A 57,671-nucleotide genomic window follows, 5' to 3' on the forward strand; every position below is an offset into this window, starting at 1 on the left:
CCTATAAGGAAGGACGTTCGCACAAAAACCCCGACCCCCATCAAACCCCCCCGGGTACTCGAAAACGAGCGGGAATCGGACTGGCAATCATTGACTATAAAGAAGTAAGTAGTACAACACACTCTTGAGTTCTCAAACCACCACACACAGCCAAGCAACCCGGAAACCAACCACACAAAGGAAAGAACCAGAAGCCGACCGGCAGCAAGAGAAAAACATACACCAACCCACGCCACACCGCAAACCAGCATGCGAAAACCACGCCCGAAACGTTGCAACGACGGCGTTCCCACGGCGTGTCGAAAACAGGCCCGACAAACCCGACAACCACATCATAACCCCACCCGACACACCACCACACCACCAAAAACCACCACCAGCCGGCGTGTCACAGGAATTCAACCAAACCAACCACCCCATTCACCAACACGACACCCCACAACCACAACCCGACAACCCCCTCAGCCCGCCCCCGGCGGGCAGCTCCCCCTCACAGGGGAGCACACTCTCCCCCACCCGGCACAGCCGGGAGCCCCCTCCACAGAGGAGCCAAGCAAACGCCCGCCAAGCATCCGACGCCGCTACCAGGTGAGTTTACTGATCATATGGTGGGTGTCCATCCACCAAAGGCGAAGCCGGTTCCGGGGATTGCTGGTGAAGGGTTCGCCGAGCAGCATATGGGCTCCGGGCGGCGGCGAAATCCATCGTCGGACCAACTTGGCGCCGATCACCATCGCCGCTTCCACCGCGGCAAGCACAAACGCACCTGTCACTCCCTCCATCCATGGAATCGTCGCCTGATTCCCATCCCCCAGACGTATCGCGACCTGCTCCATGATCCGCGTACCCCATGAGGAAAGCCATGCGCATAGACGCGCCGCATCCATGTTCACCCATGCGAGTGCAAGCCCTGCGAGCCCAGTCATCGTGGAGAAGGCGACCACGGGCGTGACGAGGATGTTCGCGAGCACCGACCAGACCGGCAGCTGCGGTTCCATCAGCACCTGGATCGGCAATGTCGCCATCTGCGCGGCGACGGTCATGGCTATCGCATCGGCAAGGGAGTCGGGCAACAGCAACGCCATGGCGCCGGCCATGGGGCGCGCCATGAGGATGATGCCGAGTACGGCGGCGCAGGACAAGGCGAATCCGAAACTCCACGCCAAGGCGGGATTCGTCAGCAGCATGATGATCGAGGTGACGCATAGCGCGCTCAACGCCTGCGCGCGTCGTCCGACGAACAGCGCCGCGGCGGAGAGCCACCCCATGACCAATGCGCGGGTGACGCTGTCGCCGGGAGCCATCATCGCCGCCATCAGCGTCGTGGACACGACGGTCATGCATGCGACCATCTGCCGGGGCATGAGCAGGTACGCGCCCACTCTGCGGATCAGCGCGGCGACGATGACGAAGTGTCCGCCGGACACGGCCATGAGGTGCATGATCCCGGCACGGCGGAAGCAGTCCTCCAACCGGCCTGCATACGTCTCGTCGATCGAATCGGAATCCGCAGCCGAACTTGATTCAGGGACGCCCACATGGTCCTGCCCGAGAAACCCCATGGTGAGTCCGGGCACAAGTATGCGCCCCGAATCATCGAGACCGTCGGTCGCTTGGAAGAATGATTCCTGCACACGCTCGCGCCAACCGTCGAACAATGGCTGGCGTTCGGTCATGCGTATGCCCGACATGTCCGATATCGAACCGGGAATCCCGGCATCGGCCACTGCCTCATCATCATCTTCGGAGACGGTCAACCAGAGCGGCGTCACGCCGAGTTCCGCCTCCCGCAGTTCTCCGCTCGCCTCATAGCCGGCGCCACGGTGCAGTCGTCCGCAATCGGAGCCCGACGCAAGAAGCCGTACTCGCGCATGCGATCGTGTCGAAACGACGCCGTCGTCCATCGCGACAAGACGTGTCTCCGCCTGACAGTCGGCGTCACGCATGGACGACGTTTCGACCGGCTCGACGACACGCAGTCGTACCACGACCCTGGCGGGGCCGTCTCGTGCGCGCGTCATCGCAGAATCGAACCATACGGCCGATTCCGCGGCCCATGTCGTGACGGCCCCCAGCAGGAACGCTCCCACGCAGACGACGACCGTAACGCGGCCGATTCCCTGACACGCGCACCGCTCCGCCACAATCCATACGAGAAGCACACCGATCGTCACGACGCATACGGCGACGATCGGCGCCATCGATCCGTCTGATTCCCCGGAGCCCGCACCGGCGAACAGCGCCATGCACCGGGAGAACAACCCGTGCGCGCCCAAACAGGACGCCCACAGGACGATGGCGACGGGCAGCAGTCGCCGATCGTCACTGCCACGCTCCAACCGTCCACCCATCAGACCTTCACCTCCGGCCTGATTTTCTCCAACGTCTTCGCGCCGATGCCGGGCACGTCGAGCAGCTGGTCGACGCTGCCGAATCGTCCGATCGCCGCACGATGGTCGAGAATCTTCTGCGCGGTGACCGGACCGATGCCGGGTATCGCATCAAGCTGTTCCAACGTTGCCGTGTTCAGGTCGACGCGGGTATCGGCCGGTTGCGGTGGTTGCGCCTGTGCTTGCCCCGGCATCGTGCCGGAGCCGGCCGCCATACCGTCTCCAGACTGCGACGCATCGCCCTCTGGCGTCTCGTCACCCGCCGCAGTACCGCCCGACGTCGCTCCCCCGACGTCGTCGCCTTCCGTCACGCCGCCCGAAGCGACGGCGGACGTGGCGGACGCCGCTTCGATCGCCGCATAGTTCACGGCCTGCCGGATGAGCAGGGTAAGGCTCGCGCAGGTGGCCATCACCATGATGAGAATCATCGCCAGCGCCTGCGTGGCACCGAACCGCAATCGTGGTCTACCATGGCGGGCGCGATCGGCGAAATGCTCGTCCCTGTCGCCTCCGCGCACGCCGGACAGTTCCGAAAGCACGGCTTTCGGTCGTGCAGCGGAGTCCGGAACGGCTGCCGGTGGCGGAACGGTTACGGCGTCCGGAACGGCTGCCGGTTCCACCGATGTCTCCGATTCCGCTGCCGCCGCCGTTGCGGCGGGAGGCAGCGGGACCGGCGGCACCGTGGAAGCCGGGTACCCGCCGTACGACGGACAGACATCGTACGCGTCATACGCGGTCGGCGTCTCCACCGCATCGTATCCGGCCGCGCCACCGCATCCGATGATGCCATCGCGTCCGACGGCATCATCGAAACCGACGGCACCGTCTCCTCCGATACCGTCGACGATGCCGTATCCGCCGTGCCGTGCGCGGCCGTTTCCGTTTCCACTATGACGAACGCCCATGCCTCCACTGTGGATGAGGCATGGGCGTCGAGTCCAACGCTGCGGTGAATGTGGATAGAGCCCCTGGAGTTCTTCACATTTGCCGCGGCGAGTGTCTAATTATCGTGTGTCGTCCGCGTCGCACGGGAACGCGAGACGCGGACGACACGGGCGGAATCATTCGGCCGGGACGATCGAGACGATCTTCGGGGCCTTGACGATCACCTTGCGCGGTTCTTTGCCGCCGAGACGGGCGGCGACGGCTTCGAGCGCGAGCTTCTCCAGCTCGGCCGGATCGATGTCCGGGGAGACCTCGAGCTTGGCGCGCACCTTGCCCTTGATCTGCACGACCGCGGTGACCGTGTCCTGGCCGACGTACTTGTCGTCGGCGACCGGCCACGGCGCGGCGGACAGGGACTCGGCGTGGCCGAGGCGCTGCCACATCTCCTCGCAGATGTGCGGGGCGATCGGGGCGAGCATGAGGATCAGCGGCTCGACGGCGGAGCGCGGCACGGCCTTGAGGGACGTCAGGTGGTTGTTGAGCACGATGAGCTTGGCGATGGCCGTGTTCGGACGCATGTTCTCCATCTCCACGGTCACCTCGGCGATCGTGTTGTTGAGGAGCTTCAAAGTCTTCACGTCCGGCGCGTCCTCGCTCACATGCGCCTCGCCGGTGGTCTCGTCGACCACGTTGCGCCACAGGCGCTGCAGGAAACGCATGCCGCCGACCACGTTGCGCGTGTTCCACGGACGGGACTCGTCCAGCGGGCCCATGCTCATCTCGTACAGGCGGAACGTGTCCGCGCCGTAGTTCTCGTACATGTAGTCCGGCGTGATGATGTTCTTGAGGCTCTTGCCCATCTTGCCGAACTCGCGGTTCGCGTGCTCGCCGTTCCAGGTGAACGTGGGTTCGCCGTTCTCGTCGGCCGGGCCCTCCACGACCTCGTCGGCCGGCACGTACTGGCCGCGGTCGTCGGTGTAGGCGTACGCCTGGATCATGCCCTGGTTGAACAGCTTGTGGAACGGTTCGGCGGAATCCACGTAGCCGAGGTCGAAGAGGATCTTGTGCCAGAAACGCGAATACAGCAGGTGGAGCACCGCGTGCTCGACGCCGCCGATGTACAGGTCCACGCCACCTTCGTCGCCCGAGTACTTGTTGTGGTTCGGACCCATCCAGTAGTCGAACTCGTCCTTCTCGACCATGTGGGCCGTGTCGGTCGGGTCGATGTAGCGCATGTAGTACCAGCAGGAGCCGGCCCAGTTCGGCATCGTGTTCGTGTCGCGATAGTAGGTCTTCACGCCGTCGCCCAGATCGAGCTCGACCTTCACCCAGTCCTCGTTGCGGCTCAGCGGCGCCTCGGGGTTGGATTCGGCGTCCATCGGGTCGAAGGTGCGCGGCTGGTAGTCGGGCACGTCCGGCAGGTTGATGGGCAGCGCGGAGTCGGGCAGCAGGTGCGGGGTGCCGTCCTCGCCGTAGACGATCGGGAACGGTTCGCCCCAGTAGCGCTGGCGGGAGAACAGCCAGTCGCGCAGACGGTAGGAGACGGTGCCCTTGCCGACGCCCGCGGATTCCAGCCATGCGTTCACCTTGGCGATAGCGTCGTCGACGCGAAGGCCGTCGAGGGAGAGCGCGTCGCCCTTCGCCTTGGTCGCTTCGACGGAGGAGTTGATGACGATGCCGTCGTGGGAGACGAACGGCGCCTTGCCCTCGTAGTTCGCGAGGTCGTCGCCGGATTCCGGCAATGGCTTGACGGTGTAGATGACCGGCAGGCCGAACTTGACGGCGAAATCGTAGTCGCGCTGGTCGCCACCCGGTACGGCCATGATCGCGCCGGTGCCGTAGTCCATGAGCACGTAGTCGGCGGTGAACAGCGGCAGCTTCGCGCCGGTGATCGGGTTGACGGCGTACAGGCCGGTGAACAGGCCGGTCTTCTCGCCGGCCTCGTCGACGCGGTCCTTCGCGGTCTTCGATTCGGCGGCGAGACGGTACGCCTTCACGGCCTCGACCGGGGTGGCGTAGCCGCCCTTCCAAACCTCGGGGGTTTCGGCCGGCCATTCGGCGGGCACGTCCTCGAGCAGGTGGTGTTCCGGGGAGACGACGGCGAACGTGGTGCCGAACAGGGTGTCCGGACGCGTGGTGTAGATCTCCATGTCGCGCGTGCCGTTCGGGGTCTCGACCTGGAAGTGCACGGAGGCGCCGTGGCTTTCGCCGATCCAGTTGCGCTGCATGAGCTTGACCTTCTCCGGCCAGTCGATGCCGTCGAGGTCCTCGATGAGGCGGTGGCCGTACTTGGTGATGCGCATCGACCACTGGCGCAGCTCACGCTGGAAGACCGGGAAGTTGCCGCGCTCGGACTTGCCTTCGGCGGTGACCTCCTCGTTGGCAAGCACGGTGCCCAGGCCCGGGCACCAGTTCACCGGGGACTTGGAGATGTAGGCGAGGCGGAAGTCGTTGAGGATGTCCTGTTGTTCGGCCTCGGTGAGGTCGCCCCATGCCTTGCCGTCCGTCTCGTGGCCCGGGATGGTCTTCTCGCCGTTCTCGAACTTGGCGACGAGCTCGGAAATCGGGCGGGCGGAGCCCTTCGTGCCGGACGGGTTCGTGGCGTCCTCGTCGTACCAGGAGTCGTAGATGCGAGAGAAGATCCACTGGGTCCAGCGCACGTAGCCGGGGTCGATGGTCGCGAAGGTGCGGCGGTCGTCGAAGCTCAGGCCCATGCGGTGCAGCTGGCGCGACATGTTCGCGATGTTCTGCTCGGTGGTGATGCGCGGATGCTGGCCGGTCTGGACGGCGTACTGCTCGGCGGGCAGGCCGAAGGCGTCGTAGCCCATGGCGTGCAGCACGTTCTCGCCCTTCATGCGGTGGTAGCGGGACACCACGTCGGAGGCGAGGTAGCCGAGCGGGTGGCCCACGTGCAGGCCCTTGCCGGACGGGTAGGGGAACATGTCCATCGCGAAGTAGGAGGGGCGCCCCTCAGCGTTGCGGCCCTTGCCGTCCTTCAGATCGCCGGAGACGTTGGCGGCCCAGAAGGTGCCCTCCTCATCCCACTTCTTCTGCCATTTGTTTTCGATGTCCTGCGCCAGAGCGGCGTTGTAACGGAACTTCGGTTCGGTCTCACTCATAGAGCACGATGATACACGCGGGGACGCCAATCACGGGCGGTACGGCGGCTTCTCTGGACAGTCGGGAATCTTTCACATTGTGCAACAACCGTATTCCCCTAATCTCATGCAGCATATTGAGCATCCGGAAATCCGACGGACAACCAGAGATACAGAGCTCTGTATCGTTTTCGTCCCATGCAACTGGGCGATGCCCATAAATGATGAAACAGTCATTTCACGCTCCCCGAGTGGGGAGCGACGCCGCGCCCGGTGGTGGTGCGGTCGGTCATCCTATTTCAATCCACGCTCCCCGAGTGGGGAGCGACGGCGGATATGGACATTCGATAGCCGCATTATGAACATCAAGCGCCCATTCCCGTAAATATTTTACCACCAGATTTCAGAAATCAGCGTCTGCCTCCAGATTGCACGAGGATGCAACACTATTCATTTCTCAAACCACAATGAAACACGAATTCTACTCGCCCGATTTATTGATCTTAGAGTGCGAAGGCTCCAGCAAACCATGAGAGCTCGGGGCTCGCACCTAGTTACCTCAACATGTCAGTGTGCATCGCCCCCCTTCATCGTCGTCAAACGGGGAACAATCTAGGAGTACGAATGAAACGCAGCTCCTTCTCACACCGCGTAGGCGGCCCAGCGGTTGTGGGAGCGTTCGACTTCGATGGGCATGCCGAACAGGTCGGAGAGGCGTTCGTCGGTCAGGCCCTGCTCGAGCGGGCCGGTGTAGACGATGGTGCCGGCGCCGGGGTTGCCCATCGAGTCGACGCCATCCTCGGTCGCGTCCTCGGCGGGGATCGGCTTCCTGCCCATGATGGCGATGTGGTCGAATCCGGCGGGGATCTCCTCCAGACGGTGCGTGACGAGCACGACCGCGCGGTCGGAGTTCTCCTCGCCGATGCGGCTCAGCGTGCGCATCACCTGTTCGCGGCCGCCCAGGTCGAGACCGGTGGTCGGCTCGTCCATGATGAGCAGCTCCGGGTCGCCCATGAGCGCCCTCGCGATGAGCACGCGCGTGCGTTCGCCCTCCGAGAGCCGCCACATCTCCTTGCCTTCGAGGTAGCTCACGCGGAAGTCGCGCAGCAGGCCGCGGGCGCGCTCGTATTCGGCTTCGGTGTACGTATCACGCCAACGGCCGGTCACGGCGCTCAAGCCGGTCACGACCGCGTCGAGTGGATCCTCGAATTCGGGGAACTGGCGGCCCAGGTCGGCGGAGGCGAGGCCGATGCGTGTGCGCAGCTTGAACACGTCGTATTTGCCGAGTTGGTGGCCGAGGATGAACACGCGGCCCTCGGACGGGAACGTGCGCGTGGCGAGCATGCCGACGGCCGTGGATTTGCCGATGCCGTTCGGTCCGAACAACACCCACCGCTCCCCCGCGCGGATCGTCAGGTTCACGTCGGTGATGATGACGCGGCGGTTGCGGCGGAATTCGACGTTTTCGAGTTGGAGTACGACGTTGTCGGTCATGCGGATCTCCTCAATGAATGAAAAACCGGCTCCCGCGAACGGGGAGCCGTCAAGTATGGAAAGCCGAGGGAGAGATGCGGGCTCCCGTTGAGCGCCGCAATCTCTCCCTCCGTCACGCTTCGCGTGCCGCCTCCCTCATCGGAGGGAGGCCTTTGATGGTCTTACTTCTGTTCGGCGAGGACGTCCTCGTAGACCTTGACGGTGGCGTCGGCGATGGACTCCCAGCTGAACACGTCGCGGGCGCGCTCGTAGCCGGCCTGGCCCATCTTCTTCGCGAGCTCCGGGTCGGCCATGACCTTGTTGATCGCGTCGGCCATGTCGTGCACGAACTTGTCCGGGTCCGTGGGGGTGCCGGTGCCGTCGCGCAGCTGGTCGATCGGCACGAGGTAGCCGGTCTCGCCGTCGACGACGACCTCGGGGATGCCGCCGGTGGCGGAGGCGACGACCGGCAGGCCGCACGCCATGGCCTCGAGGTTGACGATGCCGAGCGGCTCGTAGATGGACGGGCAGATGAACGCGTCGCAGCCGTGCTCCAGCGCGGAGAGCTCGTTCTTCGGCAGCATCTCCTCGATCCAGATGATGTTGCCGCGCTTCTCGTCGAGCTCGGCGAAAGAGTTCTTGACCTCCTCCATGATCTCCGGGGTGTCGGGAGCACCGGCGCACAGCACGACCTGGATGCCCGGATCGACGAAATGCAGCGCCTTGAGCAGGTACGGCAGGCCCTTCTGACGGGTGATGCGCCCGACGAACAGCAGGGTCGGCTTGCTGCGGTCGATGTGGTAACGCTCGAACACCTTCCAACCCGGATCGTCGTCCGCCGGGGTGGCGAATTCGGACATGGTGATGCCGTTGTACACGACGACGACCTTGTCCGGATCGAGGTTCGGGTAGGCGGTGAGGATGTCCTCGCGCATGCCGCCGGACACGGCGATGACACGATCGGCGTGCTCGTAGGCGTCCTTCTCGGCCCAGGAGCTCAGGTTGTAGCCGCCGCCGAGTTGCTCGCGCTTCCATGGGCGGAACGGCTCGAGCGAGTGCGCGGTGATGACGAGCGGCGTGCCGTGCAGCATCTTGGCCGCGTAGCCGGCGAGGCAGGCATACCAGGTATGCGCGTGCACGATGTCGGCGTCCACGTCGTTGGCGATCTGCAGGTCGACGCCGAAGGTCTTCAACGCGGGGTTCGCGTCCTTCAGCTCGGCGGGCGTGTCATAGCCGACGACCTTGAGGGAGCCCTTCGCCTCGGCGGCGTTCGGGATGGCGGGGATGTCCGCTTCGGTGCGGGGGCCATCGAACGCGCGCACGGTAACGTCCACGCGCTCGGCGAGCACCTTGGACAGCTCCTCGGCGTGCACGCCTGCGCCACCGTAGACGTGCGGCGGGTATTCGCGGGTCAGAATGTCAACCTTCATTGGTCTGCTACCTCTCTTTCCATCCGGAAAACTCAAGCACAACCAACTTTACGGCACGATATACGGAAAACGCACGACTTCCGTCGTGCGTTTCGCGTGTGTTCATGGTTTCGACGCCGAAATCAGACCGCGGTGCCGTTCTCGTCGAGGTTCGGATTGTGCTTCGAATCACCGGCGGTGAAGAACAGGCTCACCACGCCGACGATGAACACGGCGGACACGGTGATGATCAGCCACATGGGACGCACGGCGGTCGGCAGCCACATGACCACGAAGAACGCGATGATGGACAGGGCGATGAGCGTCCAGCTGCCCACGCGGAACCACTGGCGCACCGAATGCGGCGCCTTGAACGCCTTCGGATTGCGGTAGTTCGGATTGGTGGTCATCGTGGTGTCGGTCTCAGCGACCGGTCCGCCGCTCGGCTTCCACGGTCCCAAGCTCTCGCCTTCCTGCAGCCTGCGGGAACGCTCCTGCAGCTGGTATTCGTCGATCATTCCGGCACGGCCGCGGCCGCGCGTGGCATCATACTGGGAAGGCACTCCCCTGCGATCGGCCTTGGCCTTGGCGCGACGTTCCGCTCGATTCGGCATTGTTGCTGCTCCTTCATAGCACTTCATTGACGGCTGCATGATACTTTACGCCATCTTATCCATTCACCGCGGTTCTCAGCCGTATTTTCGCGAGGCCCTCCATTTGCTGGCGTTACTCCACCCGGTCCGCCGCGGGCCGTTGTCGGTCTGCCGCCGGTTCGCGGGGCGCTTGATGAGCTCCAACCCGTCACGATCCTCGGGAATCCAATCGGCGTGATGCACGCGGAAGGCGAAGTGCTGCTCGTTCCGCGCGGAATACACCATGATCGCGCGACCGTCGCGAATCAGGTCGACGATCCGTTCCCAGAGACGGTCACGCACCTTCGCGCTCACATGGCCGACGAATACGCCGGCGGATATCTCCAACAGCCACCGGGTCAGATCCCCGCGCAGCCCTGTGGGGCACGCCGTCAGCACTATTACGACCATTATGACCGCCTCCTCACGGCATCACCATTCGTCATCGTCCATGAACTCATCGGCCCCGTAGGAGACGCCGGCCGCCACTTCGCCGTCCTTGCCGTCCCATAGACCCACATGGCCCTCTCCAGGCTCGTCATCGGCGGGAAGCCCTTCCGTGAGCAGACCACGGATATCGCGCACCATGCGTTTCATGATCGACAGATCGTAGACGGCATCCCTCATCCGCCGGCGCGTGGCGGAGCCGATGTCGTCCGGCTGCGCCGCAGCCGTTTCGAACGCGACCGGAATGGACAGTTCCGCCTTGTACAGGTCCGCGATGTCGTAGACGAACGACCGTTCGTGACCGACGTGCACGAATCCCAGACCGGGGGAGCATCCGAGCGCGACAATCGCGGCATGGGCCAATCCGTACAGGCAAGTGTGCGCCGCGGAGAGGGCCTTGTTGATCTCGTTGCCCGCTTCGAAATCGTCATGGTCGTACGTCCGTTTGTCCCATACCACACCGGTGCGCGCCGAGCATTCGAGGTATACGCGGCGGACACGCGCCCCCTCGCGTCCACGCAGCTGCTGCATGGTCAGCCGGCTGACGTCCTCGTCGGGGAAGCGCATCTGGTACATCCTCCGTGCCACCGCGAGTCGCAATCTTGTGTTCGACACCATTCGCGCCTGCTGCTGCAGGAGCGTGGATGAATGGGTCAGGGGCTTGCCGAACGCGTACATGCGCACGCCGCGTTCCCCCACCCAGATCACGGTGGCGCCGTTCTCCCCGATTACCGTCATCGCCGGGTGGGTGACCGATGCCCCCGGCCCCAGCATCAGCACGCTCAACGTCGCCGCGGGGACATGCATCGTCCCCGTCTCATCGGTGACGGTGATGGCATTGTCCGCCCGGTTGATCACGCAGTGTTCGAAGTATGCGAACGAGAGACGGTCCTCGGCGCGCACGAGTTCGCCGAGTTCGGGAGGCGGAGTGCCGGGAACCCGTCGCCCGGTGCTCATGCCTGCGGCTCCCGGATGGGGGCCACGGTCAGCAGGCCGCATCCGAACCCCTTCGCCCGGCCGATGCCATGGCAGAGCGCATGACGGAACAGGTCGGCGTCGGTCACCACGAGCCTGCCGTCGAACACCGCGGTGGTCAAGGTCACCGTCCGACCTTCGCGTGTGAACCTTTCCCGGTGACGCTGGCTGACGATCACCGAGGGGTCGCCGTTGTCGTCGGGAAGAAGGGCGAAGCCATGCGCCTGCGCACGGGAGACCAGCCAGTCGCGCTGCTGGCTGACGGTGACATGGCCCTGGAGTTTGCCGACGACGCCTTCACCGTTCGCCTTGGGCTTGCGGCCTTTGTCGACGCGGGCTCTGCGCACCGGATTCGCCCGCAGGCGGAACCGCCAGTGTTGTCCGACCGCGATGCGCGACAACAACGGTGCGTAGTCCTTGCTCTCCCACTGCACATGCATCGGCCATCCGGCCTGTTCGACGATATGTGTGAGATCGGGGGCTTCCGGACTGACCACGTACAGCCAGATGCTGTGGTCCTGCGTCAGGTTGTCCAACCGCCACAGGATGCGGCCTTCTTCGCCGTCGCGGACCGCATCGGGAGGGAATGCGCTCTCGACCGCGGCATGGGTGCGGTACGGCGACGCGATCAGCTGTCTCGCGCCTTCTCTGGCCATGTTCAATGGCACACGTGAAATGAACATGATGGTGGGCTCCTATGCGAAATTCATGGGGTCGTCGGCACCGGTGGCGTCGAAGGTCGGCGGGACGTCGGGCGCGTTCCGTTTCGCCGTCTTTTGCCTGCCTCCCCCGGTTCCGGGATTGTCGATCCGGTAGCGGTGGACTGCCCGTCCTGCATATCGCCGGTCCGTCTGGCTGAACGTCACCGGCAGGTCGGCCTGCGTCGCGGACGGCTCGTCCTCGGACGCGTCGCATACGATCTCCAACGTCTGGCCCGGGTACCGGCGCCGATACCATGCCGAGGCACGCCACGGCTCCCGTTCCAACGCCTGACGGACATCGTCATACTCATCGTGGATGCCCAAGGTGACGGGGAACGCTGGTGGGCAGGACCGCCTGCCCAGGTACAGTGGCCATCGGGGCGACCGCAGCGCCTGGTCGAGCGCTTCGAGCACGGATCGCTCCGCTCCCAGTGCGACCAGGAACCGTGCATCGGCCAGATAGTACCGGTAGGTCAACGGCATGGTCTTCTCATATTCACGGGAATTGCGTTTCCGGGTCAGGGATTTCTCCGTCTGGAAATCCGTTATGATTCGCCCGCGTTGCTCGACGCGCACGCCGAACGACAGGCCCAGCAGATCCTCGATCGGGTCCTCGCGGACACGTCCCTGCGCGCAGGCCAGCAGTCCGATCACCCCGCTTTTCGTCGGCTCGGTGCGGGTCTCCCTGCGCACGAACCGTGATGAATCGCCCCAGGACTGCAATGGCCCCGCGAGCTGCAACAACAATACGCTCATGGTCACTCCCGGCCGGACAGCGCCTGCGTCAGGGCTTCCTTCAGTTCGGATCGCAGAGCGGGGAACGTCACGTGCGCGCTCACCTCGTCCAGTTCGTCGACCGGTTCGTCCGTGGTGATGTTCCATGCCTGCACCGGCTGCTCGCCATAGGCGTCCTGCACGAGCTTGAGTTTGCGGCCGAGTCGTACGGCGGCCTGACGGGAAATCGACAATCCGGCCTCGACTCGGACGGGATCCTCGAAGGCGTCCACGACGTTGATCGGCTGGGTGTCCCGCAGCATCACCACGCAGGTTCCCGGCAACGTGCGGTTGGCGAAGGCGTTCTGCTTGCCGGTCGGCATGGAGCGGATGAACGCCTCGACGAACGCCGCGGCGCCTGCGACGGTGGCCGTCACGTCCCGCAGCTGCTCGTACAGCGAGTCGATGTCCAACGTCGCGTAACGGTACAGCGTGGACGAGTTGAATCCGACGGTGTCGATCATGGCGGCACCGGCGTTGTCGTCCGAAGCGCAATCGTCGACGGCGGTGAAGTAATCGTATTCGGGGGTGATCGTGTCCACGGAGATTGCGTGGGCAACCTGCGCCGAGGCGTCGGTGTTGAGGTCGGGGGCATCGGCGAGCATGCGTCCGAACAAGGCGATGTCGACGGCCTGGACGCCGTGGAACACCGCTCCGACCTCCTTCTTCATCGCGGCGGACGGTTTGCCTGATACGTCGATTCCGGAATCATGCCATCTGATTGCCACGTCAGCCAGCTGTTCGATTTCACGGTACGCGATGAAGATCAGATACCCCGTGGCCAAGGTGCCCTTGTCCTTGCCTGCACGATCCGATTCCTTGACATCGACACCGGTCGCGGCCAACGCGCATTTCGCCAACGTCTCCGCGTCATCGACGAGATCGGGCCTCTTGGCGACGATCGCGTCGCGGATCAGCGAGACCGCACCCTTGGTGCGCACGCCGAGCCGGTTGGAGTCCAGCAGCTTCTTGAACATTTCACGTATGGCGCGCTTCCACGCCTGCGACGAGACACGCGCGCGCAGCGTGCCGCCGTAATGCGCGGTCTTCGGGCTGCCGGTGTCGTCGCGGTTGATGTTGCTCGGCGGCACGTTCTGCAGGTCGTACAGGTCGATGAACATGATGAGTGGTCCTTCCTTCATGGGTTTCCAGTGATCGTTGTGCGGGCTTCGGATGGAGAGCAGCTTCCGGCAGAGGTCCGGCTGCACGGATTCAGGAACGTCGCGGTCGCGCCGGGTCGGAGGAATAGTCCATGCTCCAGCGCATGAATACCTCGCTGCGGTAGTCCGGGAACTGAATCTGGTAAAGATCCTGTGCGAGAGAGCGATAGTCAAGCGTAATCGCCCCGTCACCAGCAGCCCGCATCAGCATGATCAGCGAGCGCACGTTGCGCACCATGCCATTGAAGTCCGGAGAGGCTTCAACGGCCTTTAGACGGTGTTTCACACCGTTCGCATGTTCCGTATCGGGGTTGATGAGCCTGCAGGCGCGGCCGAAGGTCATACGGTTTTCCCCCGCATCCTCCGTCCCCTGCGCGACGCCGTTTCTTCTGGATTGCTGATGGAGCGCGTACAGTTCCAATGTGGCTTTCGCCGCACGAAACACAGCCGGATCCTCTTCGGCGGAGGGCAGGGCACGCGGCCAGTCCTCGAACAAATCCATGCCAATCGACATCCACGCGGGGGCGCCTCCGTCGAGATCCCGCCGCAGCCTGGCGAGCGCGGCACGGGATTCCGGTGTCCCTCCGTCCCGTTTGGTGTACTCGTTCTGGAGTTTGAAGATTCTGCGATTGACGAAGTACCCTAGTTTCCCCGCCACGTCACGGGAGAAGTATCGTCTCATCGTCATGCTCCTTTCTTGTCCGCTGCGGCATCCGCGGGCAATCTGCCCAAGGTCTTGTTCAGACCGCCCAGGAACAGCAGCCGCGCACGAGCGGCGGTCATCATGCCCATGCGGCCTGTGTCATGCTCGTCAAACGCCGATACGCTGCTGTCGGACAGGTAATCGCTTCCGATGGCGAGCAACATGCGGTGCACGTCGTCGAGCCATTCGTCACGGTAGGTTTCATAGTCTTTGTCCGGGGTGAATCCGACCAGCCGATCGCGGAACAGTCCGTCGAGACGCGCATAGGCGTCTTCACGGATACGTTCCGAAGCCGCTTGCGAACGCCCTCCGGCCATACGGTCCCCGGCTGCCGCCCGCAGATTATGCACGTAGTTCGTCAGCATGACGTCCACGGCTTCACGTGTCTTGCCGATGACATGCACGGCGGCTCCGATCGCCGCGTAATCCTTACGGGAGAAGGCCAACGGCAACTGCAGTACGTCATCGATCCCGGTCTCATACACGCTGCTCTGGGTGCCATAGGTCATGCCCTGAGCATGGATGGAGAACACCGACAGCAGGTGGGAACCTTCGTCCAGACAGCCTTCGCGTTGCAACTCCTCGACCCATCGGATGACGCCGGGACGCAGATCCGATTCGCCCACCGCGACCATAGGGGCCAGGCCACGCCAAAGCGCTTTGCCTGCATCATGGGTGACCGGCATGAGCGGCGGGGAGGACAGGCCGAGTTTCTTCTGCTGCGGCACACTGAGACGCCAAGCCGTCATCTTCTCGCATTCGTCGGTGTTGTATGGCGCGATGACGTCGCCATAGCAGTTCACGATGCCGATGACGCGGCTGCCGTCCTCATTCGGTACCAGCCGCAACCGCCGGGACTGGAACGTCAGCGCGTCCACCGGGCCGGTGAACGATGTGCGCACCGTAATATCGGGGCCCGGCGACTCCTCGAACTCCCATGGAGGCAGGTCATCCTCGTTGCCGAACATCCTCACCGAATTGTTCCCGGCATCGTACAGGCACCAGTTCAGCATCAGCGTGCGGAACAGGTTGTCTCCCTCGACCGTCACCGGCCCCAGGACACCCAGCCATCCGGTGCCCGCCATGCCTTTGGGCGCGTACACCTTCCCTTTGTTGACATGCGTGTTGCCGACCACCGGCGTCTTGATGCCGGCGGTGTCGTACGCCTGCAGGAACACGAGCCAACGGGCCGCTTGGGCGAGATCGATGGATTCCAGCGATTCGGCCGACCGCATGGAGAACAGGAACTTGTCCGGTTTCGGCACGTCCGCGATCATCTCGCTGATGGGGTCGTACTCCTTCTTGCCGCCGTATGCCAGTCCGGGAACCTGATAGAACGGGCGCTCCGGATCGAGCAGGCAGAATCGGTCATGGAACTCGTCGAAGTAGTCTTCGAGAGGAACCATATCGAATGCCCCGTCTTCCCACAACCCGCTCCATAGGTCCCTTATCCGCCCACGGCCGGCTTCCGGATCGCAGTACGCGCAATACAGAATCGCCAGCAACAGGCGTTCCAGCGGCACGGTCTGCTGCGGGAGATCGCCGGAGATTGAACGGATACGCGGGGCATCACGGAAAACGTCACGTATGGACAGTTCCCTAATACCGCCATCCGAAAACACACACGGCATCCAAGGCTCATCAAGAAGGTTGAATCCTCTTACATGAGAATCGTCGGTCATGGTATTCCACCGATCCTTCCCGCCGTCTTCGATGACGACTCCTCGGGCTGGTTGCGATACGGCTAAGAATAACTCATCCTCATACATATGTCAACGCGAATGAGCGAGATGATGTACACATATCCCCATATCGATGAGGAACCACACATAATCTCGCCCATTCGCTGGGTCATCCCCGTTGGAGGGGACGATTCTATCTTCCTCGGCGGCGACGACCTACCTCTTGGCCTCGGCCTCACGTTCCGCGGACAACCCGGCACGACGGTCGTATCGGACGACGAAACCATTCAGCGAAGTCCTGAGACCGCCATCCGCTTCTTCCTCGAGAAAGACGGCGAGCTTCCCCGCGAGCCACGGCGAATCCCTCCACATCATCGTCTCGTCAACGCACCCGAGCTCCAACTCCTTGATGAGCACGTCGATGCCTTTACCTCCATATCCGCCCATCGCGATCGGGAGACGCACGGAACATTGGGAGATAAGCAAAGCCAGACGATCGTCCGGAACCGAATCCGTCGGCACTTCGGCACCGAGTTCAATGCCATGCCGCTTATCCCCCACCCACGGCAGCAAACGAACGGAGCCACCACAGCGACGCAGCAGCATGACCTCGACCGTCTCCTGCGTGTCGCGCACCGCGCGCTGCCCTTTGTCGTCATCGGCATCATCGATCGCCGCGGTCTTGAACCAGTCGACAAGGGTCTCCTCCTCACCGGTCATGTCCCGCAACGACTTGATGCGATAATGCCGCGCGCGGTCGCGCTTCTTCGCCTGCGTATCCGCACGCGAGGCGACGGCCTTCGCATACGACTCGTGCCATGCCTCGGGAATCGTCTCTTCCGCGCGTTCGCCGTACGCCCGTCGCACGGTGGACGCGATGTCTTCGGGCAGGGACGCCTCCATCGATGTCCCCGGAGCATCCAATCCCAGCACGCCCAACGTCTCCAGCAGCGTGGCCTCCTCATAGACGGTCCGCACGCCACCATCGAACCGGGGGATTCCTGCATCCCATTCGGCGATGCCGCGTATATGGCAGGATGCGGCGCGAAGCGACATGGGCCTGTCCTGCTGACCCGCCCCGCGCATGTGACGATGCACACGTCCCAGCCGCTGCATGAGCAAGTCGACCGGAGCGATGTCGGTGACCAACGCATCGAAATCGATGTCCAACGACTGCTCGAGCACCTGCGTGCCGACGACGATCAGCCGTTCGGGGCGCCGCCCGTTCGCCAAAGTGCTTCGTGGCCCGAGCAATTCACGCAGCTCACGCTCGTTATCCATACGATCCATGTCCATGAATCTGGCATGCGTCAAACGGATATGCTCATCGCCGTATCGTTCGGACAGCAACGCCGCCACGTGCTGCGCACGAGGGACCGTATCACAAATGACTCCGATGCAGCCTCCATCCCGCAGCAAACCATCGAGCAGCGCCGTCAGGGAGTCATCGTCATCCGGCATCACCCGGCACGTCACGCGCAACGCCCTGCCGGACGGTTCGACGGCCTGCATCCGCAGCCGACCACCTGAGGAATAGGTGATCAGCGGATACGCCTCGTCGTAGGAAGTACCGGAGTCAGACGCCGCGACTACCGACGAGCCACGGTCCGCCGTGTTGACGTTCGACGCTACGACGCCTGATCGGCTGCGCGAACGACGCCTGTATCGGGCCGGACGTTTGGCCTCTCCATCCTGCGTCAGGGAAGGAACGTTCGCCCGGCCGCCGCTCTCCCGCCCACGCAGATAAGCCTCCGCCATCTCCTTGCGCTGTCGCTCCGGTAGCGTGGCGGACAACAGGATGACCGGCGTACGGAACCCTCCCAGCCATTCGAGGATCCGCTTCAGATACTCCTGCATGTACGCGTCGTAGGCGTGGCATTCGTCGATGACGACCACTTTGTTGGCGAGCGCCAGCTGCCGCAATACGACGTGCTTCATCTGCAGGGCTCCCATGAGCACCTGGTCGACGGTGCAGACCAGAAAGTTGGCGAGTACGCCTTTCTTGCGTCCCCACATCCACTCGGACACGACCGTTTCGGGGGACGCCGCGTCACGCCACGTCTTCTCCTCGCCCATGTCTATGGATGACCAGGCTGACGCCATGTTCCGCGAGGCGGCGATGATGCCCCGGAACTCTTCGTTGAGTTGTGCCTTCCCGTGTGCGAGCCACACGGTTTTCCCATCCGCCCCGGGTTCCATCGGCAGGGCGTCGATCCATGCGTGCGCCCTGCCGAACATCGCGTCGGTGGTCGCCATGGTGGGCAATGCGATGCATACACCTCCACAACCGGAGCGTTGCGCGAGTAGTTCCGCCGCGGCGAGCGCCGCCTCGGTCTTTCCCTCACCCATCGGCGCCTCGATGATCATCAGTCCGGGATTGTCGGTTCGCGCGGCGATCGTCACGGCCTCGCGCTGCACCGGTCTTGGAGAGGCTCCCTGCGGCAGGGAGAAACGGTTCCGGAACCATTCATCCAACACGGGAGCGTCCATACGTAGGTCATTGGCGACGGGACGCCACGGTTCGCACAGGTGCAGATTGCGCCACGCCCGATCGGCACGACGGCGCAGACCGTTCCAGGAACGCACGTCGTCGTCCTGCGTCTCGCCGAATCCATTCAACGTGCCCGGAACGGCGATCAGAGGGAACATGTCCTCATCGCTGTTGCTCGCCATCCAATCGGCCATGATCACCGCGCCCGTCAGCAGCGCCTCGGACGATGCCTCCAACCGTCGTTCCCCCAATCGAGCCATGTCGTCAGGAGACAAACCGACGCGTCGAATCACGAATTCCAGCAGCTCACGCTGCACCGGTTCCCACCGGCCCTTCGCCGCATCGTCCCATCCCATGCGAAGCGGCTCACCAAGTCGGGCCTCGTCCAGCCGATGACCGTCAGGCGGGGTGCCGTGATGACCGCCGACCACGCTGCCGTATGATTTCGCGACGTCCGATGACCACCCGTATGCCGTGGTCAGATGCCGTTCGAGAACGGCCTGTCCGGCAATCGGATGGGATGGATGGTTCGGGTCGGAGAAATCACGGATCGGCAACCCCGCCCGTTCCGGCAGCCAAGCCAGAGACGAAGGCGATCCGTCGGCAGACAAGTCGAACCGTATCGGCTTGGATTGGAACACGGGGGTCCCCTTGCCGATGTCATGCGCACCGGCCAACAACAGGTATGCCCGCCGGGCCAATGATTCGTCGGCGACATCACGGACGAGAACGGCCTTGGTGCCGTCCGGAATCCAATGGTCCCAAAGCCGTTCTGCCATGCCAATCGAATCGGCCATATGCACATACAACGGCAGCCAACGACTGCCATCGAGCCGGTCCGTCTTGCCCCACAACAGGCGTGCGCCATCGGACAGGGACAGTTCGTCATCGTCCATCGTCATGCCATCGCTCCTTTCATCGCAACGCATCTCAATCGTTCCAATGCGTCCCGATCGCCACGCCGTCGGGCGAGTGCCACCGACAGCTCCGTCCAACCGCAAGGCGATGACTTGATTGGGCGTGAATCCACCTGCGAGCCTCGACTCGTCGCCGGATAGCGGGCCACCACCTCCCATGCTCGATCGGGCGAATCCTCCAGCAGGAATCTCGTCGCCGCAAGCCACGCCATCGCCTCATCGTCCATATGGTCTGACTCGAATCCCGCCGCCCTCCCATATTCTCCGGCCAGCAACAGATCGTCATGTCTGAGTCGGCACATGTACGAGTACAGACGCGACGAGCACCGGGACACGGCCGCATCGTTCATGGCATGTTCCCATCCATCCAACGTCTCATCCGCGATCCGCCGTGTTCTTTGTCTCCTTGAAAAAGACAGCAGCGCGGCCCCGAGCTGCTCCCCCAATATCTCCGGTCCCTCGCGGAGGAAGTCCATGATGCCGGCGGCCGTGGTCGCAAGCGTCCCCATTCCGGAACACTCATCGGCGACCGTTCTTTCCACGAGCAGTCTCACCTTCCACGCCAAATGCTCCAGGCTCCTCTCAAGGGCTTCCCCTTCGAGGGCTCCCCCATCGCCTCCGACGTATTCCAGAGAACTTCCCACGATGCGCATCACGAGAAACGGGTTGGACAACGCCGGCCCGTAATCCACAGCCGCCAGCGCATTGTCCAGAACGACATCCGCACCTTCGAACGCGTCGCCGACATCACGACGCGCATCGCCTGACTCCAGAAACGATTGGATGAACGACTCCGTCATACGCCCGGCCTGCGATTCGGACAGAACCGGAAACCGCGGTCCGCTCATGCACGTGGTGACAGCCGCCATTCCCGTGCATTCCCCGACGACCGCCTCATCCCATACCAGCAGCGGACCATGGGCGCCATACCATGAGGCGAGTCGGGAACGGACCTCATCGTAGACATCCATACGTGTGGGGCACGATTCATCCAACCATGTTCCCAGCACCACATCCGCTCCACCTTGTGCGGGCGAAAGCGACGCATCACCATTATCCGCGGAGCCGCCGATGGCGAGCATCACCGCTGCGGAGTGCTTGCAACGCTTGCCTTTCGCCGCAAACGGACAACTGCACGAGACCGTGCACCGCATGGAAGCATCATCGATACGCACCAATACGTCATAGAGACTTCCGCCCTCGACCTCCCCATGGAACAGGCCGGGAGCGATTGCGCCCACGGACCGAACCCGACCTTCATGAAAGTACGATTCTCCCCGGGAGAAAACATTCGGCGAGAACAGAAGGGAGACGACATCGGCGTTCATGGATTCACCATACCCCGCAATCTTCTACACCAATGAAAGACACGCACGTTCCATCTTGATGGAATCGACCATCCACGGTCTCAAAGTCATCTCGTCCGGACCGGAATACGCTCCCCCGGGGGTCATACATGCCGATCTCCTCCGCGGCATCCCGCATCTTCTCCAACCATTCCCGCGCGCGAGGGAACATTTGACGTTCTCCGCACTGACGCCGCACGTGGATGGCCATTCTTATTGCGATGCCACACATGGCTGCGCCCACCCCCACGGGAATGTAGGCGTGAAATTCGTGGGATATGAGAAAAGCCACTCGAATGAGTGGCTTCATGAATCTAATCTTTATCGCTGTTCATGTTCCGACCGCCATCGGCCGATGTAGTCATGGAAATCACGGTAGTCCTCTCGGAACACGTCGTCATCCTTGTATAGGAAATTGAATAGAGGCAACGCCGGAGCGGGATCAAGATGGTTCTCCATGATGACTTCCAATCCGGTTTCTATCGGATAGGTCGCTCCGTCATGATCGAACAATTCCTGCGCATAGACGGCGTCATTGTCATACCTGTTTGCCTTGAGGAAGGCGATCAAGGCAAGGGCGAGCTGGTCATAGCGCCGTTCGGCGAGTTGGATGTCAGCTAGGGACTTCAACATGGCTACTCCTTTCCTATCGGGTGGATGGTGGTGAAACGGGCCGGGCATTTCCAGCTTTGATGAATTCGACTCCTGTCTCAATGCCGTCAATGGTACCAATGACGAATCTGCGCTATCCACCGACAAGCACGTCTTCGATGCGTTTCCGGTTCTCGAGAGCGCTCAGTATGACGATTCCCACATCTTTGGAGTCATCCGGCGTCCAAGCATCGGGAATTCGATGGATTGGGAGCTGGCATCCGCAACCACGCAGATGTGTACCGCCACCGTTCCAGCCGATGGTCCCATTCCCGGTGCACACATGATGAGCGGCGAGTGGATGATGTCGTGTTTGCGCATGACGTCGATCCGTCGGGCGCGACATTTGCCATATGAAATGCTGCCATTCTTCGCATATTTGATATCATCCCACACACCGACGGTGAGCTTGCTCGGTTAGAGCCGTCGCATCATGCCGCAAAGAGCCACTTCGCATACATGGAGAACACCTGCTGTCCGCTCAGAGCAGACCGAGCACGGCGGAATCATCCCCGCATACGCGGGGAACACTTGGTGGTTCCGCCCGTCTCCCTGAATTCATCGGGATCATCCCCGCATACGCGGGGAACACCGATGCAGCTGCGAGTAGCCGTGCGAATCGTCGGGATCATCCCCGCATACGCGGGGAACACGGCGACGTGTTCGCTCGTCACCGGGCCAACGCGGGATCATCCCCGCATACGCGGGGAACACTTCCTTTCCCGGCGGGCACCAGGGCGCAGCAGGGGATCATCCCCGCATACGCGGGGAACACCGTCGGTCACGACTCCTCCAATGCGGTCCGTCGGGATCATCCCCGCATACGCGGGGAACACCTGCCGCATGCCGACGCCCATCATGGCCTGCGCGAGATCATCCCCGCATACGCGGGGAACACTGCGGATCTTCTCCTCCGCGTAATCCTTGACCGGGGATCATCCCCGCATACGCGGGGAACACCCGTTCCGTCCGGCTCAATGGCGGGGCGGCCGGGGATCATCCCCGCATACGCGGGGAACACTGGGGAGAGACCGCCGCCGGCGACCAGATCGCGGGATCATCCCCGCATACGCGGGGAACACGACGCGCAGTGGATGCGCCGCGTCGAATCGATGGGATCATCCCCGCATACGCGGGGAACACCTTCATTTGCAGTTGTGCATAAGCTGCGTCCTGGGATCATCCCCGCATACGCGGGGAACACACGTCCTCCACGCGGATGATGACCAGCCAACCGGGATCATCCCCACATACGCGGGGAACACACGTGCGCGGTCGGCGAACTTGCGGGCCTCGCGGGATCATCCCCGCATACGCGGGGAACACTTGCTGGCGTACTGGGCGACCCAGAGGCCGCAGGGATCATCCCCGCATACGCGGGGAACACTTCACAGTGTCGCATTATTGCGACATGCCGGGGGATCATCCCCGCATACGCGGGGAACACTAGCCGAGCTTCAGATTGTCGAGCATCGTGTAGGGATCATCCCCGCGTATGCGGGGAACACCCGTTGTTCTGCTGGCTGATCGCGCCGATCAGGGGATCATCCCCGCGTATGCGGGGAACACTGGCGGCGTCCAACTCCATGTCGGGGAGGATGGGGATCATCCCCGCGTATGCGGGGAACACTATTCCGAGGGGTGGGTCGCGTTCAACACGGCGGGATCATCCCCGCGTATGCGGGGAACACGCCGGGGAGGATGCGTTCGCCGAGTCCTTGCGGGGATCATCCCCGCGTATGCGGGGAACACAGCCCCGACACAAGAAGTGAGTAGGGCAGGGGGGGATCATCCCCGCGTATGCGGGGAACACGTCTTGTCCGCGGGCATTGAGTCGATCATCGCGGGATCATCCCCGCGTATGCGGGGAACACTCGGTGTCCTCCCAGATGGGGGTGAGGTCGAAGGGATCATCCCCGCGTATGCGGGGAACACTCGGTGTCCTCCCAGATGGGGGTGAGGTCGAAGGGATCATCCCCGCGTATGCGGGGAACACACCGGGCTGGTCGTGTTCGAGGGCGGGGTCACGGGATCATCCCCGCGTATGCGGGGAACACAGCGCCGACTGGTTGTTGCGGCCGGCCTCGGTGGGATCATCCCCGCGTATGCGGGGAACACCGAGGTCGAACCCTACATCCCCCTGGCCGGCCGGGATCATCCCCGCGTATGCGGGGAACACGACCGATCCCGCGGATCGAGCGACGCCCATGTGGGATCATCCCCGCGTATGCGGGGAACACCCCAGGCCGGCGAGGGTCAGGGGACGGCCGATGGGATCATCCCCGCGTATGCGGGGAACACGACCAGTCCGTCCACGTCCGCGCGGCCGGCCAAGGATCATCCCCGCGTATGCGGGGAACACCTCAATGTGTCATTATGATTAGTCTCGATTGCGGGATCATCCCCGCGTATGCGGGGAACACTTCCTGGCCGGACTGGTGGATGCGGCGTCGTAGGGATCATCCCCGCGTATGCGGGGAACACAGCCGGTTGACGGTGAGCTCGAAGTCGTTCTCGGGATCATCCCCGCGTATGCGGGGAACACGTCCGGCGACGCGTGGCGAGTCACCCGACGCGGGGATCATCCCCGCGTATGCGGGGAACACCCGGACGGGAGCATGCATGTCGAGCTCAGGGAGGGATCATCCCCGCGTATGCGGGGAACACGTGTCGTCATGGCTGGTGTGGCGGAACGGGTCGGGATCATCCCCGCGTATGCGGGGAACACTCCTGGCACCGGTCGCATTGCATGAGCGTGACGGGATCATCCCCGCGTATGCGGGGAACACTCTGGTGTTTCCGCCGTCAATGCTTTAAGTGCGGGATCATCCCCGCGTATGCGGGGAACACACGTAACGTCCAAACTCACCACATTGTGCCATGGGATCATCCCCGCGTATGCGGGGAACACTTTGTAGTGCTTGTCATAGCATTAGCGTTAGCGGGATCATCCCCGCGTATGCGGGGAACACGTCCCGTCCTTGCCGTCTCCCGGAGCGAGTGTGGGATCATCCCCGCGTATGCGGGGAACACTGAACCGGCGGCCGCACTCCTCGCAGACCATGAGGATCATCCCCGCGTATGCGGGGAACACTTGGTGTGTGGATCGTAGGAGCAGACGTGTCGGGGATCATCCCCGCGTATGCGGGGAACACGTCCCGTCCTTGCCGTCTCCCGGAGCGAGTGTGGGATCATCCCCGCGTATGCGGGGAACACTGAACCGGCGGCCGCACTCCTCGCAGACCATGAGGATCATCCCCGCGTATGCGGGGAACACTTGGTGTGTGGATCGTAGGAGCAGACGTGTCGGGGATCATCCCCGCGTATGCGGGGAACACACCGCGGCCAGCTGGAGCATGTGATAAAGCTGGGGATCATCCCCGCGTATGCGGGGAACACCCATCGAGGCTCTCAATCAGGCAGTCGGTCCAGGGATCATCCCCGCGTATGCGGGGAACACGTCATCATGCCCTCCGGCATCACCACCAGCATGGGATCATCCCCGCGTATGCGGGGAACACTGTGCGGCAAATGGCTATGCGCGAAATAGGTGGGGATCATCCCCGCGTATGCGGGGAACACGCCACATCCGTCAACGTGAATCGAATCACGCCGGGATCATCCCCGCGTATGCGGGGAACACACGCGGTTGCACCATCGGTGTGCGAGCCGGCAGGGATCATCCCCGCGTATGCGGGGAACACGATGTTCCATTCCGTCGGCGAGCGCCGTGCTGGGGATCATCCCCGCGTATGCGGGGAACACGCGCCGCCAACAAACAGGCCGCCCAGATCGTCGGGATCATCCCCGCGTATGCGGGGAACACCTGGCGGTGCGCGTCACTCGCTTGGTGGTGGCGGGATCATCCCCGCGTATGCGGGGAACACGGTCTTGCTCCACCACGGGCCGAAGGTGCGCAGGGATCATCCCCGCGTATGCGGGGAACACATGGTGGCCTCCATGGTCATCGACGGCAACGCGGGATCATCCCCGCGTATGCGGGGAACACGCGGAGAAGCTGATGGTGCTCATCTGGCGCTGGGGATCATCCCCGCGTATGCGGGGAACACAGGCGCAGCGCACGAAGGACATCAAGAACGCCGGGATCATCCCCGCGTATGCGGGGAACACTTGCCAGTTTTTCACATTGTTGTTGGTTTCTCCGGATCATCCCCGCGTATGCGGGGAACACGGCGTGTCCGCATTGTGGGACACGCTCAAGGGGGGATCATCCCCGCGTATGCGGGGAACACCCGGCGGCCTTGGCCTGTGCAGCCCTCGAGGCGGGATCATCCCCGCGTATGCGGGGAACACCCCGAGGGCGTGACCGTCATGCTCACGTGCGCGGGATCATCCCCGCGTATGCGGGGAACACTTTTATTGAGCAATGCCGTAGCTTTATCAGGTGGGATCATCCCCGCGTATGCGGGGAACACTCAATCGCAAGCTCACACTCGCTCACACTATTAGGATCATCCCCGCGTATGCGGGGAACACAGCAAGCTATTAGCGTACTCGCCGTGTGCGATAGGATCATCCCCGCGTATGCGGGGAACACAGAGTGGGGCGGCTGACTTCGGCCCGGACACGAGGATCATCCCCGCGTATGCGGGGAACACTTAATGGTGATCATCCCATTTGATTCGACGATAGGATCATCCCCGCGTATGCGGGGAACACCTTCCGTGCATAATCGCACTGGAGTATGGCCTAGGATCATCCCCGCGTATGCGGGGAACACTCGACACGCTCACGTGTCACTGTATCCACAATAGGATCATCCCCGCGTATGCGGGGAACACCTCGCCGAGGATGCACGACCAATTGCTCAACGGGGATCATCCCCGCGTATGCGGGGAACACTCCTCCCGTCGTTCCTGCGGCACCTGCAGATTGGGATCATCCCCGCGTATGCGGGGAACACGACCGTCGGCAGTCGCCGGGCGACGTGGCCGCGGGATCATCCCCGCGTATGCGGGGAACACTCCTTTCCGGTAGTGGTGGGTTGGTGGCGTTGGGGATCATCCCCGCGTATGCGGGGAACACGATGAGCACCTGGAGCCGGCTCTGCGCGTCCAGGGATCATCCCCGCGTATGCGGGGAACACCCCTGTTGCGCCCTGACAATGCGCCCCAAGTCGGGATCATCCCCGCGTATGCGGGGAACACCGGTAGTCGCTGAGGGGCTGTCCGATTCGGAGGGGATCATCCCCGCGTATGCGGGGAACACTTCACCTCCACGTTGATCTGTCCGAGGCCTGCGGGATCATCCCCGCGTATGCGGGGAACACACCGCCGAGTTCTACGCCGCGCCACGCGTGTGGGGATCATCCCCGCGTATGCGGGGAACACACGCGTTGCAGGATCTGCTGGTCGCTCATCCGGGGATCATCCCCGCGTATGCGGGGAACACCGGCCGTACAGGTCCTGGAACCATTTGATGACGGGATCATCCCCGCGTATGCGGGGAACACGAAGCGATGGAGGATCACGAAACACGACGTGCGGGATCATCCCCGCGTATGCGGGGAACACACAGGAAAAGGCCACCAAGGAACTTATCGACAGGGATCATCCCCGCGTATGCGGGGAACACCAGGCCGAAGGCATCGAGGGCGTGCTAGCCAAGGGATCATCCCCGCGTATGCGGGGAACACGATTCACTCAAGGTAATGGCGCCTTGGAACACGGGATCATCCCCGCGTATGCGGGGAACACAGTTCGAAAACCGCGGTATCCCAACAACATGATACACAATCCACGGCTTTTTCATTCGGTTTGCCGTTCCGATTATCCGGTACGAACGTGTCCGTCACGAGCATCTGACCGAGGCTTTCGGAACCGACATCACACGTGGACGGACATGTGGATGAGAATCCCCCTTGTCTCCGATGTCTCCGAAAAGCGAAAGGTCTCCTATATCTGCGACGCAGACATAGGAGACCATACACGTCCCTGACCGCTTGAGAATCAGCGGGGCAGCATCATCGGCCTGGTGCTCGCCTTGATCGGGGCGGGCAGCTCGCTGGTGTGCTCGCTGGACAGGTACTCGTCGACGGCGGCCGCGCAGGAGCGGCCTTCGGCGATGGCCCACACGACGAGGCTCTGGCCTCGGCCGGCGTCGCCGCACACGAACACGCCGTCCTGCGAAGTGGCGAACTTGTCGTCGCGGGCGATGTTGCCGCGCTTGTCGAGTTCGACGGGCAGCTGGTCGACGATGGTCGTGGTGTCCGGGTGGAGGAAGCCCACGGAGATGAGCACCAGATCGGCGGGCAGCACGCGTTCGGTGCCGGGCTGTCGGGTGAACGGGCCGTTCTCGCCGGGCGCGACGGACACGACCTTGAGGCCGGTCACGTGGCCGTGCTCGTCCGCCACGAAGCCTTCCGCGGTGGTGGAGTTCTCGATGTGGATACGCTCCTGCTCCTCGTCGGAGCCGATGAAGTTCACCGAATCCGTGGAGTACAGGTACTCGCCGCCCTCGGCCATCGACGTGGTCTTCTGATAGAGACGCGCGAACGTCGGCCACGGCTGGTTGTCGGGTCGTGTCGAAGGCTCCTTCGGCATGATCTGCAGCACGGTGACGTCCTTCGCGCCTTGGCGGATGGACGTGCCGAGGCAGTCGGAACCGGTGTCGCCGCCGCCGATGACGATGACGTGCTTGTCCTTGGCGGTGATGTCGTGCTCGAGCGGAGCGCCGTAGATGCGGCGGGTCGCGTCGGGCAGGAAGTCCATCGCGAAGTGGATGCCATCGAGCTCGCGGCCGGGGATCTTCATGTCACGCGGCACGCGGGAACCGATGGCGACGACGACCGCGTCGTACCGGTCACGCAGGTCGTCCCAGCTGATGTCCTTGCCGATCTCCACGCCGGTCTCGAAGCGGGTGCCTTCGGCCTCCATCTGCTTGACGCGTCGGTCGAGCAGCGTCTTCTCGAGCTTGAAGTTCGGGATGCCGTAGCGCATGAGGCCGCCCAGAGCATCGTCCTTCTCGTAGACGACGACGGTGTGGCCGGCGCGCGTGAGCTGCTGCGCGGCGGAGAGGCCGGCGGGGCCGGAGCCGACGACGGCGACGGTCTGGTCGGTGAGTCGCTGCGGCGGCATCGGCTTGACGTAGTCGAGATCCCATGCCTGGTCGATGATCGTGCACTCGTCGTTCTTGATCATCGTCGGCGGCTGGTGGATGCCGAGCACGCACGCCTGCTCGCACAGGGCAGGACAGATGCGGCCGGTCACTTCCGGGAAGTTGTTGGTCAGGCTCAGACGCTGGTAGGCGTCCTCCCACTGCTCCTGGCGGACCAGGTCGTTCCACTCGGGGATGAGGTTGCCGAGCGGGCAGCCGGTCATGCAGAACGGGGTGCCGCAGTCCATGCAGCGGGCCGCCTGTTCGGTGGTCCACGACTGCAGACCGGATTCGGCGTGCACGTCGAACCAGTCCTTGATGCGCTGCTCGACCGGACGCTCGGCCAACTCGCGGCGGGTGCGGACTTTCAGGAATCCTCTCGGGTCGCCCATGTTCAGCGCGCTCCTTCCATGACGTGCTCGTACACCTGCTCCCAGGTGCCGGGCGTATTGAAATCGATGTGTGCGGCTTCCGCGTCGGCCATGGCCTTCTCCATGGCGATGAAGTGCTTCGGCACGACGTGCGTGAAGCGCTTGGCGCTCTCGTCCCAGTTCTCGAGCAGCGAGGCAGCGAACTCGGAGCCGGTCTCCTCGGCGTGCTTCTTGACGAGCGCGCGCACGAGGTCGGAGGTCTCCGCGTCGAGCGGCTCGAACAGCAGCGCGCCGGATTCGACGCCCTCCGGGTTGACCTGCTTCATGTCGAGGTCGAGCACGTACGTGTTGCCGCCGGAGAAGCCGGCGCCGAAGTTGCGGCCGGTGGGGCCGAGCACGACGACGGTGCCGCCGGTCATGTACTCGCAGCCGTGGTCGCCGACGCCCTCGACCACGAAGGTCGCGCCGGAGTTGCGCACGGCGAAGCGTTCGCCGGCACGACCCGCGACGAACATCTCGCCGGAGGTGGCGCCGAAGCCGGTCACGTTGCCCGCGATCACGTTCTCGTGACGGTCGAAGGTGACGCCGTCCTCGGCACGGACGATGAGGCGTCCGCCGGACAGGCCCTTGCCCGCGTAGTCGTTGACCTCGCCGTACACGCGGATGGTCTCGCCGCGCGGGATGAACGCGCCGATGGACTGGCCGCCGGAGCCGTGCAGGGTCATGTCGATCGTGTCGTCGGGCAGGCCGGCGGCGCCGTAGCGGCGGGTGATCTCGTAGCCGACCATCGTGCCGACGGTGCGGTTGACGTTGCGGATCGGCACGTCGATGCGCACCGGCTCCTTCTTCTCGAGCGCCGGCTGGGCGAGTTCGATGAGGCGGTTGTCGAGCGCCTTCTCCAGCTCGTGGTTCTGCGGCTCGGTGTTATGCAGGATGGTGCCGGGCACCGGGCCCGCCTGCTTGAGCACGTTGGTCAGGTCGATGCCGTCCGCCTTCCAGCGCTTGATGGCCTCGTCCTGGTCGAGACATTCGACGTGGCCGACGGCCTCCTCGAGCGTGCGGAAGCCGAGCTGGGCGAGGATCTCGCGCACCTCCTCGGCGATGAACATGAAGAAGTTGACCACGTGCTCGGGCTTGCCGCGGAAGCGGGCGCGCAGCTCCGGATCCTGGGTGGCGATGCCCTGCGGGCACGTGTTCTTCTGGCAGGCGCGCATCATGACGCAGCCTTCCACGATCAGCGCCGCGGTCGCGAAGCCGAATTCCTCGGCGCCGAGCAGGGCGGCGATGACGACGTCGCGGCCGGTCTTGAGCTCGCCGTCGCACTGGACGACGATGCGGGAGCGCAGGCCGTTGAGGATCAGCGTCTGCTGCGTCTCGGACAGGCCGATCTCCCACGGAGTGCCCGCGTGGCGGATCGCGTTGAGCGGGGCCGCGCCGGTGCCGCCGTCGTAGCCGGAGATGAGCACCACGTCGGCATGGCACTTGGCCACGCCGGCGGCGATGGTGCCGACGCCGAACTCGGAGACGAGCTTGACGTGGACGCGGGCCTTCGGGTTCGCCATCTTCGCGTCGTTGATCAGCTGCTTCAGGTCCTCGATGGAGTAGATGTCGTGGTGAGGCGGCGGGGAGATGAGCTCCACGCCCGGCGTCGCGTGACGCACGGTCGCGATCCACGGCGGGACCTTCGCGCCCGGCAGGTGGCCGCCCTCACCCGGCTTGGCGCCCTGGGCGAGCTTGATCTGCAGGTCGGTGGCGTGCACGAGGTAGTCGGAGGTGACGCCGAAGCGCGCGGAGGCGATCTGCTTGATGCGGCTGTAGCGCAGCGGATCCTCGATGCGGTCGTCGGATTCGCCGCCTTCGCCGGAGTTGGAGCGCGCGCCGATCTGGTTCATGGCGATGGCGAGCGTCTCATGTGCCTCCTGGGAGATGGAGCCGTAGCTCATCGCGCCGGTGGAGAAGCGCTTGACGATCTCGCTGGCCGGCTCGACCTCGGAGATGTCAATCGGCTTGCGGTTGTGGTTGAACTTCATCAGGCCACGCAGGGTCATCAAACGGTTCGAAGTGTCGTCGATGTGGTGCGTGTACTTCTTGAACATGCCGTAGTCGCCGCGCTGGGTGGACTGCTGCAGCAGGAAGATGGCCTCCGGATCGTTGAGGTGGTCCTCGCCGGTGCGACGCCACTTGTAGATGCCCCCGGTCCTGAGGTTGCGGTGCGGCGAGGCGGTCCACTGGTTCGGATAGGCGACGCGGTGGCGGGAGGCGACCTCCTCGGCGATCTCGTCGAGGCCGACGCCGCCCACGCGGGTGGTGGTGCCGGTGAAGTACTCGTCGACGACGTTCTGGCTCAGACCCACGGCTTCGAACAGCTGGGCGCCGCGGTAGCTCATGATGGTGGAGACGCCCATCTTCGCCATGATCTTGAGCACGCCGATGGAGAGGGCCTTGGTGAGGTTCTTCACGGCGGTGGCCGGATCGACCTTCACGTAGCCTTCGCGCGACAGGTTCTCGACGGATTCGAACGCGAGGTACGGGTTCACGCAGGCCGCGCCGTAGGCGATGAGCAGCGCCACGTGATGGATCTCGCGCACATCGCCGGCCTCGACGGCCATGGAGATCTGCGTGCGGGTGTGGCGGCGCAGCAGGTGGTGCTGCACGGCGGAGGTGAGCAGCAGCGACGGGATCGGGCCCCACGTGTGGTTGGAGTCGCGGTCGGACAGCACGATGAAGTTGCTGCCGTTGTCGATGGCCTCGTCGATCTCGGCGAAGATCTCGTCCAGGCGTTCCTGGAGGGCGTCGCCGCCGCCGGCCACCTGGTAGAGGCCTTTGACGACGTACGGACGGTAGTAGCCGCCGAGGATGCGCGCCTTGTCGAGGCGCTTGAGTTGCGCCATCTCGTCGGAGTCGATGACGGGCAGCGGGATGAGGATCTTCTTCGCGTGCAGTTCGGAATCGGCGAGCAGGTTCGGCTCGGGGCCGATCGCGGATTCGAGGCAGGTGACGATCTCCTCGCGCTCCCAGTCGAGCGGCGGGTTGGTCACCTGCGCGAACTTCTGGTGGAAGTAGTCGAAGAGCATGCGCGGGCGCTTGGAGAGCGCGGGCAGCGGGGTGTCGTTGCCCATGGAGCCGAGCGGCTCCTTGCCGGTGTTGGCCATCGGCGTGAGGACGATCTTGAGGTCCTCCTCGGTGTAGCCGAAGGCGCGCTGGCGGCGCTGCACGGACTGGCCGGAGTGGTTGACGTGCTCGCGGGCGGGCAGGTCGCTCATCTCCACGGAGTTGCCCTCCACCCACTTGCGGTACGGGTGCTGGGCGGCGAGGGACTTCTTGATCTCCTCGTCTGGGATGATGCGGCCTTCGGCCGTGTCGACCAGGAACATCTTGCCGGGCTCGAGACGGCCCTTGGCGACGATGTGCTCCTGCTCGGTCTCGGGCAGGACGCCCGCCTCGGAGGCGAGCACGAGGTAGCCGTCGTCGGTGAGCTGCCAGCGTCCGGGGCGGAAGCCGTTGCGGTCGAGCAGGGCGCCCACCTGGGTGCCGTCGGTGAAGACGATGTCGGCCGGACCGTCCCACGGCTCGATGAGCGTGTTGTTGTACTCGTAGAACGCCTTGAGGTCCGGGTCGAGGTCGTCGTTCTTCTCCCAGGCCGGCGGCAGCATCATGCAGATGGCGTGCGGCAGGGAGCGGCCGGCGAGGTGCAGCAGTTCAAGGCACTCGTCGAAGGTGCCGGAATCGGAATAGCCGGGCGTGGTGATCGGCAGCAGCGGCTCGAACTCGCCGAGCAGTTCGGAGCTCAGGCGGCCTTCGCGCGCGGACAGCCAATTGCGGTTGCCTTGGATGGTGTTGATCTCGCCGTTGTGGGCGAGCAGGCGGAACGGCTGGGCGAGCGGCCAGCTCGGGAACGTGTTCGTGGAGAAGCGGGAGTGGACGATGGCGACGGTGGCCTTCATGCGCTCGTCGACCAGATCCGGGAAGAAGTGGGTCAGCTGCATGGTGGTCAGCATGCCCTTGTACGTGATGGTGCGGGCGGACAGGGAGGCGAAGTACACGCCCACCTCGTGTTCGACGCGCTTGCGGACGCGGAACGTCCTGCGGTCGAGTTCGATGCCGGCGAGGCCGCCTTCCGGGTCGGCCAGGACGAGCGTCTTGAAGCTCGGCATGGCGGCGAGCGCCTGCAGGCCGAGGCCGTCGGGATTGGTGGGCACGACGCGCCAGGCGAGGACTTCGAGGCCCTCCTCGCGGGCGATCTTCGCGATGGCCTGCTCCTGCTGGCCGGAGGTCTCGATGTCGCGGTCGAGGAACGCGATGCCGGCGGCGTAGTGGCCGGCATCGGGCAGCTCGGCGGGCACGGTGGCGCGCATGAACTCGTCCGGCATGCTCATCAGGATGCCGGCGCCGTCGCCCGTGTTCTCCTCGGCGCCGACCGCACCGCGGTGGTCGAGGTTGACCAGCACCTCGATGGCGTCCTTGACGATCTTGTGTTCGGGGCGCTTGTTGAGCGTGGTGACCATGCCCACACCGCAGGCGTCATGCTCGTTGGAGGGGTCGTACATTCCATCCGGAGCGTGGACCGTGAGATCAAGCGGGGCTTTGAATGTCACCGAAATCACCTCAATTGGTTGCGGGCGCGCGGAAACGCGCCACTTGGGTCAGTTGCTGTTGACAGCGTAGCGTCGCACTATGTCCTCCGCGTTTCGCTGTCCATATACCGAGTTGCTGAAAAAGTCAATACCCAATTTTAACCGTTTCCGCGGCGCGGCCCGCCGCGACGCTTGACGGCGTGTCAACGCCAGGGAACGTATTCGGTCTCGGAGTCGCGGAGCGCGGGCTGGCCTTCGACCACGTCGACGCGGGCGGGCGGCGGTTCCACGCCGTCACGTCGCGCCTTCACCTGCTCGTAGAGCATGCGGAAGGCGCGCCGCCCCATCTCGAGATAGTTCTGGCCGTAGCTGGTCAGCGCGGGCGACCACATGGCGGCGAAGTTGCGGTCGTCGAATCCGACGACGCTCACGTCGTCCGGCACCTGGCGCTCCTTCTCCTTCAATCCGCGGATCACGGCGATGGCGGTCTCGTCGTCGCCGGCGAAGACGGCGGTCACGTCGTCGCGCTCCCCCAGCGCGCGGCCGGCCGCGGCGGCCTCCTCCAGATCACGGGAGACGACGATCGGCTCGTGGATCGCGGCGCCGCGTTCCTCGAGCGCGTCGCGCCAACCGTCGGTGCGCGTGTTGTCGGTGGGGCCTTTCGGACGGGTCACGTGGAAGACGGTCTCGTGCCCCAGGTCGAGCAGGTGCATGGTCATCCATCGTCCGGCCTCGCGTTCCGCGTTGACGATCTGCCGGTCGGCGTCGCCGAATCCGCCGCCGACGACGACCAGCGGCAGGTCCTTCGGCAGGTAGTCGAGCGCCTTGATGCCGGCGCGGTCGTACTGGTAGACGATGGCGCCGGCGGGACGCACGGACAGGCCCATCCTGACGCGCGCCTCGACGGAGTCCATGTCGGATTCGTCCAGGGAGACGATGTTCATGAGGAACCGGCATGCGCGCGCCGCCTTCTCGACGCCGTGATTGGTCTCGGACGTGGAGAAGGCCTCCGGGTTGGCGGCGAACACGACCACCGTGTCCATCTCCCGGTTGGACAGGGCGCGTGCGACGACGCTCGGCTCGTAGCCGAGCTCCTCGATGGCCTTGGCGATGCGCGCGCGCTTCTCCTCGGAGACCTTCACCGTGCCGTTGAGGTAGCGGGAGACGGTGGGCGCGGAGACGCCGGCGAGACGCGCCACGTCCTTGATCACCGGACGGGAATGTCCCGTGCTTCTCGCCATGCGTCCCTCCCGATCTCCCTCTGCACGGCCATCCGGCCGATGTCGACATATCAAAACGCAGTTATATATAAGAGGCCAAGCAGGACAAGGGTGGCGCGGTGAAAGACCCGAAAGACCCGGGACCTCATGGACCGGCAACGGGGCCGCATGCCTCCGGCGGGTCCATGCGGGAGCAATGGAGATCACGATGTCGGAGGAATCTCCGCGATCCGGTTCCCGGTGAGCCTCATGGGTCTGCGGTGGGGAGCCGTCGCGACGCCGCGCACCTTGCCGGAACCTTCGTCCATCGTCACGTCGAGATGCACGTCCAGCGGGCCGAAGGGCAGCCGCACACGGATGTCGAAGGCGTATTCCGCGTCTTCCGTCGTCCCCGTATCCCGGGCCACGCGGCGTCCGTCATGATATGCGGCGACGAGGCCCATGACCTTCGCCTTGCCGTGGAACGTCGTCCTGCCGGCGTCATCGAACACAACGATCACCGGAATGACGATCTCGCCGACGGGCGATGCGACATACACGACGTACCGGTCCGCGAGCTTCGGATCGTCCGAGGCGTCGAGATCGAACCGCAACGCCCTCTCCTCGGCGACGGTATGTCTCACGGCCAGTTGCGCGGCCTTCGGCGGCACCGGGACCGGCAACGCCACGTGACGTTCGGAGAACAGCCGATGGCGGAGACGCTCCATCCAATGGCGACGGCCGGGGCGCGGACGCGGGGCATCGCCGGCCGCCGCGACCGATCGGACGAGGATCTTGTCCCGGGCGGCCGGCGACGGTTCGCGCGCGGCTTCGGCAAGGGCCGGGATCGAAGCCAACCGCGGGTTGACGGCGAGCGCGTTGCCGGTGAAGAGCGTCCTTTTCTGCGTGTCGGTGAGCTTGTCGGTCTCCTCCAACGCGCGCGCCTGTCCGAGGCACGCCTCGATCGGCGTATAAGGCGTGTCCGATCCGTAGAGCAGGTGCGATTCGGGCACGTCGAGCAGCAGGTCGGCGAGCTGTTTGGGCTCGCTGAATCCCGCCACGTCGAAGTACACGTGGGCCATGGCCTCCTTGAAGTCGGCGCGGTGGTCGGGGTCGTTCATGCGCAGGATCAACGCGAAGCTTTCGAACCTGTCGGCGAGGATCGACGTGAACGCGCCGGCGTGCGGCAGCACCCATGTGATGTCCGGGAATCTGACGAACGTGTCGTTCATCACCATGTTGGCGAACGCGCGCGTGGTCTCCACGAAGTATTCGAACGCGGGCAGGGACAGCCCCTCGCATGCGCCGGGCACGTGTGCGGCCGGCGCCGTGGGATGGATGATCGCCAGGGCTCCGCGCGCGTCGAGTTCGCGCATCAGCGGGTCGAGACGGGAATCGCCCAGATAGCATCCGTGATGGTTGGTGGTCAATCCGATGCCGTCCGCATGCAGCTCGTCCATCGCGCGCCTCGCCTCGGCCACGGATTCACGCTCGTAGGGCAGCGGCAACGTGGCGATCAGGCCGAAACGCGAGGGGTCGGAGGCCGCCATCGCGGCACCCTGATCGTTGATGCGCCGTGCCAGGCCGAGGCATTCGGAGGCGTCCGGCATCCAGATGTTCGGCGAGGAGAGCATCAGGTGTGCGTAGGAGATGCCCAGCAACTCCATCTTGTCGCGCTGCCAGTCCATGTTCCAGTAGTCCGGCGTCGGGTAACCGTCCGGGTCCCCGGGGTGATGGCGTTTGAGGAAATCCAGGTATGCGGGCGGCAGGTAATGCGATTGGAAATCTATCTTGTGCGTGTATCTCATGATTCGTTCCGATGTGTGATTCGTTCCGATGTGGTTGATCGCGCGTTGATCGCGCGTTGGTTCGGCATAATCGCCCGGACCCGTTCATTCCACCGACTTGAGGGCGGCGAGCATGTCCACGTCGCGCAGCCTGCGGTAGACGACCAGCCCGAGCGCGGCGAGCACGAGGGCGATGAGGACCAAGGGCGCGGCGAACGCCGCCCATCCGAGCGCGGGGTCGAACATGACCTCGTCCGGAGGCACCTCGGTGATGATGTACCGGTGGAGGCCGGCGCCGATTCCGTATCCGGCGAGGATGCCGATCGCGGAGAGCAGGATGGTCTCCCGGTAGATGTACATCGTGGTCTCGTTGGTGTGGAAGCCGAGCACTTTGATGGTGGACAGCTCGCGTATGCGTTCGGACACGTTGAGGTTGGTGAGGTTGTAGAGGATCACCACGGCGAGGAGCCCCGCCACGAGAATCAGCACCTCCATGATCTGGTCGAGCGAGTCGACGATCGTGGCCACCTGGTTCTTCATCGTGGTGTTCTGCACCACTCCCCTGACGCCGTCCACGTTCATGAACGAGGCACCCTGACGCCCGGCATTGCCGATGCCGCCGTCCTTGAGCCGGACCATGTAGGCGTTCGACCGGTAGGTCTTGTGGAACGTGCGGCCGTATCCGCCGGAGGTCATCACCATGAAATGCCCGATGTACATCTCGCTGACGCCGTCCACGCGCACCTGACGGTCCACGCCTTCGGCGTCGGTGACGGTGATCGTGTCCCCCACGTCCGCGCCCAGCATGTCCGCCATGCGTTCGGAGATCACCGCCCCGCGGTCGGTGAGCACCTGGGGCTTGTGCCCCACGCGCGAACGCAGGGTGAGGTAGTCGCCGAAGTTGTAGGCGTCGTCGGTGACGAGCAACGTGATGGTCTGCTTGTCGTGCTCCTCGCCCGCCGTTTTGGTGAGTTCCTCGTATCTGATCGGGGTGGAGGATTCCACGGCGTCACGACGCATCGCGTCGGCCACGGCCTTGCGTTCCTGCTGGTTGTCGTCGGCGCGTTCGGCCACGATGAGGTCGTAGTGGATGAGCTCGTCGAACTGCCGTTCGCCGATCTGGCCGATGGACGCCTGCACGCCGAGTCCGGCGGTGAGCAGCGAGACCGCGCCAGCCACGCCGAGGATGGTCATCAGCCCGCGCGACTTGTAGCGGAACAGGTTGCGCGCGGTGACCTTGCGCGTGAAGTTGAGCCTGCCCCAGATGAATCCCACGCGTTCGAGGAGTATCTTCGAACCTTTCGCCGGAGGTTTGGGCAGCAGCAGGGCCGCCGGCTTGTCGCGCAGCTCGCGGGCCGCGGCGAGTACCGCGGGCACAATGGCGCTCGCCCATGCGAGCAGGAACGCCGCCACGGTGACGAGGGGATGGAACGCCAGTCGGATGCGGGGCATCGTGAAGCCGCTGTCGTAGGCGTGGTAGACGATCAGCGGCAACAGCGTATGTCCGGCGATCACGCCGATGACGGTGCCGATCGTGGAGGCGGTGAACCCGTAGAACACGAATTTCCCGAGGATGTCCGCGTTCCCGTAGCCGAGGGCTTTGAGCGTGCCGGAGTTGACGCGTTCCTCGTCGACCATGCGGCCCATCGTGGTGAAGGTGACGAGCGCGGCCACGAGGTAGAGGAACACGGGGAAGATCATGGCGAGTTTCTCCACGATGTTCGCGATGATCTCGTACACGCGGTAGCCCTCGGAGGTCAGTCCCTCGCGCCGCCCGTCGATCGAGTAGGCGGGTACTTCGAGCGTGTCCACCTTCTCGCGGGCGAGCGCGATGTCATGTTCGGCTTTCTCGATCTTCTTCTCGGCCGCGGGTTTGGCGGCGTTGAATTCGGCGAATCTCGCGTCGTACTCGTCCTGCGCCTTCTCGATCCGCCGTTGGCCTTCGACGAGCTGGGAGACGCCGGATCCCGTCTCTGCCCCATCGGAGCCGCTGTCGGCCAACGTGGAGACGGCCGTGCCGAGTTCGCTTTGCTTGTCGGCGAGCTGGTTTCGCGCGTCGGCGATGGCTGCGGCGTTGCTCTGGTATGCCTGCGAACCTTGTTCGAGCTGCGACGCCCCATCGTTCCATTGTGCGAGCGCGTCATTGTAGGCGGCGAGTTTCGTGTTGTACTGCGCTGCGGCGTCGTTGTAGGCGGCGAGCGCCTTGTCGTATTGCGCTTCGGCGCTGTCGTACGCACCGCCGGTCAGTCCGCTCGACTCCCATTGCGCGAGGAGCGCGCCGATCTTGTCGAGCACGGTTTTGGCGGCGTCGAGCTGGGTGCGTGCCTGGTCGAGTTGGCTTTTCGCCTGGACGAGTTCGGTCCATGATTCGTCGAGTTTGCCTTGGCCTTGGCCGAGCTGCTGTGCGCTGGCGGCGAGCGCGGTCTGCGCGGCGTCGAGCTGGGAGTCGGCGGAGGCGATCTGGGCGGTCGCTCCGGCGAGTTCGGCCACGGCGGAGGACGCCTGGTCGGCGGCTTGGATGGTGCCGTCGGCGAGTTGGTCCTTGCCGTCTTCGATCTGGGTTTTCGCGTCGTCGAGTTGCTGCTGCGTGTCGGCGAGCTGTTGCTTGGCGTCGTCGACCTTGCGTTGCGCCTTGTCGATCTGCGCGCGTCGGTTTTCGCGGATGGAGGCGGCGCGCGCGTCTGGCTGGTTGGCGAGCCGCTTGGTCAGTGCGGTCTTGTGCGCGTTCACCCGGTCGCGGTAGTCGGCGGTCCAATAGTCGACGCCGCGGGTGTCGCGGAAGGTGATGCGTCCGATCATCGTCACGTCGGAGTCGAATACGGTTTTCGTGACGACCGCGTAGCCGTCGAGTTCGCCGGTGCCGGCGGTGGATTGGCCCATGTTGAGGTTGGAGACGGTGTCGCTGGCGTCGACGAATCCGACGACGGTGAAGCTGTCGCGCGTGAGCACGGTGTCGCCGGCGATGTCGGGGCGTTCGGTGAGTCCGATGGTGCTGCCGACCGCGTATGTGTCGCGTTCCGCCCGGTCGAGCGCGATTTCGTTCGCGTGTTCGGGCAGGCGGCCTTCGATCACCTCGTAGGTGGAGACCGTGTCGGGTTTCGAATAGACGCGCAGGCTGTGGTTCGAGTTCCGGATGACGACGTCCTTGAAGTAGCCGAATTCGGCTTGTGCGACGCCGTCGGTCGTGCGGATGATCCTCTCGTCGTCGCGGCTCAGCCCGTAGTCGCTGATGACGGTGACGTCGGCGAGGTCGTGGCGGTCGTAGAAGTCGGTGCCGGTAATGCGCATGTCGGGTCCGGTGACGAACAGTCCGACGAGCGCGAACGAACCGAGGACCATGAGGCTCACGATGGAGAGGAACCGGCCTTTGGATTTGCGCAGGGTGATGCGGATGTCCTTCCACAGCATCCGTTTGCGTGGGTACGCCGTGCTGCCCTTGCGGTGTGTGCGGGAACGGTATGCCATGCTCACCACTCCAGATCCTCGATGTTCATCGGATGCGCGTTGGTCTCGATGGATTTGACGCGGGCGTCGTGCATGTGGATGACGCGGTCGGCGATCGGCGCGATGGCCGAGTTGTGGGTGACGATGACGACGGTGGCGCCTTTCTCGCGGCTCTGGTCCTGCAGGATCCTCAGGACCTGTTTGCCGGTGTTGTAGTCGAGCGCGCCGGTGGGTTCGTCGCATAGGAGGATCTTCGGGTTCTTGGCGACGGCGCGGGCGATGGCGACGCGCTGCTGTTCGCCGCCGGAGAGCTGCGCCGGGAAGTTGTCGATGCGGTGTTCGAGGCCGACGTCGACGAGCGCCTGCACCGGGTCCTGCGCGTCGCGCACGATCTCGGAGGCGAGTTCCACGTTCTCGCGCGCGGTGAGGTTGGCGACGAGATTATAGAACTGGAACACGAAGCCGATGTCGTAACGGCGGTAGTCGGTGAGCTGGCGCGCGGTGTAGTTCGAGATGTCCTTGTCGTCGATGATCACCTGGCCTTCGGAGTTGGTGTCCATGCCGCCGAGGATGTTGAGCACCGTCGATTTGCCGGCACCGGATGCGCCGAGGATGATGGCGAGCTCGCCTTGCTCGATGCCGAAGCTCACGTCGTTGTTGGCCGTGATCGTGGTATCTCCCATGTGGTACCGCTTGAAGCTGTGCACCATTTCGATGTATGCCATGACGGTCTTCCTTTCCCTGTGTTTCCTCAGCTCCCCTTGCCAGGGGAGCTGTCGGCGAAGCCGACTGAGGGGTAGTCGCAGGCCGCCGCCCGCGAACCATGAATGAACAACGTGTTGATTGTGTTGCCACGATGGTAGGGGCGCACGGGAAGGGCGGTCAATGAACGGTTTCCGTGATTCTGTTCAGATTGGACACATCGGCGGAAATTGGTGATTCACCACCCTATATCGACAACATGTTGATAGAATCGGATGTCAGGTTCGACGAGGATAGGAGGAGCATGGCAGGCAAACGCCACACGAAGACGGAGGCGAAGATCAAGGCCGCGTTCACCACGCTCGTGCAGTCGAAGGGATTCGACGCGATGACGGTGAGCGACATCGCCCGCACGGCCGGCATCAACCGCGGCACGTTCTACATGCACTATCTCGACAAGTTCGATCTGCGTCAGCAGCTCATCGACGACACGATCGCCGATCTGACGACCATCCTCATCGGCAACGCCGACTCCGACGCCCGCACCGTGTCCGACACCACCGGGCGGGCGATCTGCGACGCGTTCCAGGCCGAATCGATCTCCGCCGCGTTGCGCTACGCGCGCGACGACTATGCGTTCTTCAACGCGATCTCCCGTTCCGGCAACGACATGCAGCTCTACGACAAGCTGAAGAAGGTGCTGAAGCAGCTGATCGTCACGCAGGCGCAACGGCTCGGCGCCGACCCGCAGTCAGCCTACAACGGCATCCCGGCGGACTATGCGATGGAAATCCTCGTTTCCGCGGTCTCCTCGATCATCTGGCTGTGGATCCGCCGAGGATGCCGGGAGACGCCCGAGGAGATCTGCCACATCATCGAGAAGAACAAGACCACCGCCCCCATCGACGTGCTGTGGTGACGCGATGGCCCATCGGGCGCTGGGCCATCGCCGCAACCGTGCGGGAACACGTCACCGGCGGGCCGGACACGGTCATCACTGCCGCCCTTTGCGTCGGCGCGGGGTGAGGGCGGCGGGGCCGTGCCGCTTGATGGCGAACATGAGCGCCCTGAGGCCGCCGATGCGCAGGTCGGGGCGTTCGCCCCGCGCGATGCGGTTCATCTGCAGTTCGAACCAGCTGATGACGAGGATGCCGCCGAACACCTTGTCGAGCGGCGTGATGCCGGTCGTCACACGCGGCAGGTCGACGGAGCCGTCCCACCGGTCGCGGATGATGCGGTTCGGCAGGTCGGGCACGAGCGCCAGAGGGCGGGCGATGCCGATCATCTGCGTGATGCCTTCGTCCAGCGCGCGTTCCATGTCGCGCGCGTTGCGGAAGCCGCCGGTCAGGGCGACCGGCACGGTCAGTTCGCCTTTGATGCGGCGCGCGAAATCGGTGAAGTAGACGCCGCGACGGCGGTCCTCCGCAGCGCCGCCGCTGGTCTGGATGACCGGTTTGGCGTAGGTGCCGCCGGAGATGTCGATGAGATCGACGCCGCGTCTCTCCAGCTGCTTCATGACCCAGATGGATTCCTCCTCGCTGAAGCCGCCAGGCACGCCGTCCTGCGCATTGAGCTTGACCGCCACGGGGAAATCGGGGCCCACCGCCTCGCGCACCGCGTCGAACACGTCGAACAGGAATCGGGCACGGTTTTCGAGGCTTCCGCCGTATTCGTCGGCGCGCCGGTTGTCGAGCGGCGAGAGGAACTGGTTGATGAGGTAGCCGTGCGCCGCGTGGATCTCCACGCCGGTGAAGCCCGCCTTCTTCGCGATGCGCGCCGTGACGGCGAACCGGCGGACGATGTCGCGGATCTGCCCGTGGGTGAGTTCGGTCGGTTCGGCGAAGAACCTGCCGTATTCGCCGTCGACGCCGCCGGCGCTCGGGGCGAGCGGATGCGGGTTGATGGTGATGGGCGACTGGCGGCCGGGATGGTTGATCTGCATCCAGCAGTGCACGCCGTGCCCGGTACCGGCGGCCGCCCACCGGCGCAGCATGTTCAGGTCGCGTTCGTCCTCGACGGCCACGTTGCCGGGTTCGCCGAGCTGCGTGCGGTCGACCATCACGTTGCCGGTGACGAGCACGCCGACCCCTCCCCTCGCCCACGTGCGGTAGAGGCGCACATGGGCTTCGGTCGGCTCGCAGCCGCGGCCGGCGAGCGCCTCGTTCATCGCGGATTTGTAGAACCGGTTCTTCACTCTCACGCCGCAGGGCAGGGTCAACGGTTCGGCGATCGGCGTCGCGGGTGCGGTCACGGTCCTGTCGTTCGTCATGATTCCAACTTTCCATACGTCCATATTTATACAGTTGTCCAATCTATCATAAAGTTGGACATATGCAAAATCATGGACGATGGGCTATGCTGGACGATCATGAAGAAGGATCTCAACGCCAAACTCACGCGCGGCACGCAGCGCACGCTCGACGCGTTCTTCGACGCGATGACCGCCCTGCTCGCCGAGAAGCCGTTCACCGGAATCAGCGTCAACGCGCTGTGCGAACGGGCCGGCTATCCGCGCGCCACGTTCTACAACTATTTCGAGGACCGCGACGACCTGCTCGACTACTGCTGGACGGCGTTGTCCGATCAGGCGAATCTCTCCGATCTCGCGTCATCGGAACCGGAACATCGGGTGGATACGGCGCTCGACGCGATGGCCGACCTGCTGGAGTCCAACGCGGACCTGCTGCGCGCGGTGCTGGAGCACAATCCGCCCGAGGGGCCGCTGTTCTCCAGTCTGCGCATGTTCATCGAGCGGAAGTCGCATGAGATCATGAGCACCTGCGTCGACCGTGACCGCTTCGACCTGCCGGCCGATCTGATCGCCGACCATTACGCGAACACCGTGATGCTCGTCCTCGACTGGGCGTATCTGCGCGGGCACACGCTCACCCGCGAGCAGCTGCACACCTATACGCATACGCTGCTCGCCGGCATGGAGCGGGGATAGGCGAAGGCCCACCGCGAGTCACCGGGCGGGAGCACTCCGCATCTCAGACGAACAGGCCGACCATCTGCGCCGCCAACGCGATCAGCAGGGCGCAGGAGATGACGAACCACACGCCGCCGACCACCGCGGTTCCGATGCCGACGCCCTTGCACCATGACGGCACGGGCTTGCGGCGGTACACGCGCCAGGCCCTCCACGCCAGCAGCGCCGCCCCTTCGACGGCGAGCAGGAAGGCGATGCCGAGGCATACGCCCGCTCCGACGGCCAGGGCCGCGCCCACGCCCAAGATGGCCAGCTCGACGGCCATGACGGCGAGCATGACGATATACAGCGCGATCAGCACTATGAACAATCCGGCGATGATCATCGGCCCCTCCCCCTATGCTCCGGACGCTCCGGATCCGTCAGCGGACGCGGACGCCATGGCGTCTCCGGCGTTCCTTCGATTATCCCCGCCGTACCGGACCGTCAGCCCCTGCGACGGCCCGCGCCTTCGCCGCGCAGGAACACGAGCGGGATGACGATCAGCGGGACGGCGCATGCGCCCATGGCCAGATACGTCAGGTTCAGGCCGTGCATGTCGGCGGCGGCCATGCCCATGCCGCCGGCGTGCGCGGACGCCGCCAGCGCCGTCATCATCCCGACGAACACGGCCTGGCCGATCGCTCCGGCGATGGTGCGCAGCGCGGTGAGCAGCGCGTTCGCGTCGGCGAGACGCCCCTCGCCCGCCGCGCTCGTGCCCCAGGTGACCAGCGGCATCATCAGGCAGCCGATCGCCAGCGAGCGCGCCACGTTGATCGTGGCGGCCACCCAGATCGACGCGGACAACGGCAGCAGTCCCATGCACAGGTTGCTGGCGGTCAGGCAGACGCCGCCGACGAGGAACAGGCGCTTCACGCCGAACCGGTCGTAGAGACGGCCTGCCATCGGGCTAATGACGGCCATGGCGAGCGAGCCGGGCAGGCTCACCAGACCGGCCATCGACGCGGAGCCGCCTTTGATGGTCTGCACGTAGAGCGGCAGCATCACCGACGATCCCATCATCGCGAAGTACAGCAGCATACTGCCGACCACGCTCAACGCGAATCCGCGACGACGCAGGATGCGCACGTCGAGGAACGGGCGTTCGCGCCTCAGCTGCAGCATCACGAACCATACGGACGCCGCGACGCCCGCCGCCAACGGGAGCAGCACCGTCATGCTCGTGAACGGCATGGAGCCGATGCTGCCGATGCCGAGCGTCACGCCGCCGAACGCGACGACGCTCACCGCGAACGACAGCATGTCGAAGGACCGTTCGGACGTGTTGAGCACGTTGCCGAACACGAGGCACGCGGCGGCCAGCGACACCGCCATCACGCCGGCCACCAGGTAGAAGATGGAACGCCAGCCGAACGCGTCGACCATCATACCGGACAATGTGGGCGCGATCACCGGCGTGACGCCGACGGCGAGCCCGTACCAGCCCATGACCGTGCCGCGGCTGTCCGGATAGATGGTCATGAGCACGACCTGCGCCATCGACATGAGCAGTCCGTTGCCGCACGCCTGGATCACGCGGCCGACCATGATGGCGGCGAACGGCACCGGGGCAACGCAGACCAGCGAGCCGACGATGAACAGCGCGGCGCCGGCGAGGTAGAGCGGCTTGGTCGGGAACCGCGTGATGAGGAACGCGGTCAGCGGCATGACGATGCCCATGGCGAGCGAGTAGCCGCTGGTGAGCCACTGGCCGGTCCGCATGTCGATACCCAGATCGTGCACGATGGGCGGCAGCGCCGTGGTGAGCGCCGTGGCCATGATGGTCGTCGCGATGCACGAAAGCATGATGTTGACGAAGATGAGCGCGCGGCGACGCTCGCTCAACGAGGTGGGTTCAAGATAGGACATGGTGCTGCTTCGTACGGTTTCGTTTCTGGGGTTCACACGCCGGCGAGGTCGAAGACGCGTTCGATGACGGCGTCGTTGAGCAGACGCCCCTTGCGTGTGGGGATGACATGGGTGCGGCCTTGCGCATCGGTCTCGATGACGATGAGGCCGTCCTCGACCATCGGCCGCAGTTGCGCGGCGTCGATGGGTCGCAGGGACGTGGAGCCGTCCGACTCGCGTGCGGAGTCGATGGCCCGGTTGATGCGGGTCAGGTCGAGACCTTCGCGGATGCGCAGGCCGAGCATGATGAGCTCCTCGAGGTTCTCGCCAGGCGTGATTGTCTCGCTGCCTCCCCACGGGACGCGGCTCTCGTTGATGGCTGTGGCCCACATGCGCGGGTGGGCGATGTCCCACGCGCGCAGGGCGTGCGTCGCGGCGTTGCCCCCGGAGGCGACGGCGTTGTAGTGCGAATGCGCGCCGGGGCCGAGACCGGCCCAGTCGACGTTGCGCCAATAGCCGAGGTTGTGCCGGCTCTCATACCCGGGTTTCGCCCAATTGGACACCTCGTACCATGCGAGACCCGCGGCCGTGAGCAGGTCGTCGGCGATCTCGTATTTCGCCGCCTCGTCGTCGTCGTCCGGCTTGGGCAGGGTGCCGGCGGCGATCCGACGGCCCATCTTGGTGGTCGGCTCCACGGTCAACGCATAGGCGGAGATGTGGTTCACGCCGAAATCGATGGCCGTGCGCACCGACGTGCGCCAATCATCGAGGCTCTCCCCCGGCGCGCCGTAGATGAGGTCGACGCTGGAACGCAGACCGGCCTTGTCCGCCGCGTGCACACCGGCTGCCACGTTTTCGGGCGTATGCGTACGGTCGAGCGTCTTCAGCACGTGCGGCACGGCGGACTGCATGCCGAAGGAGATGCGGGTGAACCCGCCTTCGGCGAGACGGTCGATGTAGTACTCGTTGACCGTGTCCGGATTGGCTTCGGTGGTGATCTCCGCGCCGGGAGCGATGCCCCAGATGCGGCGGACGGCGTCCAGCATGGCCACGAGGTCGTCCGCGGAGAGGATGGTGGGCGTGCCGCCGCCGAAGAACACGGTGTCGGCCGGAGGCTCCTCGATGCCGTGCGCCAGCTGCCATTCACGCGTGAGCTCCATCTCGCGCACGACCATGTTCGCATAGTTGCCGCGCGACGCCCCCGCTCCGAGGTCGCGCGCGGTGTACGTGTTGAAATCGCAGTACCCGCAGCGCCGCATGCAGAACGGCACGTGGACGTAGACCTCGAACATCAGCCTTCGGTCTTCTGGGCGGCGCGGATCTTGTCCTTGGTGTCGCGGTCGTTCGCATCCTCGCCGGTGGACAGGGCGGCGATGAACGCCTCCTGCGGCACTTCGACGTGGCCGAGCATCTTCATGCGCTTCTTGCCGGCCTTCTGCTTCTCGAGGAGCTTGCGCTTACGCGTGATGTCGCCGCCGTAGCACTTGGCGAGCACGTCCTTCCTGAGCGCGCGGATGTTCTCACGCGCGATGATGCGCGAGCCGATCGCCGCCTGGATCGGAATCTCGAACTGCTGGCGCGGGATGAGCTCGCGCAGCTTCTTCGTCATCATCACGCCGTAGGAGTACGCCTTGTCGCGGTGCACGATGGCGCTGAACGCGTCCACCTTCTCGCCCTGGATGAGGATGTCCACCTTGACGAGGTCGGCCGACTGCTCGCCGTCCTCATGGTAGTCGAGCGAGGCGTAGCCCTTGGTGCGGGACTTCAGCTGGTCGAAGAAGTCGAACACGATCTCCGCCAGCGGAATGCGGTAGTGCATCTCCACGCGGTCGGTGGAGATGTATTCCATCGTGCCCATCTGGCCGCGATGGTCCTGGCACAGGTCCATGACCGCGCCGATGAAATCCTTCGGCGTGATGATGTCCGCCGCGACCATCGGCTCGACGATCTTCTTGATCTTGCCGTCCGGGAACTCGCTCGGATTGGTGACGTGGTGCTCGGATCCGTCCTCGCTGGTCACCTCGTAGGTGACGTTCGGCGCGGTCTGGATGAGGTCGAGTCCGAATTCACGGCTGAGACGCTCGGAGACGATCTCCATGTGCAGCAGGCCGAGGAAGCCGCAGCGGAATCCGAAGCCCAACGCGACGGACGTCTCCGGCGTATAGACGAGGGCGGCGTCGTTGAGCTTGAGCTTGTCGAGCGCCTCGCGCAGTTCGGGGAACTGCGCGTTGTCGATCGGGAACAGGCCGGAGTAGACCATCGGCTTCGGGTCGCGGTAGCCGGGCAGCGGCTCCGTGGCGGGGCGCACGGCGGAGGTCAGGGTGTCGCCCACCTTCGACTGGCTCACGTCCTTCGCGCCGGTGATGATGTAGCCGACCTCGCCGGCGCCGAGCGCCTTGGTGCGGGTCATGTCCGGGCTGATCACGCCAATCTCGATCGGATCGTGCGTCATGCCGATGCCCATCATGTGCACCTTCTCGCGGTCGTGCAGCTCGCCGTCCTCCATGCGGATGTAGGTGACGATGCCGCGGTAGGAGTCGTACACGGAATCGAAGATCAGGGCGCGTGCCGGCGCCTCGGGGTCGCCTTCCGGAGCCGGCACCTCCATGACGATCTGGTCGAGCAGGTCGGCGACGCCTTCGCCGGTCTTGCCGGACACACGCAGCACGTCGCTCGGCTCGCAGCCGATCAGGCCGGCGATCTCCTCGGCGTGTTTGTCCGGTTCGGCGCTCGGCAGGTCGATCTTGTTGAGCACCGGGATGATGGTGAGATTGTGGTCGATGGCCATGTACAGGTTCGACAGCGTCTGCGCCTCGATGCCCTGCGTCGCGTCGACGAGCAGCACCGCGCCCTCGCATGCGGCCAGCGCGCGCGACACCTCGTAGGTGAAGTCCACATGGCCGGGGGTGTCGATCATTCCCAGCGTGTATTCGGTGCCGTCGAACGTCCACGGCACGCGCACGGCCTGCGACTTGATGGTGATGCCGCGCTCCTGTTCGATGTCCATGCGGTCGAGGAAGCGGTCGCGCATCTCGCGTTCCGGCACGATGCCGCTCAGCTGCAGGATGCGGTCCGCCACGGTGGACTTGCCGTGATCGATGTGCGCGATGATGCAGAAGTTGCGGATCAACGACTGGTCGGTGGAACCGGGCTGGTTGTGCTGGGTGGCCACTGAGCATGCCTCCTAATCGACTGTAGTCAAACCTTCATTAGTGTACGCGAAATAAGAGACCCCGCAAACCGACGGGTTTGCGGGGTTCCTCGACCATCCGCTCAACGGAGCGGATTCAGTCTCACAGGGCGTTGATCGCGAGGGCGAGGCCGGACTTGCGGTTGGCGGCCTGGTTCTTGTGGATCACGCCGGCGCCGGCGGCCTTGTCGAGCTTGCGGGCGGCGACCTGGTAGGCGGCCTGGGCGGCGGCCTTGTCACCGGCGGCGATGGCCTCGCGGGTGGCGCGGACGGCGGTCTTCAGACCGGACTTGACGGCCACGTTGCGCTTGTGCGCCTTCTCGTTGGTGATGACGCGCTTCTTCTGCGACTTGATGTTTGCCAATGTAACTCCAAACGACGTTTGCTATAAGGACATACGAGACGTAGATGATAGCACGCCGTGCGGATAACACGACGCGCCGTCTTCGGCCGGCCGGCGCGGCCCTTCCGTCCCCATACCGGACGGGCGTCGGGAGGGACGTCAGACGTCGTCGTCATCGTCCCAGCGGGCGCGCGGCCCGCGGCCCGCGGAGCCGGATTGCGGCGTGATGTCGGGGCGCCTGAGGTAATGGCTCTCCCCGGGCAGATAGACGTTGTGCCGCTCCACGGCGCCCGGGAACGTGATGTTGTAGATCACGGAGGACAGACGCATCCCGACGATGAGCACGATGATGAGCACGTCGAGCCCGATCTCCTGCTCGGCGTTCAGCAGTCCCGCCATACGCCCCTTGCACACGAACACGGTGCACACGCATCCGATGGCGGAGGGCACCGCATACCAGTGTTTGTCGCGGATGATCATCGGCACGTCGTTGAGCAGGATGTCGCGGGTGAGACCGCCGCCCAGCGCGGTCGCCATGCCGAGGAATCCGGCGGTCATGCCGGACGTGCCGAGGTACATGGCCTTCGCCGTGCCGTTGACCGCGAACAGGCCGAGCGCGAGCGCGTCGAGCGTGATCATCGACCATTTGAGCTTGTTGACCTCCGGGTGGACGATCGCGATGGCGACGCCGGAGACGAGCGCGGTGACCACCGACCATCGATCGGTGATGCCGACGGGAGGCACCTCGAGCAACACGTCACGCAGGATGCCGCCACCCAGGGCGGTGAGCCACGCGATCACGAGGATGGCGAACAGGTCGTACCGCTTGCGCACGGCCGCGAGCCCGCCGACGAGACCGCAGCAGAACACCGCGAGATATTCCACGCCCATGAAGAACGCGTTGCTCTCCAACGCCACCTGCATGAGCAGCCCCCTTCCGTCGTTACAGGACGACGACGCATACGACGACCGCGATCAGCACGACGGCGACCGCGGATCCCGCCAACAGGCCGACGGACGGTCCACGCCTGCGGGCGGCATGCCGCCTCGCCTGACGCTTGCGGTCCCCCCGCGGCTCATCGGCACCCCCGCGTCGATGGCGTCCGCGCCTCGCCCCCCTCTTCCTGCCGGCGGCGGCCCCGTGCCGTCGTCGGGTACGCGCCGGCCGCGATGCATCCGCATCGTCGTTCCCGTCGACGCCATCCGCTTCCGATGATGCGGGGACCGCCGGCTTCTCGTCGTCCTCGGTCCGCAGCCGCGAGATGTCGTATTCCGGCATCGTGCGCGCCAGGGCGGTGAGTTCGGCGCTGACGTGGGATTCGGAGCATTGCTCCGCGATGCGCCTCACACGATTGAGCATGAGGTCGAAGGACTCCTCGTCCGCATGCGTGGATTCGCTCTCGTCATCCTCGAATCCGGCCATATGCTGGCGCTCGATCAGATCGTTCACATACGAATGGACGTCGATATGGAGGTTCTCATCGAGATCGAGCAGGACGGAGCGGGACTCCGGCACATGTCGCGATGCACCGTGAGTCTCCGTTTCCCTAGTCTGTGCAACGTCCACGAACGCACCCGTCAATCGAATCTAGTATGCAATGGCCATGTCCCGGCTCCCCGGCGGGATGAATCAGATGAAGCTGTCGGTGGCCCCCGACGACGACTTCAGGCTGCCGGGGAACTTCGACGGATCGACCAGCGAGGGATCCGTGTCGCCGCCGGCGTCCACGCCCACCAGCACGTTCTGAATCGTCTTCTTGGCGTATTCGCCGCCCGAGACGCGGGAGCGTCCCGCCGCCGCGGACAGGGAGCCGTCGTCCAGGGAGTCGAAGGAGCTCAGCAGCACCGAGCGCATGTCGCTCACACGGGTCATGAGCTGGGATTCCATGTCGCGCAGGCTGTCGATGCGCGACTGCAGACGCGAGATCTCGCGGTCGGCGGCGGCGCGGCGCTGACGGGTCTCTTGCTCGGAGGTCTCCTTGGCCTCCTGGATGATGGAGACGCGGAACTTCTCCGCCTCCTCCTCCTTCTCGGTGGCCACCTGATTCGCGTTGGCGAGCACCGACTTGGCCTTGGCGAGGATGTTGTCGGACTCCTGCTGGGCCTCCAGACGGCGCTGGTTGATGCTCTTGAGCATGTCGTTGATCTCGGCGGAGGTGTCCTCGCGCTGCTTGGTGATCACGGAACGGGCCTGCTCGAGCTCGTCGGCGGCCTTCTTGAGCGTCTCGGCCTTCGAGATCTCCGCATCGCCGAGAATCTGCTTGGAACGTTCGTTCGCGTCGCTGAGCATCTTCGCCGATTTCGCCTTCGCGTCGTTCAGCATCGCCTCGGACTTGCTGCGGGCCTCGTCGAGCTGGCGACGGGATTCCGTGAGATTGCGCTGGGCCTCCTCGCTGGCGCCGGCCTTGATGCGTGCGGCCTCCTGCTCGGCGTCCTGGCGCTGTGCGGCGAGGGTCTTCGCCTGCTCCACCTTCTCGGCGGCGAGCGTGGTCTGCCAGATGGCGCGCTGCTTCTCCAGATCGGCCTTGGTGGCCTCGCGCATGTTCTCGAGTTCCATGTCCAGGGCGCTGCGACGTTCCGAGATCTCCTTGGCGGCACGCTTCTTGTCGGCATCAATCTTCTCCGCCGTGTTCTTCTGCAGCAGCTTGGCCTCCTCGTTGGCACGTTCGAGGATGCCCGCGGACTTCTTGCGTGCCTCGGCGAGGATGAGCTGCACGTCGTTGTTGGCCTGCTGGACCATGTCCGCGATCTGCTGCGTGGATTCACGCTTGTGGTCGGCCGCCTCCCTCTTGGCGCGGGCGATGAGCTCCGTGCTGGTCTTCTCGGCGGCGTTGAGCAGCTGCTGCGCGCTGGCACCCAGATACTTCACCGAGTTCTGGGCCGTGTTCTGGGCCTCCTCCTCGGCCTTGGCGGCATGCTTGCGTGCATCGGCGAGCTGCATCTGGGAGGACTGGTAGTCGCTCTGCAGCTGGGAGAGGGAGTTCTTCAGATCGTCGATCTGCTGCTGCAGCGTCGAAGTTTCCTGGGCCATGTGCGTGACGTATCCGTCGACCGACTCCTTGTCATAGCCGCGGAACGCTGTAGGAAACCCCATCTCCATCTGCCCTATCCCTTTCTCATGGATGCCTCGCCGTGTATGCTGCTCCACATAATAGCATGGCGGTCAGCGCATCCTCGTATATGGCTCCATTTTCCCCGCCGCGAACGGCATCGTCCCCCTACTGCAAGGCCCCCACGGGTGCGAATCGCACCGCGGGGGCCGGATTCGGCGAAACGCCTCAGCAGACCTTCCACATCCAGTTGTGCGGATCCTCGATCTCGCCGAGCTGGATGCCGAGCAGTTCGTCGCGCAGCGACTGGGTGAGCTCGCCGACGCCGCCCTCGGCGACGGTCACGTCGAACTTCGGGGACTTGAAGCGGCCGATCGGCGTGATGATGGCGGCGGTGCCGCAGGCGAACACCTCGGTGACCTCGCCGGACTTGATGTCCTCGAGCAGCTGCTCGAGGGCGATCATCGTCTCGACCACGTCGATGCCGCGGTCCTGCAGCAGCTGGATGAGGGAGCGGCGGGTCACGCCCGGCAGGATGTTGCCGGTCAGCGACGGGGTCTCCACATGGCCGTCCTTGTGGACGACCATCATGTTCATGCCGCCCAGCTCCTCGAGGTAGGTCTTGGTCGCCGCGTCGACGAAGCAGACCTGCTCGCAGCCGTTCTCGATGCCCGTGTACTCGCCGAGCAGGGAGGCGGCGTAGTTGCCGCCGCACTTGGCGAAGCCGGTGCCGCCGGGGCCGGTGCGGAACCACTTGTCCTCCACCCAGATGCTCACCGGCTTGACGCCGCCCGGGAAGTACGGGCCGGACGGGGAGGCGATCACGCAGTAGTCGACCTCGTGCGGGGCGCGCACGCCGAGGAACGGCTCGGAGGCGAACATGAACGGACGCATGTACAGCGTGTACTCGCGACGGGACGGGACCCAGTCCACGTCACGCTTGACGAGCGCGGCGACGGAGCCAATGAAGTCGTCGACCGGCAGCTCGGGCAGGTACAGGCGCTTCGCGGAGTTCTGGAAACGCTCGGCGTTCGCGTCCGGGCGGAACAGCCAGGTGGAGCCGTCGGCGTGACGGTAGGCCTTGAGGCCTTCGAAGCATTCCTGCGCGTAGTGCAGCACGGATGCGCCCGGGTCCATCTTGAGCGGCGCGTACGGCTCGATGCGACGGTCGCCCCAGCCCTCGCCCTTGGTCCACGTCATGTGGGCCATGTTGTCGGAGAAGACCTGGCCGAAGGCCGGCTTGTCGATGAGTTCGGCGCGCTTGGCGTCGGAGGCCGGATTCTCGTTCGGCAGTACGGTGAACGGCTCGACCAGCTTGTCGAGCGCCGCCGGATCGTGATGCGTGTTCTCAGTCATGTTCACTTCTTTTTGTTGCATTCGGCCGTGCGATGGCGGCCTTTCGAAGGGGATTGCCGCGCGCTTGTGGCGCCCGGTGCTGTCAGTTACTTTCGCACATCCCGCAACCGCGGATGTGCGCCGGTTCACATTATGAAAAACAAAAGGGAAGACCCGCGAGACGTGTCGCGGGTCTTCCCGGGGATCATATCGTCAGGCCGGCCTCACGCCGGCGGCGATCACTTGGCGTCGGCGGCCGGGGCGGCAGCGGCGTCGGCGTCGGCGGCCGGGGCGGCGGCCTCCGGGGCGGCGGTGGACTCGGTGGCGTCCTCCGGCACCTCGACGGTCACGACGGACTCCTCGGCGTTCTCGACGTCGAGCTCGACGCCCTCGGGCAGGACGACGTCCTTGGCGAACACCTTGGTGCCGTCGGTCAGGCCCTCGACGTTCACGACGATGCGCTCCGGCAGGTTGGCGACGTCGGCGCGGACCTTGAGCTCCTGGATGTCGACGAACGCGACGGCGGCGCCCTTCGGGGTGCCCTCGACGAACACCGGCACCTCGACGTCGATCTTCTCGCCGGCCTTGACCTCGTAGAAGTCGATGTGCTCGACGATGCGCTTGACGGGGTTGCGCTGCACGTCCTTGACGACGGCCATGGCCTTCTCGTCGCCGAAGTTCAGCTCGAACAGGGCGTTGGTGTGGCGCAGGGAGAGGGTGGTCTCCTTCATCGGCAGGGTGAGGAACTTCGGGTCGGCGCCACCGGCGTAGATGGTGGCGGGGATGAGCTTGGCGACGCGCATGCGGCGGGCCGCGCCCTTGCCGAACTCGTTGCGGACTTCGCCGTTGAGGACGATCTTGGTAGCCATATCTGGCCTCCTTGGGTTGTATGGACGTATGTGTCACTTGTCGTTCTGTCTTTTGACGCCACGACGCGCCGCAGAACGCCCCCTAGGAGGTTCATCACGCCGAGTCGATAACGGAAGCGCGGACTCCGATGGAATCCTCGTCTTCCCTCGCCAAAGCAACAGCAACCAAGTATACGGGAACCGAGGACAACCTCGCGGCTACAATCAAGGGAGGAAACGTTTTTCAGGGAATCGAGTTGCGATGAGGCGAGTCACCAGGAACATGCTGATCGGGGCGGGCGCGGGCGTGGGCGCCGTGGCCGCCGGATTGCTCACGACGGCCGAGCTGATGTTCCATCTGTCGCTGGACCGGGAATGCTCGCATTGGATGGAGCGTCTGATGAGCAACGGCGCGGCGTCGGACTATCTGGAGACGCCTCATCGGGACGCCGACGAGGAGACGGAGGCCGCGCACTGGTTCGAGACGGCGAAGCAGCCCGTCTCGATGCGTTCCGAGGACGGTCTGAAGCTCCACGGCTGGCTGTTCGACCCGGACCGCGCCTCCCCCGCCCGGCATCTGTATGCGGTCTGCATGCACGGCTACACCGGCAGACCCTCGGAAATGGCGAAGTACGCGCACCGGTTCGCCCGCATGGGATTCACCGTGCTCGTCCCGGCGCAGCGCGGCTACGAGCTGAGCGAGGGACGCTACATCGGCATGGGATGGCTGGAGCGCCGCGATCTTCTGGGTTGGATCACCCTCATCACCGCGAGCGACCCCGAGGCCCGCGTCCTGCTGCACGGCGTCTCGATGGGCGCCGCCACGGTGATGATGACGACCGGCGAACCGGAGCTGCCCCGCAACGTCGTCGCCGCGATCGAGGACTGCGGATACACGTCGGTGCGCGACCAGTTCCTGTTCAACGCGAAGCACATGTACCATCTGCCCCATCGTTGGATGGGCGTGCCGATCGTCGACCTCATGTCCGCGATCTCGCGCCGGGTCGCCGGGTACGGCTTCCGCGAGGCGTCCTGCGTGCGCTCGCTGCGCCATACGATCATTCCGATGATGTTCATCCACGGCGAGGCGGACGCGTTCGTCGACCCCGCGTTCCTCGACCGCAACATCGCCGCATGCGCGGGGCCGGACCGCGAACGTCTGCTGGTGCCGGGCGCCGGTCATGCCCTCGCCGCGAGCACGGATCCGGAGCTCTATTGGAGCCGCGTCGCCGCGTTCGTGACGCGCGTGTTCGCCCTGTGACGGTTCGTCCCGTGGCCGGCATCGCCTCCGGAACGACCTGGAAACGACGGGAGCCCCTCCGAGGAGGGGCTCCCGTGCGGTTGAAGCCGGTACGCCGGCACAACGAATCGTTCGCATAATGCGTGCGGCCTCTAGGCGCACCGAAGGAAGCGGTACGAAGGTACCGCGACCAAGGAGCGACGACGAGGCGCTCCATTACGCCAGCAATTCCTTGACGGCGGCGATGACGGCCTGCAGGCTCTTCTTCGCGTCGCCGAACAGCATCTGCGTGTTGTCCTCGAAGTAGAGCTCGTTCTGGATGCCGGCGTAGCCGGTGCCGCGGCCGCGCTTCATGACGACCACGTTCTGCGCCTTGTCGACGTCGAGGATCGGCATGCCGGAGACCGGAGTGCCCGGACGGCGGGCGGCCGGGTTGGTGACGTCGTTGGCGCCGACGACGAGGGCGACGTTGGCGGACGGGAACTGCGGGTTGATCTCCTCCAGGTCGACGAGCTCCTCGTAGGGCACGTTGGCCTCGGCGAGCAGCACGTTCATGTGGCCGGGCATGCGGCCGGCGACCGGGTGGATCGCGTAGGAGACCTCGACGCCGTGGTTCTTGAGCAGCTCGCCGAGGTCGGCGAGCTCGCGCTGGGCCTGCGCCTGGGCGAGGCCGAAGCCGGGCACGAAGATGACCTTGTCGGCGTAGACGAGCTGGACGGCAAGATCGTCCGGCGAGGTCTCCTTCATCGTGCCCTCCGGGCCGTCGCCTGCGGCCGCGGCGTCGGAGCCGCCGAAGCCGCCGGCGAGGACGGACAGCAGCGGACGGTTCATGGCCTGGGCCATGAGGATGGACAGGGTCACGCCGGCGGAGCCGACGAGCGCGCCGGCCACGATGAGGGCGACGTTGTCGATGGCGAGGCCGGACATGGCGACGGCGGTGCCGGTGCACGCGTTCAGCACGGAGATGACGACGGGCATGTCGGCGCCACCGATCGGGATGACGAACACGAGACCGTAGCCGAGGGCGAACAGCGTCGTGAGGATCGACCACAGGAGGCGCTGGCCGGGCTGGACGCACAGCATGACGAAGCTGGCGACCGTGAGGACGATGAACGCGATGTTCCACACGCCCTTGCCGGGCAGGGTGAGCTTCTTCACCCACTTGACGCCCTGCAGCTTGCCGGCGGCGATGAGCGAGCCGGTGAACGTGACGGAGCCGATGAGGATGCCGAGGCCGGCGGTGATGAGCACGACGAGGTCCGGCACGCCCTCCTTGGTGAGGATGTCGTTGAGGGCGACGAGCGCGGCCGCGCCGCCGCCGACCGTGTTGAACACGGAGACGAGCTGCGGCATGTCGGTCATCTTGACCTTCTTGGCGGAGACGACGCCGGCGACCGCGCCGATCAGGATGCCGACGACGAGCACGACGACGGCGACCGTGTTGACGAAGCCCTTGGCGAACAGCACGATGAACGCCATGAGCACGGCGACGACCATGCCGAACGCGGAGATCTGGTTGCCCTTGCGGGCGGTCTTCGGCGAGTTCATGAAGTGCAGGCCGACGACGAACATGACGGCGGAGAACAGGTAGACGAACCAGGCGACGATGTCGATGGTTCCGACGGTTGCGGAGGCCATTTACTTATCCTCCCCCTTCTTCTTGTTGGACTTGAACATCTCGAGCATGCGGTCGGTGACGACGTAGCCGCCGACCACGTTCATCGTGCCGAGCACGGCGGCGAGGAAGATGAACACGTAGGCGAGCGGCGAGTTCGCCTCGGCGGCGACGATGACGACGCCGACGATGACGATGCCGTGGATGGAGTTCGCGCCGGACATGAGCGGGGTGTGCAGGGTGGCGGGCACCTTGCCGATCACCTCGATGCCGATGAGCAGCGCCAGCACGAACAGTGTGATGGAGA

37 protein-coding genes, 1 pseudogene and 1 CRISPR repeat array (1 of these 39 running past the window's edge) are annotated in these 57,671 nt (G+C 64.7%); of the genes and pseudogenes, 3 read left to right on the forward strand and 35 right to left on the reverse strand.

Translation table 11 applies throughout. From position 1 onward, the window contains the following. Nucleotides 1–581: 581 nt before the first annotated feature. From AC1AYP_RS05020 to AC1AYP_RS05125, 22 genes and pseudogenes are all read right to left on the reverse strand, one after another. A complete protein-coding gene (locus AC1AYP_RS05020; protein ID WP_476547021.1) occupies nucleotides 582–2,246 on the reverse strand; it encodes a ComEC/Rec2 family competence protein in 1,665 nt (554 codons plus the stop codon). A 104-nt stretch (nucleotides 2,247–2,350) separates the two neighbouring features. After that, nucleotides 2,351–2,551: pseudogene (locus AC1AYP_RS05025) on the reverse strand (ComEA family DNA-binding protein); the annotation flags it as partial. A gap of 900 nt (nucleotides 2,552–3,451) precedes the next feature. Further along, nucleotides 3,452–6,394 carry a leucine--tRNA ligase gene (gene leuS, locus AC1AYP_RS05030; protein WP_476547023.1) on the reverse strand — a complete coding sequence of 981 codons (2,943 nt, stop codon included), beginning with the start codon at nucleotides 6,392–6,394 and terminating at the stop codon, nucleotides 3,452–3,454. A 621-nt stretch (nucleotides 6,395–7,015) separates the two neighbouring features. Beyond that, nucleotides 7,016–7,867 carry an ABC transporter ATP-binding protein gene (locus AC1AYP_RS05035; protein ID WP_476547025.1) on the reverse strand — a complete coding sequence of 284 codons (852 nt, stop codon included), beginning with the start codon at nucleotides 7,865–7,867 and terminating at the stop codon, nucleotides 7,016–7,018. Nucleotides 7,868–8,028: 161 nt separating this feature from the next. Beyond that, entirely contained in the window at nucleotides 8,029–9,276 is a 1,248-nt protein-coding gene (gene glgA, locus AC1AYP_RS05040; RefSeq protein ID WP_476547027.1) for a glycogen synthase, read from the reverse strand. Nucleotides 9,277–9,398: 122 nt separating this feature from the next. Continuing rightward, complete coding sequence (locus AC1AYP_RS05045; RefSeq protein ID WP_476547029.1) at nucleotides 9,399–9,869, reverse strand: tripartite tricarboxylate transporter TctB family protein; 471 nt, start codon at nucleotides 9,867–9,869, stop codon at nucleotides 9,399–9,401. A gap of 75 nt (nucleotides 9,870–9,944) precedes the next feature. Next, the gene (gene cas2e, locus AC1AYP_RS05050; protein WP_476547031.1) at nucleotides 9,945–10,298 is read right to left on the reverse strand and encodes a type I-E CRISPR-associated endoribonuclease Cas2e; all 354 of its coding nucleotides are present in this window, start codon (nucleotides 10,296–10,298) and stop codon (nucleotides 9,945–9,947) included. A gap of 21 nt (nucleotides 10,299–10,319) precedes the next feature. Continuing rightward, nucleotides 10,320–11,291: a type I-E CRISPR-associated endonuclease Cas1e gene (cas1e, locus tag AC1AYP_RS05055; protein WP_476547033.1), complete on the reverse strand. Its 972-nt coding sequence runs from the start codon at nucleotides 11,289–11,291 to the stop codon at nucleotides 10,320–10,322. Continuing rightward, a complete protein-coding gene (cas6e, locus tag AC1AYP_RS05060; protein WP_476547034.1) occupies nucleotides 11,288–11,992 on the reverse strand; it encodes a type I-E CRISPR-associated protein Cas6/Cse3/CasE in 705 nt (234 codons plus the stop codon). The genes cas1e and cas6e overlap by 4 nt, the downstream gene beginning before the upstream one ends. A gap of 12 nt (nucleotides 11,993–12,004) precedes the next feature. Next, nucleotides 12,005–12,766 carry a type I-E CRISPR-associated protein Cas5/CasD gene (cas5e, locus tag AC1AYP_RS05065; protein WP_476547036.1) on the reverse strand — a complete coding sequence of 254 codons (762 nt, stop codon included), beginning with the start codon at nucleotides 12,764–12,766 and terminating at the stop codon, nucleotides 12,005–12,007. 2 nt (nucleotides 12,767–12,768) lie between these two features. Further along, nucleotides 12,769–13,926 carry a type I-E CRISPR-associated protein Cas7/Cse4/CasC gene (gene cas7e, locus AC1AYP_RS05070; RefSeq protein ID WP_476547038.1) on the reverse strand — a complete coding sequence of 386 codons (1,158 nt, stop codon included), beginning with the start codon at nucleotides 13,924–13,926 and terminating at the stop codon, nucleotides 12,769–12,771. A 70-nt stretch (nucleotides 13,927–13,996) separates the two neighbouring features. After that, the gene (casB, locus tag AC1AYP_RS05075) at nucleotides 13,997–14,626 is read right to left on the reverse strand and encodes a type I-E CRISPR-associated protein Cse2/CasB (RefSeq protein WP_476547040.1); all 630 of its coding nucleotides are present in this window, start codon (nucleotides 14,624–14,626) and stop codon (nucleotides 13,997–13,999) included. Between the two features lie 2 nt (nucleotides 14,627–14,628). Further along, nucleotides 14,629–16,329 carry a type I-E CRISPR-associated protein Cse1/CasA gene (casA, locus tag AC1AYP_RS05080; RefSeq protein ID WP_476547042.1) on the reverse strand — a complete coding sequence of 567 codons (1,701 nt, stop codon included), beginning with the start codon at nucleotides 16,327–16,329 and terminating at the stop codon, nucleotides 14,629–14,631. A gap of 216 nt (nucleotides 16,330–16,545) precedes the next feature. Continuing rightward, the gene (locus AC1AYP_RS05085) at nucleotides 16,546–19,722 is read right to left on the reverse strand and encodes a CRISPR-associated endonuclease Cas3'' (protein ID WP_476547044.1); all 3,177 of its coding nucleotides are present in this window, start codon (nucleotides 19,720–19,722) and stop codon (nucleotides 16,546–16,548) included. Next, nucleotides 19,719–21,065, reverse strand: coding sequence for an SWIM zinc finger family protein (locus tag AC1AYP_RS05090; RefSeq protein WP_476547046.1), 1,347 nt, complete (start codon nucleotides 21,063–21,065; stop codon nucleotides 19,719–19,721). Before AC1AYP_RS05090 ends, AC1AYP_RS05085 begins: the two co-directional genes overlap by 4 nt. A gap of 339 nt (nucleotides 21,066–21,404) precedes the next feature. After that, nucleotides 21,405–21,716 carry a hypothetical protein gene (locus AC1AYP_RS05095; RefSeq protein WP_476547048.1) on the reverse strand — a complete coding sequence of 104 codons (312 nt, stop codon included), beginning with the start codon at nucleotides 21,714–21,716 and terminating at the stop codon, nucleotides 21,405–21,407. Between the two features lie 520 nt (nucleotides 21,717–22,236). Further along, a CRISPR array of direct repeats spans nucleotides 22,237–27,451; the repeat unit is 29 nt; unit sequence GGGATCATCCCCGCGTATGCGGGGAACAC. A 252-nt stretch (nucleotides 27,452–27,703) separates the two neighbouring features. Then, the gene (locus AC1AYP_RS05100) at nucleotides 27,704–29,242 is read right to left on the reverse strand and encodes a glutamate synthase subunit beta (protein ID WP_476502407.1); all 1,539 of its coding nucleotides are present in this window, start codon (nucleotides 29,240–29,242) and stop codon (nucleotides 27,704–27,706) included. Between the two features lie 2 nt (nucleotides 29,243–29,244). Next, nucleotides 29,245–33,816 carry a glutamate synthase large subunit gene (gltB, locus tag AC1AYP_RS05105; RefSeq protein ID WP_476547049.1) on the reverse strand — a complete coding sequence of 1,524 codons (4,572 nt, stop codon included), beginning with the start codon at nucleotides 33,814–33,816 and terminating at the stop codon, nucleotides 29,245–29,247. Between the two features lie 182 nt (nucleotides 33,817–33,998). Further along, nucleotides 33,999–35,036, reverse strand: coding sequence for a LacI family DNA-binding transcriptional regulator (locus AC1AYP_RS05110; RefSeq protein WP_476547051.1), 1,038 nt, complete (start codon nucleotides 35,034–35,036; stop codon nucleotides 33,999–34,001). Nucleotides 35,037–35,218: 182 nt separating this feature from the next. Beyond that, on the reverse strand, nucleotides 35,219–36,802 hold the full coding sequence (locus AC1AYP_RS05115) for an amidohydrolase family protein (RefSeq protein WP_476547053.1): 1,584 nt from the start codon (nucleotides 36,800–36,802) through the stop codon (nucleotides 35,219–35,221). Nucleotides 36,803–36,886: 84 nt separating this feature from the next. Then, nucleotides 36,887–40,246 carry an ABC transporter permease gene (locus AC1AYP_RS05120; protein ID WP_476547055.1) on the reverse strand — a complete coding sequence of 1,120 codons (3,360 nt, stop codon included), beginning with the start codon at nucleotides 40,244–40,246 and terminating at the stop codon, nucleotides 36,887–36,889. Between the two features lie 2 nt (nucleotides 40,247–40,248). Next, on the reverse strand, nucleotides 40,249–40,950 hold the full coding sequence (locus tag AC1AYP_RS05125; protein ID WP_476547056.1) for an ABC transporter ATP-binding protein: 702 nt from the start codon (nucleotides 40,948–40,950) through the stop codon (nucleotides 40,249–40,251). 281 nt (nucleotides 40,951–41,231) lie between these two features. On the opposite strand from AC1AYP_RS05125, the gene AC1AYP_RS05130 reads away from it, so the two are divergent. Next, complete coding sequence (locus AC1AYP_RS05130) at nucleotides 41,232–41,846, forward strand: TetR/AcrR family transcriptional regulator (protein WP_476547058.1); 615 nt, start codon at nucleotides 41,232–41,234, stop codon at nucleotides 41,844–41,846. Between the two features lie 75 nt (nucleotides 41,847–41,921). Here the strand turns inward: AC1AYP_RS05130 and AC1AYP_RS05135 are convergent, their stop codons facing one another. Next, nucleotides 41,922–43,196: an NADH:flavin oxidoreductase/NADH oxidase family protein gene (locus tag AC1AYP_RS05135; protein ID WP_476547060.1), complete on the reverse strand. Its 1,275-nt coding sequence runs from the start codon at nucleotides 43,194–43,196 to the stop codon at nucleotides 41,922–41,924. A 72-nt stretch (nucleotides 43,197–43,268) separates the two neighbouring features. Here AC1AYP_RS05135 and AC1AYP_RS05140 point away from each other — a divergent pair, with 72 nt between their 5' ends. Then, nucleotides 43,269–43,874 carry a TetR/AcrR family transcriptional regulator gene (locus AC1AYP_RS05140; protein ID WP_476502399.1) on the forward strand — a complete coding sequence of 202 codons (606 nt, stop codon included), beginning with the start codon at nucleotides 43,269–43,271 and terminating at the stop codon, nucleotides 43,872–43,874. Nucleotides 43,875–43,917: 43 nt separating this feature from the next. On the opposite strand, the gene AC1AYP_RS05145 is transcribed toward AC1AYP_RS05140, so the two are convergent. The 10 genes from AC1AYP_RS05145 to AC1AYP_RS05190 all read right to left on the reverse strand — a co-directional run bounded on the left by AC1AYP_RS05145 (nucleotide 43,918) and on the right by AC1AYP_RS05190 (nucleotide 54,530). Continuing rightward, nucleotides 43,918–44,241 (reverse strand): hypothetical protein, encoded by a 324-nt coding sequence (locus AC1AYP_RS05145; protein ID WP_476502398.1) that lies wholly within the window; start codon nucleotides 44,239–44,241, stop codon nucleotides 43,918–43,920. 101 nt (nucleotides 44,242–44,342) lie between these two features. Beyond that, the gene (locus tag AC1AYP_RS05150) at nucleotides 44,343–45,764 is read right to left on the reverse strand and encodes a DHA2 family efflux MFS transporter permease subunit (RefSeq protein WP_476547062.1); all 1,422 of its coding nucleotides are present in this window, start codon (nucleotides 45,762–45,764) and stop codon (nucleotides 44,343–44,345) included. A 32-nt stretch (nucleotides 45,765–45,796) separates the two neighbouring features. Beyond that, a complete protein-coding gene (hemW, locus tag AC1AYP_RS05155) occupies nucleotides 45,797–47,035 on the reverse strand; it encodes a radical SAM family heme chaperone HemW (RefSeq protein ID WP_476547064.1) in 1,239 nt (412 codons plus the stop codon). Then, nucleotides 47,035–48,915, reverse strand: a complete 1,881-nt coding sequence (lepA, locus tag AC1AYP_RS05160; RefSeq protein WP_476502395.1) for a translation elongation factor 4 — start codon at nucleotides 48,913–48,915, stop codon at nucleotides 47,035–47,037. Before lepA ends, hemW begins: the two co-directional genes overlap by 1 nt. 121 nt (nucleotides 48,916–49,036) lie before the next feature. Further along, nucleotides 49,037–49,297 (reverse strand): 30S ribosomal protein S20, encoded by a 261-nt coding sequence (rpsT, locus tag AC1AYP_RS05165; RefSeq protein WP_476502394.1) that lies wholly within the window; start codon nucleotides 49,295–49,297, stop codon nucleotides 49,037–49,039. 138 nt (nucleotides 49,298–49,435) lie between these two features. After that, on the reverse strand, nucleotides 49,436–50,200 hold the full coding sequence (locus AC1AYP_RS05170) for a trimeric intracellular cation channel family protein (RefSeq protein ID WP_476544885.1): 765 nt from the start codon (nucleotides 50,198–50,200) through the stop codon (nucleotides 49,436–49,438). A gap of 19 nt (nucleotides 50,201–50,219) precedes the next feature. Then, a complete protein-coding gene (locus AC1AYP_RS05175; RefSeq protein WP_476532945.1) occupies nucleotides 50,220–50,792 on the reverse strand; it encodes a hypothetical protein in 573 nt (190 codons plus the stop codon). A gap of 114 nt (nucleotides 50,793–50,906) precedes the next feature. Continuing rightward, on the reverse strand, nucleotides 50,907–52,370 hold the full coding sequence (locus AC1AYP_RS05180) for a DivIVA domain-containing protein (protein WP_476502391.1): 1,464 nt from the start codon (nucleotides 52,368–52,370) through the stop codon (nucleotides 50,907–50,909). A 184-nt stretch (nucleotides 52,371–52,554) separates the two neighbouring features. Beyond that, nucleotides 52,555–53,682 (reverse strand): branched-chain amino acid aminotransferase, encoded by a 1,128-nt coding sequence (locus AC1AYP_RS05185; RefSeq protein WP_476502390.1) that lies wholly within the window; start codon nucleotides 53,680–53,682, stop codon nucleotides 52,555–52,557. A gap of 218 nt (nucleotides 53,683–53,900) precedes the next feature. Then, a complete protein-coding gene (locus tag AC1AYP_RS05190) occupies nucleotides 53,901–54,530 on the reverse strand; it encodes a 50S ribosomal protein L25/general stress protein Ctc (protein WP_476502389.1) in 630 nt (209 codons plus the stop codon). Between the two features lie 241 nt (nucleotides 54,531–54,771). Between AC1AYP_RS05190 and AC1AYP_RS05195 the strand changes: the two genes are divergently transcribed. Then, the gene (locus AC1AYP_RS05195) at nucleotides 54,772–55,770 is read left to right on the forward strand and encodes an alpha/beta hydrolase (protein ID WP_476544886.1); all 999 of its coding nucleotides are present in this window, start codon (nucleotides 54,772–54,774) and stop codon (nucleotides 55,768–55,770) included. Nucleotides 55,771–55,965: 195 nt separating this feature from the next. Here the strand turns inward: AC1AYP_RS05195 and AC1AYP_RS05200 are convergent, their stop codons facing one another. Beyond that, a complete protein-coding gene (locus tag AC1AYP_RS05200) occupies nucleotides 55,966–57,387 on the reverse strand; it encodes an NAD(P)(+) transhydrogenase (Re/Si-specific) subunit beta (protein WP_476502387.1) in 1,422 nt (473 codons plus the stop codon). Continuing rightward, on the reverse strand, nucleotides 57,388–57,671 hold the 3' portion of the coding sequence (locus AC1AYP_RS05205; RefSeq protein ID WP_034526141.1) for an NAD(P) transhydrogenase subunit alpha part 2. Its footprint extends 16 nt past the window's final position; the window shows 284 of its 300 coding nt (coding positions 17–300); its start codon lies beyond the right edge, outside the window; the stop codon is at nucleotides 57,388–57,390.

This window comes from Bifidobacterium sp. LH_424 (assembly GCF_056356895.1).

Bases quoted from the DNA above. Each gene is read 5' to 3' on its own strand.
- AC1AYP_RS05020 (WP_476547021.1), bottom strand. From the start codon at position 2,246: ATGGCGCTGTTCGCCGGTGCGGGCTCCGGGGAATCAGACGGATCGATG.
- leuS (WP_476547023.1), bottom strand. From the start codon at position 6,394: ATGAGTGAGACCGAACCGAAGTTCCGTTACAACGCCGCTCTGGCGCAG.
- AC1AYP_RS05035 (WP_476547025.1), bottom strand. From the start codon at position 7,867: ATGACCGACAACGTCGTACTCCAACTCGAAAACGTCGAATTCCGCCGC.
- glgA (WP_476547027.1), bottom strand. From the start codon at position 9,276: ATGAAGGTTGACATTCTGACCCGCGAATACCCGCCGCACGTCTACGGT.
- AC1AYP_RS05045 (WP_476547029.1), bottom strand. From the start codon at position 9,869: ATGCCGAATCGAGCGGAACGTCGCGCCAAGGCCAAGGCCGATCGCAGG.
- cas2e (WP_476547031.1), bottom strand. From the start codon at position 10,298: ATGGTCGTAATAGTGCTGACGGCGTGCCCCACAGGGCTGCGCGGGGAT.
- cas1e (WP_476547033.1), bottom strand. From the start codon at position 11,291: ATGAGCACCGGGCGACGGGTTCCCGGCACTCCGCCTCCCGAACTCGGC.
- cas6e (WP_476547034.1), bottom strand. From the start codon at position 11,992: ATGTTCATTTCACGTGTGCCATTGAACATGGCCAGAGAAGGCGCGAGA.
- cas5e (WP_476547036.1), bottom strand. From the start codon at position 12,766: ATGAGCGTATTGTTGTTGCAGCTCGCGGGGCCATTGCAGTCCTGGGGC.
- cas7e (WP_476547038.1), bottom strand. From the start codon at position 13,926: ATGAAGGAAGGACCACTCATCATGTTCATCGACCTGTACGACCTGCAG.
- casB (WP_476547040.1), bottom strand. From the start codon at position 14,626: ATGAGACGATACTTCTCCCGTGACGTGGCGGGGAAACTAGGGTACTTC.
- casA (WP_476547042.1), bottom strand. From the start codon at position 16,329: ATGACCGACGATTCTCATGTAAGAGGATTCAACCTTCTTGATGAGCCT.
- AC1AYP_RS05085 (WP_476547044.1), bottom strand. From the start codon at position 19,722: ATGACGATGGACGATGACGAACTGTCCCTGTCCGATGGCGCACGCCTG.
- AC1AYP_RS05090 (WP_476547046.1), bottom strand. From the start codon at position 21,065: ATGAACGCCGATGTCGTCTCCCTTCTGTTCTCGCCGAATGTTTTCTCC.
- AC1AYP_RS05095 (WP_476547048.1), bottom strand. From the start codon at position 21,716: ATGTTGAAGTCCCTAGCTGACATCCAACTCGCCGAACGGCGCTATGAC.
- AC1AYP_RS05100 (WP_476502407.1), bottom strand. From the start codon at position 29,242: ATGGGCGACCCGAGAGGATTCCTGAAAGTCCGCACCCGCCGCGAGTTG.
- AC1AYP_RS05110 (WP_476547051.1), bottom strand. From the start codon at position 35,036: ATGGCGAGAAGCACGGGACATTCCCGTCCGGTGATCAAGGACGTGGCG.
- AC1AYP_RS05115 (WP_476547053.1), bottom strand. From the start codon at position 36,802: ATGAGATACACGCACAAGATAGATTTCCAATCGCATTACCTGCCGCCC.
- AC1AYP_RS05120 (WP_476547055.1), bottom strand. From the start codon at position 40,246: ATGGCATACCGTTCCCGCACACACCGCAAGGGCAGCACGGCGTACCCA.
- AC1AYP_RS05125 (WP_476547056.1), bottom strand. From the start codon at position 40,950: ATGGCATACATCGAAATGGTGCACAGCTTCAAGCGGTACCACATGGGA.
- AC1AYP_RS05130 (WP_476547058.1), top strand. From the start codon at position 41,232: ATGGCAGGCAAACGCCACACGAAGACGGAGGCGAAGATCAAGGCCGCG.
- AC1AYP_RS05135 (WP_476547060.1), bottom strand. From the start codon at position 43,196: ATGACGAACGACAGGACCGTGACCGCACCCGCGACGCCGATCGCCGAA.
- AC1AYP_RS05140 (WP_476502399.1), top strand. From the start codon at position 43,269: ATGGACGATGGGCTATGCTGGACGATCATGAAGAAGGATCTCAACGCC.
- AC1AYP_RS05145 (WP_476502398.1), bottom strand. From the start codon at position 44,241: ATGATCATCGCCGGATTGTTCATAGTGCTGATCGCGCTGTATATCGTC.
- AC1AYP_RS05150 (WP_476547062.1), bottom strand. From the start codon at position 45,764: ATGTCCTATCTTGAACCCACCTCGTTGAGCGAGCGTCGCCGCGCGCTC.
- hemW (WP_476547064.1), bottom strand. From the start codon at position 47,035: ATGTTCGAGGTCTACGTCCACGTGCCGTTCTGCATGCGGCGCTGCGGG.
- AC1AYP_RS05170 (WP_476544885.1), bottom strand. From the start codon at position 50,200: ATGCAGGTGGCGTTGGAGAGCAACGCGTTCTTCATGGGCGTGGAATAT.
- AC1AYP_RS05180 (WP_476502391.1), bottom strand. From the start codon at position 52,370: ATGGGGTTTCCTACAGCGTTCCGCGGCTATGACAAGGAGTCGGTCGAC.
- AC1AYP_RS05185 (WP_476502390.1), bottom strand. From the start codon at position 53,682: ATGACTGAGAACACGCATCACGATCCGGCGGCGCTCGACAAGCTGGTC.
- AC1AYP_RS05190 (WP_476502389.1), bottom strand. From the start codon at position 54,530: ATGGCTACCAAGATCGTCCTCAACGGCGAAGTCCGCAACGAGTTCGGC.
- AC1AYP_RS05195 (WP_476544886.1), top strand. From the start codon at position 54,772: ATGAGGCGAGTCACCAGGAACATGCTGATCGGGGCGGGCGCGGGCGTG.
- AC1AYP_RS05200 (WP_476502387.1), bottom strand. From the start codon at position 57,387: ATGGCCTCCGCAACCGTCGGAACCATCGACATCGTCGCCTGGTTCGTC.